The 57,671-nt window shown below is 55.3% G+C and carries 50 protein-coding genes and 1 tRNA gene (1 of these 51 cut by a window edge); 22 read left to right on the top strand and 29 right to left on the bottom strand.

Features of this window, described 5'->3' with window-relative positions:
- Positions 1-32: 32 nt before the first annotated feature.
- From EDC30_RS14905 to EDC30_RS14880, 6 genes are all read right to left on the bottom strand, one after another.
- Entirely contained in the window at positions 33-572 is a 540-nt protein-coding gene (locus tag EDC30_RS14905; RefSeq protein ID WP_132259642.1) for an MbcA/ParS/Xre antitoxin family protein, read from the bottom strand.
- 174 nt (positions 573-746) lie between these two features.
- The gene (locus EDC30_RS14900) at positions 747-1,655 is read right to left on the bottom strand and encodes an ADP-ribosylglycohydrolase family protein (protein ID WP_132259674.1); all 909 of its coding nucleotides are present in this window, start codon (positions 1,653-1,655) and stop codon (positions 747-749) included.
- Between the two features lie 10 nt (positions 1,656-1,665).
- Entirely contained in the window at positions 1,666-2,709 is a 1,044-nt protein-coding gene (locus EDC30_RS14895; protein ID WP_132259641.1) for a bifunctional nicotinamide-nucleotide adenylyltransferase/Nudix hydroxylase, read from the bottom strand.
- Between the two features lie 21 nt (positions 2,710-2,730).
- The gene (locus EDC30_RS14890) at positions 2,731-4,428 is read right to left on the bottom strand and encodes an NAD+ synthase (RefSeq protein WP_132259640.1); all 1,698 of its coding nucleotides are present in this window, start codon (positions 4,426-4,428) and stop codon (positions 2,731-2,733) included.
- Positions 4,429-4,443: 15 nt separating this feature from the next.
- Positions 4,444-5,634: a nicotinate phosphoribosyltransferase gene (gene pncB / locus EDC30_RS14885; RefSeq protein WP_132259639.1), complete on the bottom strand. Its 1,191-nt coding sequence runs from the start codon at positions 5,632-5,634 to the stop codon at positions 4,444-4,446.
- Between the two features lie 74 nt (positions 5,635-5,708).
- Positions 5,709-6,578, bottom strand: a complete 870-nt coding sequence (locus tag EDC30_RS14880; protein WP_132259638.1) for a cysteine hydrolase family protein — start codon at positions 6,576-6,578, stop codon at positions 5,709-5,711.
- A gap of 204 nt (positions 6,579-6,782) precedes the next feature.
- On the opposite strand from EDC30_RS14880, the gene EDC30_RS14875 reads away from it, so the two are divergent.
- The 11 genes from EDC30_RS14875 (at position 6,783) to EDC30_RS14825 (ending at position 19,519) form a co-directional block, all read left to right on the top strand.
- Complete coding sequence (locus tag EDC30_RS14875; protein ID WP_132259637.1) at positions 6,783-7,445, top strand: NUDIX hydrolase; 663 nt, start codon at positions 6,783-6,785, stop codon at positions 7,443-7,445.
- Between the two features lie 93 nt (positions 7,446-7,538).
- Complete coding sequence (locus EDC30_RS14870) at positions 7,539-9,119, top strand: AAA family ATPase (RefSeq protein ID WP_132259636.1); 1,581 nt, start codon at positions 7,539-7,541, stop codon at positions 9,117-9,119.
- A complete protein-coding gene (locus tag EDC30_RS14865; protein ID WP_132259635.1) occupies positions 9,119-10,123 on the top strand; it encodes a hypothetical protein in 1,005 nt (334 codons plus the stop codon). The genes EDC30_RS14870 and EDC30_RS14865 overlap by 1 nt, the downstream gene beginning before the upstream one ends.
- Entirely contained in the window at positions 10,120-11,931 is a 1,812-nt protein-coding gene (locus tag EDC30_RS14860; protein WP_132259634.1) for a vWA domain-containing protein, read from the top strand. The genes EDC30_RS14865 and EDC30_RS14860 overlap by 4 nt, the downstream gene beginning before the upstream one ends.
- The gene (locus tag EDC30_RS14855; RefSeq protein ID WP_132259633.1) at positions 11,928-12,896 is read left to right on the top strand and encodes a radical SAM protein; all 969 of its coding nucleotides are present in this window, start codon (positions 11,928-11,930) and stop codon (positions 12,894-12,896) included. The genes EDC30_RS14860 and EDC30_RS14855 overlap by 4 nt, the downstream gene beginning before the upstream one ends.
- 3 nt (positions 12,897-12,899) lie before the next feature.
- The gene (locus EDC30_RS14850) at positions 12,900-13,484 is read left to right on the top strand and encodes a hypothetical protein (protein WP_132259632.1); all 585 of its coding nucleotides are present in this window, start codon (positions 12,900-12,902) and stop codon (positions 13,482-13,484) included.
- Positions 13,469-14,833, top strand: a complete 1,365-nt coding sequence (locus tag EDC30_RS14845) for an AMP-binding protein (RefSeq protein ID WP_132259631.1) — start codon at positions 13,469-13,471, stop codon at positions 14,831-14,833. The genes EDC30_RS14850 and EDC30_RS14845 overlap by 16 nt, the downstream gene beginning before the upstream one ends.
- Positions 14,833-15,399: a nicotinamide riboside transporter PnuC gene (gene pnuC, locus EDC30_RS14840; protein WP_341539872.1), complete on the top strand. Its 567-nt coding sequence runs from the start codon at positions 14,833-14,835 to the stop codon at positions 15,397-15,399. The genes EDC30_RS14845 and pnuC overlap by 1 nt, the downstream gene beginning before the upstream one ends.
- The gene (locus EDC30_RS14835; RefSeq protein WP_243656804.1) at positions 15,354-16,496 is read left to right on the top strand and encodes an AAA family ATPase; all 1,143 of its coding nucleotides are present in this window, start codon (positions 15,354-15,356) and stop codon (positions 16,494-16,496) included. The genes pnuC and EDC30_RS14835 overlap by 46 nt, the downstream gene beginning before the upstream one ends.
- Positions 16,497-16,850: 354 nt before the next feature.
- Positions 16,851-17,573, top strand: a complete 723-nt coding sequence (locus EDC30_RS14830) for a hypothetical protein (protein ID WP_132259628.1) — start codon at positions 16,851-16,853, stop codon at positions 17,571-17,573.
- A 266-nt stretch (positions 17,574-17,839) separates the two neighbouring features.
- A complete protein-coding gene (locus tag EDC30_RS14825; protein WP_132259627.1) occupies positions 17,840-19,519 on the top strand; it encodes a DUF262 domain-containing protein in 1,680 nt (559 codons plus the stop codon).
- 89 nt (positions 19,520-19,608) lie between these two features.
- On the opposite strand, the gene EDC30_RS14820 is transcribed toward EDC30_RS14825, so the two are convergent.
- Complete coding sequence (locus EDC30_RS14820; RefSeq protein ID WP_132259626.1) at positions 19,609-20,775, bottom strand: hypothetical protein; 1,167 nt, start codon at positions 20,773-20,775, stop codon at positions 19,609-19,611.
- A 340-nt stretch (positions 20,776-21,115) separates the two neighbouring features.
- Here EDC30_RS14820 and EDC30_RS14815 point away from each other — a divergent pair, with 340 nt between their 5' ends.
- On the top strand, positions 21,116-22,699 hold the full coding sequence (locus EDC30_RS14815; protein WP_243656803.1) for a nuclease-related domain-containing DEAD/DEAH box helicase: 1,584 nt from the start codon (positions 21,116-21,118) through the stop codon (positions 22,697-22,699).
- Between the two features lie 292 nt (positions 22,700-22,991).
- Positions 22,992-23,699: an endonuclease III domain-containing protein gene (locus tag EDC30_RS14810; protein WP_132259624.1), complete on the top strand. Its 708-nt coding sequence runs from the start codon at positions 22,992-22,994 to the stop codon at positions 23,697-23,699.
- 62 nt (positions 23,700-23,761) lie between these two features.
- Here the strand turns inward: EDC30_RS14810 and EDC30_RS14805 are convergent, their stop codons facing one another.
- Entirely contained in the window at positions 23,762-25,441 is a 1,680-nt protein-coding gene (locus EDC30_RS14805) for a DNA cytosine methyltransferase (RefSeq protein WP_132259623.1), read from the bottom strand.
- 305 nt (positions 25,442-25,746) lie between these two features.
- Positions 25,747-26,682, bottom strand: a complete 936-nt coding sequence (locus EDC30_RS14800; RefSeq protein ID WP_132259622.1) for an HNH endonuclease — start codon at positions 26,680-26,682, stop codon at positions 25,747-25,749.
- Positions 26,683-30,080: 3,398 nt separating this feature from the next.
- On the opposite strand from EDC30_RS14800, the gene EDC30_RS14795 reads away from it, so the two are divergent.
- Genes EDC30_RS14795 through EDC30_RS14785 form a run of 3 tightly spaced genes read left to right on the top strand, consistent with a single transcriptional unit; the run spans position 30,081 to position 39,900 of the window.
- Entirely contained in the window at positions 30,081-32,747 is a 2,667-nt protein-coding gene (locus tag EDC30_RS14795) for a hypothetical protein (RefSeq protein ID WP_132259621.1), read from the top strand.
- Positions 32,744-38,716, top strand: coding sequence for a DEAD/DEAH box helicase (locus tag EDC30_RS14790; protein ID WP_132259620.1), 5,973 nt, complete (start codon positions 32,744-32,746; stop codon positions 38,714-38,716). The genes EDC30_RS14795 and EDC30_RS14790 overlap by 4 nt, the downstream gene beginning before the upstream one ends.
- Before the next feature lie 2 nt (positions 38,717-38,718).
- Positions 38,719-39,900, top strand: coding sequence for a PD-(D/E)XK nuclease family protein (locus EDC30_RS14785; RefSeq protein WP_132259619.1), 1,182 nt, complete (start codon positions 38,719-38,721; stop codon positions 39,898-39,900).
- Between the two features lie 95 nt (positions 39,901-39,995).
- On the opposite strand, the gene EDC30_RS14780 is transcribed toward EDC30_RS14785, so the two are convergent.
- From EDC30_RS14780 to EDC30_RS14770, 3 genes are read right to left on the bottom strand one after another with little or no spacing between them, the layout of a single operon-like run.
- The gene (locus EDC30_RS14780; RefSeq protein ID WP_165973835.1) at positions 39,996-40,862 is read right to left on the bottom strand and encodes a hypothetical protein; all 867 of its coding nucleotides are present in this window, start codon (positions 40,860-40,862) and stop codon (positions 39,996-39,998) included.
- A gap of 49 nt (positions 40,863-40,911) precedes the next feature.
- Positions 40,912-42,207, bottom strand: a complete 1,296-nt coding sequence (locus tag EDC30_RS14775) for an Arm DNA-binding domain-containing protein (RefSeq protein ID WP_132259617.1) — start codon at positions 42,205-42,207, stop codon at positions 40,912-40,914.
- A complete protein-coding gene (locus EDC30_RS14770; RefSeq protein WP_132259616.1) occupies positions 42,200-42,436 on the bottom strand; it encodes a hypothetical protein in 237 nt (78 codons plus the stop codon). The genes EDC30_RS14775 and EDC30_RS14770 overlap by 8 nt, the downstream gene beginning before the upstream one ends.
- A 153-nt stretch (positions 42,437-42,589) precedes the next feature.
- Here EDC30_RS14770 and EDC30_RS14765 point away from each other — a divergent pair, with 153 nt between their 5' ends.
- A complete protein-coding gene (locus tag EDC30_RS14765; RefSeq protein ID WP_132259615.1) occupies positions 42,590-42,826 on the top strand; it encodes a helix-turn-helix domain-containing protein in 237 nt (78 codons plus the stop codon).
- A 193-nt stretch (positions 42,827-43,019) separates the two neighbouring features.
- On the opposite strand, the gene EDC30_RS14760 is transcribed toward EDC30_RS14765, so the two are convergent.
- Positions 43,020-43,095: transfer RNA gene (locus EDC30_RS14760), tRNA-Arg, on the bottom strand.
- A 199-nt stretch (positions 43,096-43,294) separates the two neighbouring features.
- Between EDC30_RS14760 and EDC30_RS14755 the strand changes: the two genes are divergently transcribed.
- A complete protein-coding gene (locus EDC30_RS14755) occupies positions 43,295-44,191 on the top strand; it encodes a c-type cytochrome (RefSeq protein ID WP_132259614.1) in 897 nt (298 codons plus the stop codon).
- A 67-nt stretch (positions 44,192-44,258) separates the two neighbouring features.
- On the opposite strand, the gene EDC30_RS14750 is transcribed toward EDC30_RS14755, so the two are convergent.
- From EDC30_RS14750 to EDC30_RS14725, 6 genes are all read right to left on the bottom strand, one after another.
- Entirely contained in the window at positions 44,259-45,059 is an 801-nt protein-coding gene (locus tag EDC30_RS14750) for an OBAP family protein (protein WP_243656802.1), read from the bottom strand.
- Positions 45,060-45,229: 170 nt separating this feature from the next.
- A complete protein-coding gene (locus EDC30_RS14745) occupies positions 45,230-45,592 on the bottom strand; it encodes a hypothetical protein (protein WP_132259613.1) in 363 nt (120 codons plus the stop codon).
- A gap of 7 nt (positions 45,593-45,599) precedes the next feature.
- Positions 45,600-46,001 carry a phage holin family protein gene (locus tag EDC30_RS14740; protein WP_132259612.1) on the bottom strand — a complete coding sequence of 134 codons (402 nt, stop codon included), beginning with the start codon at positions 45,999-46,001 and terminating at the stop codon, positions 45,600-45,602.
- A 9-nt stretch (positions 46,002-46,010) separates the two neighbouring features.
- Positions 46,011-46,313 (bottom strand): ElaB/YgaM/YqjD family protein, encoded by a 303-nt coding sequence (locus tag EDC30_RS14735; RefSeq protein WP_132259611.1) that lies wholly within the window; start codon positions 46,311-46,313, stop codon positions 46,011-46,013.
- Between the two features lie 155 nt (positions 46,314-46,468).
- Positions 46,469-47,263: a YdcF family protein gene (locus tag EDC30_RS14730; protein ID WP_132259610.1), complete on the bottom strand. Its 795-nt coding sequence runs from the start codon at positions 47,261-47,263 to the stop codon at positions 46,469-46,471.
- A gap of 85 nt (positions 47,264-47,348) precedes the next feature.
- Positions 47,349-47,813, bottom strand: coding sequence for a hypothetical protein (locus EDC30_RS14725; protein WP_132259609.1), 465 nt, complete (start codon positions 47,811-47,813; stop codon positions 47,349-47,351).
- A 307-nt stretch (positions 47,814-48,120) separates the two neighbouring features.
- Here EDC30_RS14725 and EDC30_RS14720 point away from each other — a divergent pair, with 307 nt between their 5' ends.
- Positions 48,121-48,756: an SRPBCC family protein gene (locus tag EDC30_RS14720; protein WP_207907292.1), complete on the top strand. Its 636-nt coding sequence runs from the start codon at positions 48,121-48,123 to the stop codon at positions 48,754-48,756.
- On the opposite strand, the gene pip is transcribed toward EDC30_RS14720, so the two are convergent.
- Positions 48,731-49,699: a prolyl aminopeptidase gene (gene pip, locus EDC30_RS14715; protein ID WP_132259608.1), complete on the bottom strand. Its 969-nt coding sequence runs from the start codon at positions 49,697-49,699 to the stop codon at positions 48,731-48,733. The genes EDC30_RS14720 and pip overlap by 26 nt on opposite strands.
- A 112-nt stretch (positions 49,700-49,811) precedes the next feature.
- Between pip and EDC30_RS14710 the strand changes: the two genes are divergently transcribed.
- Complete coding sequence (locus tag EDC30_RS14710) at positions 49,812-50,060, top strand: hypothetical protein (RefSeq protein ID WP_132259607.1); 249 nt, start codon at positions 49,812-49,814, stop codon at positions 50,058-50,060.
- Positions 50,061-50,133: 73 nt separating this feature from the next.
- Here the strand turns inward: EDC30_RS14710 and EDC30_RS14705 are convergent, their stop codons facing one another.
- The 3 genes from EDC30_RS14705 to EDC30_RS14695 all read right to left on the bottom strand — a co-directional run bounded on the left by EDC30_RS14705 (position 50,134) and on the right by EDC30_RS14695 (position 52,094).
- Positions 50,134-50,931 (bottom strand): hypothetical protein, encoded by a 798-nt coding sequence (locus EDC30_RS14705; protein ID WP_132259606.1) that lies wholly within the window; start codon positions 50,929-50,931, stop codon positions 50,134-50,136.
- A 255-nt stretch (positions 50,932-51,186) separates the two neighbouring features.
- Positions 51,187-51,393: a SlyX family protein gene (locus EDC30_RS14700; protein WP_132259605.1), complete on the bottom strand. Its 207-nt coding sequence runs from the start codon at positions 51,391-51,393 to the stop codon at positions 51,187-51,189.
- A 77-nt stretch (positions 51,394-51,470) separates the two neighbouring features.
- Complete coding sequence (locus tag EDC30_RS14695; protein WP_132259604.1) at positions 51,471-52,094, bottom strand: GGDEF domain-containing protein; 624 nt, start codon at positions 52,092-52,094, stop codon at positions 51,471-51,473.
- 191 nt (positions 52,095-52,285) lie between these two features.
- On the opposite strand from EDC30_RS14695, the gene EDC30_RS14690 reads away from it, so the two are divergent.
- Positions 52,286-52,546 (top strand): hypothetical protein, encoded by a 261-nt coding sequence (locus EDC30_RS14690; RefSeq protein ID WP_132259603.1) that lies wholly within the window; start codon positions 52,286-52,288, stop codon positions 52,544-52,546.
- Positions 52,547-52,635: 89 nt separating this feature from the next.
- Here the strand turns inward: EDC30_RS14690 and EDC30_RS14685 are convergent, their stop codons facing one another.
- The gene (locus EDC30_RS14685) at positions 52,636-53,241 is read right to left on the bottom strand and encodes a DUF2059 domain-containing protein (protein WP_132259602.1); all 606 of its coding nucleotides are present in this window, start codon (positions 53,239-53,241) and stop codon (positions 52,636-52,638) included.
- A gap of 223 nt (positions 53,242-53,464) precedes the next feature.
- On the bottom strand, positions 53,465-54,175 hold the full coding sequence (locus EDC30_RS14680) for an alpha/beta fold hydrolase (RefSeq protein WP_132259601.1): 711 nt from the start codon (positions 54,173-54,175) through the stop codon (positions 53,465-53,467).
- A gap of 279 nt (positions 54,176-54,454) precedes the next feature.
- Here EDC30_RS14680 and EDC30_RS14675 point away from each other — a divergent pair, with 279 nt between their 5' ends.
- Entirely contained in the window at positions 54,455-55,552 is a 1,098-nt protein-coding gene (locus tag EDC30_RS14675) for a GGDEF domain-containing protein (RefSeq protein ID WP_132259600.1), read from the top strand.
- Position 55,553: 1 nt separating this feature from the next.
- On the opposite strand, the gene EDC30_RS14670 is transcribed toward EDC30_RS14675, so the two are convergent.
- The 4 genes from EDC30_RS14670 to EDC30_RS14655 form a co-directional block, all read right to left on the bottom strand.
- Positions 55,554-55,775 (bottom strand): DUF1289 domain-containing protein, encoded by a 222-nt coding sequence (locus tag EDC30_RS14670; RefSeq protein WP_341539873.1) that lies wholly within the window; start codon positions 55,773-55,775, stop codon positions 55,554-55,556.
- A gap of 1 nt (position 55,776) precedes the next feature.
- Complete coding sequence (locus tag EDC30_RS14665; RefSeq protein ID WP_132259598.1) at positions 55,777-56,202, bottom strand: hypothetical protein; 426 nt, start codon at positions 56,200-56,202, stop codon at positions 55,777-55,779.
- Positions 56,203-56,707: 505 nt separating this feature from the next.
- The gene (locus tag EDC30_RS14660) at positions 56,708-57,424 is read right to left on the bottom strand and encodes an ABC transporter ATP-binding protein (protein ID WP_132259597.1); all 717 of its coding nucleotides are present in this window, start codon (positions 57,422-57,424) and stop codon (positions 56,708-56,710) included.
- A 40-nt stretch (positions 57,425-57,464) separates the two neighbouring features.
- Positions 57,465-57,671, bottom strand: the end of a protein-coding gene (locus EDC30_RS14655) for an ABC transporter ATP-binding protein (protein ID WP_132259596.1). The gene runs 543 nt beyond the window's last position; the window shows 207 of its 750 coding nt (coding positions 544-750); the start codon falls outside the window, past its right edge; the stop codon is at positions 57,465-57,467.

The following is a 57,671-nucleotide window of genomic DNA, read 5'->3' as shown; positions in this document are numbered from 1 at the left end:
GGGCTCCAATTTCACTTGATAATTAATTTCAATCACTCGAATCGCTCGTCCAATAGTCGCTCTACGATTTCGCAACCTTTTTCCGTTTTAATTGCCTCAAGCGGAGTTTGTCCATTGAGAGCAATCTTCTCCATTTTTAGCCACTTGATTGCTGGCGCTTCACTGCGAAACAATTCTACTGCGCGACGTATCAGGATCTCAGCTCGGTGCTTATTTTCAAATGATTCAGGTTCCGACCTCTGCACATTGCCTCCCATTTGGCTAGAAGTCTTTATAGTTAATGCGTCATAGGGTTTCGTGCCAGGGCAGCGGTACGTTGCACAGCGCCAAAATGGTTCCTTTGTTTTTCTGTTTTGAGTGAGCTCCATGCGACATCCGCAAATCGTGCATTGAGGAGTTACCTCGCTTGCATAATCTCGCCTACGCAGTTCTTTTTCTGTAAATGCAATCAAGGAATTCGGAACGTCGTCATCGATGAACCATGCCCCGAGTTCGTTATCAAAATACGCGCCTTCACGCTCCGCAATCTTGCGCATAGCTTCCGGAAAACTTAACTTAAAGCGTTTTTTCATCCCGCCCCCTTTAATACAAAGTTAATTAGTCTCCAATTTTTGCGTGACACAAGGGATATTTCAATGGCGATAAACTGCGAATTCGGGTGCTTTACTCTATTGACAAATGGCCCGTTAGAAGCCTCAATAGTCACCGCTAGAATCGATGAATGTATATGCGCACTAGCATAATGATTATGACTTCGCCTTCGAAGCAAAGCGCTCGTACAAGCTGTCTGCCATGAGCTCGATATCGTCGCGCATCGCCAGCGTCGACAGCCAGCGGCTCGGGATAGCCTCGACGCCGTAATAAGCGCCGGCGATCTGACCTACAATCGCCCCCGTGGTATCCGCATCATCGCCGAGGTTGACCGCGCGCAGCACTGCTTCCTCAAGACTGTCGGTATGGTAGAAGCACCACAATGCTGCCTCCAGGGACTCCATGCAATAGCCTGATCCGCGGATCCTGTCTTCATCCTTACGCAGGAATTCACCTGACATTAACTGCCGCACGTTGGGCTCGGCCGGCACGAAATGCATGTTGTCTAGAAGCGCTTCTTTTGGCATGCCAGACAGCGCCCGGCTCAAGATTTCGCCAAACAGCTGGCAGCACTCCACTGCTTCGGCCGCGCCATGAGTCGTCCGGGAGCTGTCGGCAGCGAGGCCCAGTAGCATTGGCATGTCGCCATGCGCATGCAGGATGACAGGAGCCAGCCGCATCAGCGAGCCATTTCCAGCACTATGAGGATCTACCGCTCCACTGTAAGGATCGCGAGAAACCTCAAATTTGGCCAAGGCGCTGCGCACTGTCATGCCGATATCAAAACAGGATCCGGTCGAACTCAGATAGCCCCATTTCCACCAGTTCAGGTACCGGACCATCTGGTCAACAGGATCGAACCCACCCTTGGTCAGCAGGCTCTCAGCAAGACAGAGCGCCATCGACGTATCATCGGTCCATTGGCCTGGCCGCAGGCCGAATGGTCCGCCGCCCACCATGTCCGTCACCGGATTAAACGAACCGCGCGGACAAAATTCCACTGTCGTACCGACGGCATCACCACAGGCAAGCCCAAGCATTGCTCCCAAATACCGGTTACGCATTGAGGTCAAGTCAGTCCTCCTTCAGACGCAGAAAGTGGTTAAGGATGTGAAAATGATCTTCGAAGAACATATCTTCCATGGCGGCCAACTCGCCGATTGGTGTCCAGACTGCCTGGGCCGCGTCATCTGCCGCCTCAGTTTCCGGTAAGCGCTCCACGCGCAAGTCAAAGAAATGTGCGTGCGTGATAGTGCGGCCCCGCTGGCTGCGGTCGGGATGATCAAACACCTTGACGTCAATCAGTGCACCTTCGAGCATTGACGCCAGCACCCCAAGCCGCGTCTCCTCCGCCAATTCGCGCAAGGCTGAATGTAGTAAGCGCTCGCGCGGCTCGACGAACCCGCCGGGCAGAGCCCATAACCCTTTTCCCGGGAAGCCGCCTCGTTTCACCAATAGGACGTGACCGGCGGCCTTGACGACGGCATCTACTGTCGAAAAGATCGGCGCATAGGGCGCCGCACTCCACGCTGCCTTGTATTTCTCAATCTGCCGGTGCTCTTCCACCAAGCCGGCATAATGTGGCAGCAGCGTCCATGCCCGCCAATACTGCCGGACTGTCGCCGGCACCAGGCCCTCAATGACTTTCATTGAGACATCGATATCCTCTGCCTCGAACAGAATGCGCCGGATTGCCGTGGCATCGATATCCTCCTCCATCTCTGCGGCAATCAATTCCCATTGCGGAAAATGGTTCAGATAGTAGCTGGAGGCATCCTTGAAGTAGCCAATCAGCGCCACCCTCCCAGCGCCAGGTGCGGCTTCAGCAACTTTCTCGCGTACTGCGTTGGACCAGCGCGCATCTTCATAGTAATCGCGCAGGGCGACGAACGAAATACGCTCCCTCTCCTCGTCCGCCAGCGTCGTGCTGATCATTGCAGCCCGTTCCTGCCAAGTGAACGGATTCTTGGCGCTTCTAGCATGGAAGGAGGAGCCCAGCACCACCACGACTTTCGGTGCGGTGGCCAGTGCCCGGCGCAGCAGCGCGGCATGCCCGTTATGGAAGGGCTGGAAACGGCCGATCAGCACCGCCACGTCGGCATTTTGTCTAGTATGCATGCAGTCATCCCTTCCTAATAATCAGTACTTCGCGGCGATCGGCATTTGCCGGCCGCTGCCGAATGCGCGAGAGCGCACGCGCACGATAGGAGGCGCCTGCCGGCGCTTATACTCATTGCGCGCGACCATACCCAGTATCCGTTCTACCAACTGCTTGCCATCCCGAGTTGTCATTAAATTTTCAACGAACTGGCGGGCGGCAAATGCCTCGTAGTCGGGCAGGCGCGCGCCCTCGATATGCCATTTGAGGATTTCGTCGAGGACGTCATACGGCGGCAGGCTGTCCGTATCCTGCTGCCCTGGGGCCAGTTCCGCCGAGGGCGGCTTCGTCAACACAGCTTCCGGAATAATTTCCCGGCCAGCCTCTTCATTGATATGGCGGGACAAGGCAAATACCTCGGTCTTGTACAGATCGCCGAGCAAACCCAGGCCGCCATTGGTATCGCCGTACAACGTGCAGTAACCTACCGAGATCTCACTCTTGTTGCCGGTCGTAAGGAGCAATGCGCCAAAGGCATTCGAATATTCCATCAGGATCGTTCCCCGCACGCGGGCCTGCAGATTCTCGAGCGGCAAGCCCATGAGCGGCGCATCGAACGCCGTGGCAAAGCCTTGACTGTAGGTCTCGACCAGTTCGCGGATCGGATGGGTGTACAGCCGGATGCCCAGATTGTTGCAAAGGGCAACCGAGTCGGAGACCGATCCTTCGCTGGAATAAGCCGATGGCATCGTGATGGCGATGACATTGTCTGCCCCTAGCGCCTGCACCGCCAGGGCGAGTGTCAATGCGGAATCGATGCCGCCGGAAGACCCCACCACGACCTTGGCAAACCCGCAGCGGCGCGCATAGTCCTGCAAGCCGAGGACGATCTGGCGCCGGGTGAACTCGGGCACGGACAGACCGACTGGATCCGGCACCGGCAACGCGGCCCCATCGGTGGCAAGAAACCGCCCGCCCGCAAAGCCGATGACCTGGAAATCCTCGGTGAAGCGCTGCGCTTCGAACGCGATCCCCTGTTCCGGGCTGACGGCAAACGAGGCGCCATCGAACACCAGCTGATCCTGGCCACCGACCTGGTTGACATACAACAGCGGCAGCTTGTTGTTCATCGATGCCGCGCTGAACAAGGCATGGCGCTGCTTGCGCTTGCCGATGTCCGACGGACTGGCATTGATGCTGATGATGAGTTCGGGCCTGGCCTCCCGCAGCGCGGCGAAAGGATTGACACCGTAATCGCGACCCTCGTCGTTCCAGCCATCCTCGCAGATGATGAAGCCGACCTTTATACTAGCGATGTCGAGCATGCAGGCGCCCTCGGGCCCCGGCTCGAAATGGCGGCGTTCATCGAAGATGCCATAGGTCGGCAAGAGTTGCTTGTAATACTCGGCGATGATTTCGCCGTCGCGGATGGCCAGCAGGGCGTTGTACAGCGGCTTGCCAGGGCCGGCATTGCGGCGCACCGTACCGATGATGGCAACCAGTGCTGGCATGTCCCGGGAAGCGTGACGAATGTCTTCCACTGCAGCCTCCATCCTGGCCAGGAATGTCGTATCCTCGAGCAAGTCGCCCGGATAGTAGCCGCAGACCGACAGCTCGGAAAACACCACCACATCAGCGCCTTCTTGTGATGCGCGACGCATGTGGCGGATTGTTGTCTCGGTATTGCCGGCAAAGTCCCCGACCATATAGTTCAGCTGAGCAATGGCAAGTTTCAGCATGGTGTCCTCTTCCGGTTAACTGACCTGATGATTGAAGACCTGGCGCAGATAGGCCAGGAAGGTCTCGTCCTTGCATAAGGTTTTGCCCGACGCATCTGACAGCTTGGCCACTGGCTGGCCGTTACAGGACATGAGCTTCATCACGATGTTCAATGGCTTGATGCCGACGTCATTGCTCAGGTTGGTGCCGATGCCAAAGCCAACCATCGTGCGGTCGGCGAAATGCCGGTACAGCGAAAACGCGGTCGGCAAATCCAGGCCGTCGGAGAAAACCAGGCGCTTGGTGTGCGGATCCAGCCGCAGCTTGGCATAGTGGGCCAGCGCCTTCTCGCCCCACTCTACCGGGTTGCCCGAGTCGTGTCGCAAGCCATCGAACAGCTTGGCAAAGTACAGATCGAAATCAGCCAGGAACGCGTCCATGCCAACCACGTCGGTCAGGGCAATGCCCAGGTCGCCACGGTATTCCTGTACCCAGTCTTCCAGCGCTGCTTTCTGAAAGTCACGCAGCCGCACGCCGAACGACTGGAAGGATTGCAGGTACTCGTGGGCCATGGTCCCGATCGGGACCAGATTGTACTTTTTGGCGAGGTAGACGTTGGACGTGCCCTTGAAATACTCCGGCACCTCGCGCGCCAAGGTAGCGACCACTTCCTCCTGCCAAGCGCCGGAGAAGCGCCGCCGCACACCAAAGTCGGAAATTTCGAATGGGTGCCGCTTGGCCGGCTCCTTGCCAAAAGCGCGTAGCATGCTGATCTTGTCTGCCAGACGCTTGCGCCCTTCCGCCAACGCCGCTTCCTGGTCAAAGCGCCGGAAATACAACTCATTGACGATATACAGCACGAAAATCTCGAAGCCCATCACATGCACCTGCGGACCCGCCGCTTTGATCACCAAGGTTGGACCTTCCGTCGTGACCTGGATGAATCGGCGCTGGAAGCGGAATACCGACAGGAAGTCTGCGAAATCGCTCTTGATGAAGCGCAGGCTGCGCAGGTAGGCGATTTCGTCGTCCGTGAAGGACAGCGTGCAGAGCTGGTCCAGTTCGCGTTCGACATCAGCCTTCAGCTCTGCCAGCGGATAGGCCGGTTCATTGCGGCACACAAATGCGTACTCGGCCTGGGCCGCCGGGTGCTTGTGCAGCAGCGCCTGCCACATGGTGAATTTATAGAGGTCGGTTTCAAGAAGGCTTCGTACGATCGCGTTCATAGTCATTGGTCTTATGCGAAGGTTGATTCAATTCCGGCAGCCGTGCCGCCGGACAGTCTGGTTAAGTATGAAAATCAGCGGCCGGCATTGGCCAGCAGTTCCGGCAGCACGTCGGCAGCCCTGGCGATCTGTACGCCGCGCGCCGCCATGTCCTGCACGAAGCCCTGGTACTGGGCATCGAAGCCGGTAACCGCACTCATGCAGTCCGTCACCAGCACCAGCTTTGCCAGGTCTTGCTGGGCGAAATTGGCCACGATGTGTTCGGTGGTCGCCTTCACGCAGTGGCTACCCGCTTCGCCGGTAATGTAGATGCGGTCTGCCTTTGCCAGCAGGTCGATGAAGCCGCGGTTCAGCTGGGTGCTGTCATCCTCCTCGTCCGGCACCTCGGCCTGGATGGCGGAATAGTGCTCGGTCCAGGGGTTGGTGCCCTTGCTGACCTTGTTGACGATCCCCAGCGCGCTGTCTTCCCAGCGGTTATACGCCGCACGCACATCGGCATGGACATTGTGCCCCCAGGTGCCCATCTCGCAGTGCACCGGCCAGACCATCAGGGTGTAACGACCCGCTGCTTCGAGGGTATCCAGGTAGGCCAGCACGCGAGGCAGCGCGGCCGGATTGCGCGGCTGGTATTTCCCGGCCCGCACGTCAGCGGCAGTGATCTGCGTGAAAGGATTCACCGGCCGCTGCTGCCCATCCATCCAGAACGTCGGGTGTGCCACGTCGAGCCTGTGGTGAGAGTCCAGGGTCACGCTGATGCCGGCCAGCCCTGCGGCGCCACGGTTGATCAGGTCGGCCAAACGCAGCATGTCGGCATGGGCGCCGGCAACCGGAAGTGCCGGGGCGATGCGGTCGCCTGTCACCGGATCAACCGGCAGGTAGTTTTCCGGCAGATCACAGAAGTCGTTTTGCGGGTCGATCACGAGCAGGTGGAGGTTGCGTTTCATGGTTCATCCCTTTTTCTGATGTTGTGATGCCAGTATAGGTCACTTAGTTTACTGTTGCAACTAAGTATGCTATGATTTTTTCAACGCGTTGTTTTTATCTATGAAATAGCGTTACTGTAGCCAGGATTATTATTCTTTCTTTAGTAACGTTCTTAAACTAAGCGGCCTGCCAAGGAAGTTATGGCAGGCCGAACAGGAGCCAAGGTGGATCAAATCATTTGCACGGTGGACGTCGTCCTCCTCACTCTGAAGGAAGACCAGCTCATGGTGGCGCTCCTAAAACGCAACCGCGAACCGTATAAGAATGTGCTGGCGCTACCGGGCGGCTATATCCACGCCGAGGATATGGATGCCCGCGATGCGGCGCTGCGCGTTCTAAAAGATAAAACCGGCATTGACACCCCTTACCTGGAGCAGCTGGCCACCTTTTCCGGTCCGGCACGCGATCCGCGCGGCTGGTCTGTCTCCATTGCCTATTATGCATTGGTTTCCATTGATGTCATCGAAAAATCCGGACATCCCGATGTCGCGTTGAAAAGTGTCGACCAACCTTTAAATCTGCCATTTGATCACAAGACCATCGTCGATACTGCTGTCGCTCGACTGCGCAGCAAGAGCCAGTACTCGTCACTGCCCTGCTATCTGGCAGGTGAAAACTTCACCCTGCCGCAATTGCAGCGGGTATATGAAGTGTTGATGGGCGAGTCGCTTAACAAGGTTAGCTTTCGACGAAAGATGACTGAGATGGACATGCTGGAGCCGGTAGAGGGGGCGTTCACTTCCACCGGCGCCCATCGTCCAGCACAGCTTTATCAATTAAAGCCGGAATTCAGAAGGCAGCTGACCCTGCTGGAGAGGGGGCTATAGCAAATTTGTCACACGACATCCCATGAATGTTGAGCCCGTATCAGACCGTCGAGTACACTGCTTTTCACCAAGTTTCACTACCGGGACTTTGCAATGTCACCTTTCAATCTCTTCAATCGCATTTCACAGGCGCCTACCAACCCCAAGACTGCGCCAAAGCCCCGGCAGTTCGACGTAGCGGATCTTTATCAAGGCCCGATCCAGACAGGTACGGCAGGCGAGCAAACTGAACAGGCACTGGACGAAAAATTGCGCCAGGCGTATTTCTGGATCGTCAACAATGCCATTATCAGTCCGCACTACGATATTGAATACAACGATGGCCCGGCCCAGACCTTCACCGTCGGCGACAGCAAGCGCACGCTGACCTTGCCTTCCGCGCAAAGCTATTCGAGCTATATCCTCCTGCCCCTGCTGACCTTCGCCACACGCAAGAAATGCCTTTTTGTCGGCGGGCCCGGGCGGGGCAAGACGGCCAGCGCGATCCTGATGGGCGTGTTGTCCGGCGCATCGATTCGTGACGTCAAGCGATCGATGCAGCATGGTCATCCACAAATGACAATTGCCGATCTGCTCGGCAATCCGCTGCCGGCAGACCTGGTCAACGCCCAAAGCATGAATGAGATCCGCATTGCCTGGCGCTCCTGGCTGTCAATGCGGGTCAAGATCATTGACGAATACAACCGCATTCCCACCCGAACCCAAAGTGCCTTGTTGACCGTTATGGCCGACAACTATGCGGAAGTGCTCAACCATATTCATGAGTGTCCCGAATCGGCGTGGTACCTCACTGCCAACGATGATCAGGGTGGCGGCACTTACCAGGTGATCGAGGCCTTGCGCGACCGCATTGATGTCATCGTGCAGGCCCTGGCATTCAATCCTCGCTTCCTGAATGACCTGCTGGTGCGCATCGAGGAAAACCTGCGCCCGGAAGAGCTGGTGCCGCGGGAAATCATCTTCACTGAAAACGACGTCGACCGCATGGGCGAAGAAATTCGCCAGATAGAAATCCCGGAAGCAGTACGTCGCCGGCTCGAATTCTTCACCAGCCAGTTCGAGCTGTTCGAGACGGCAGGCGGACAGTTCGAATACATGACAAAGGACACGGCGCGTTTGTCGGGTGTCGACTGGGGGCTGGCAGTCGCTGCCGATAACGGGCGGGATAGGCTGAAGGACCTCGGGTGCCAGACCCGTAACGGCATCTCGGTACGTAATCTGATGACCTTGCTGGTCTATGCCAAGGCATTGGCCTATTTCCGCGGCATGCGCGCTGTCGACTTGGAAGATGTGCGCCAGGTCCTGCCTTTTGTCCTGCACGACAAGCTGCAACCCGATCTGGACGCTCCTTTCTTCAGTCTGCCGGAAAACGCGCCCTACCGCACGGACCGTCTGAGCTGGCTGCGCCGGCTGTTTGATCTCTCCAATGACGAATTCAACCGGCTCGATCTCGATCGCCATGACCCTATCGGTGCAATGGCAAAGGAATTTGCCGAAGGGCTCGATGGTGTCAGCGAACGGGAAACCCTCTCCCGTTTGTCGAAGATCGAGAAAATGGTGGCGGAATGTACTAAAGGGCGCAAGCTTTACGGTCACTTGTATGACGACTTGCTGAAGCTGAAATACCTGCACCAGCGTTACACCAACTACCTGGCCTGGTTGCGTTCCCAATAATGGCGATCTCCGAACCTTTCGCCAAAGTCCTGTCGGCTGGCCGTGCGCAATTCAACCAGCGCGTGACGGAAGCCCGTCGCCGCTATCCTGCGTTTGATACGGGGGCGTTCGCCGACTTCCTGCAGACGGGAATCGACAAGTTGGTGGTTGCTGTCGCCGATTTCGCTCCCGAGCGCGTTAGCACCACGGTGCTGGTCGCCTACGACATGGCATTGGAGCTGGTAGGCCAGGCTCTGGCCGGACCGAAGGCACGTAGTCCGCTGGTAAACCGCGTCTGGCAGGAGATACTCCCTGCTTACCCCCGCCTGGTGACAGCCCACCCCGTAGAAGTATTGGGCGCCATGAGTAATGCCGCAGTCAACATCGGCAAGGTGGGCAATGCACGACCCGATCAATGGATACGGGAGATGGGCGCACTGGCATCCCAGGTTGAATCGCTGCCGCAGCTTCAGGCACTGGGCCAGGTTCTGGCCTGGCGTTGCGGGGTTGCCCATTTCCGCCTTGGGGCAATCCAGGCGGCAGATCTGCTGCCGGAACAATTCGCGCTGGCAGCGCTTGGTAGCAGCGGTGGCGCATCGTGGTCAGACGTTAAGGATAAACTGCTTGCCGATCCATGGTGGACACCCGGACCGATCCAAGGGAGTGCCGTCCATCCCGGCATCGAAGTCGGCCGGTTTACCGGTTTTGGAGGCGAATTTGATGAGCCACCGGAAGTGCGGGCCTGTCCCGAGGGCTTCTTCGTCAAGAGTGCAGAGCGTTACAGCTTCCTGGTTGCCGATGCATTTGGCGCAGTGCTGCACGCAGCGTCGCGGGAGGAATTCGACCATGCAAAAGCCCACAGCTTTCCCAAGGCTGTGGTGCTGAGCAGAAATCGCCTCGTCGTCGGAAAAAGAGAAATCGATCTCGACCTGCCCGAAGGGCACATTTCAATTGCACATAACACGCATACGGTCGCTGTGACGTCACCCTTTACCCATGCAATCCGCCTGCTGCCCCTGCAATGACACGAGCCGATACCGTTTCCTCTGCTAACACGGCCTTGATCGACCGTTGGCGTGCGGCCTGGCCGCAGGCAATTGAAACCTGGAGCAAATACACGCGCTTGCGCGATGCCCGTTTATGCGAAAGCCGCCTGGAAGCAGCAAAGGAGGGATTGAGCGGCAGCTTTGCCATGATCCGGCTAGCAGACCAAAGCGTCGTTGTCGATCTGGAGACGGTGCGCACTCTTGGCCTAGCTGATTACGCAGTTGAAATTCTCGCGCATGAGATTGGTCATCATGTTTTAGCACCCGGCAGCGCGACAGATCAGTTCCGGTTACTGGCCCGCATTCGCCGCGCCTTGCCCACGCTCGAACAACATGCCCCGCTTGTCGCCAATCTGTATACCGATCTATTCATCAACGACCGCCTGCAACGGCAAGCTGACCTGCGCATGGCGGACATCTACCGCCTGCTAGCCAAGTCTGCGGCCGGGACAACAGCAACACGCCAGGCAGGGGTGTGGACGCTTTATCTGCGGATCTATGAAAATCTGTGGAAGCTGGATAAAGGCAGCCTCGGGAGCCAGGGCTGTGACGAGCGGCTTGACGCGGATGGATGGCTTGGCGCCCGTCTGATTCGCGTCTATGCCGGTGAATGGATGAACGGCGCGGGGAAATTTGCCAGCTTGCTGCTGCCCTATCTGGTCAACGACATTGAAGCCAGGGATGCCATGCAATACCTGCATGACACCAGGGATGCGGCCGACGGATGCAATCCGTATGGCGCACAGGAGATTGAGCAAGACGAGATCGACGGCGCGGTTCACCCGGTCCATGACCGGCGCATCTCGGGCCTGGATGAGCCAGAGACCGAACCGATTGGATCGCCGGCAGCGCCCTCGAAAGGGCAAATGCGGGAGCCATTCGAATATGGCGAAATCCTCAAGGCAGCCGGCATCAAGCTGTCTGATCACGAGATCGCGATGCGCTACTATCGGGAACGCGCCCTTCCGCATCTGGTGCCTTTTCCAACCAAGCTGCTGCCCGCGTCTCCGGAACCGCAGCTCGAAGGCCTGGAACCATGGGAGATCGGCGACCCGCTGGACGAAATCGATTGGCTCCAGACCGTCATGCAATGCCCGCGTCCAATCCCCGGCTTGACTACCGTCAGGCGGATGTATGGCCAGGAACCGGGCGTCATCGGGCACCATACACCGGTCGACCTGGACATGTACGTCGATAGCTCCGGTTCCATGCCCAATCCGCAAGTACAGACGTCTTACCTGGCCCTGGCCGGCGCCATCATTGCGCTGTCCGCCTTGCGTGCAGGCGCTACCGTGCAGGTAACGCTCTGGAGCGGCAAGAACCAATTCATACATACACCGGGCTTTGTTCGCGATGAGGACGAGATATTGCGGGTACTGACCGGCTTCTATGGAGGCGCCACCTGCTTCCCCATACACCGGATGCGCGACACCTTTCGGGAACCGAGAAAGCGGCCGACCCATATCCTGATGATTTCGGACGACGGCATTACCACGATGTTCGACAAGGATGAAAAAGGTGCCAGCGGCTGGGATATTTCAGCAGCAGCGCTGGCTGCTGGCGGTGCCGGCGGGACCATGGCGCTCAATCTCCCGGAGGACTGGGAGCACGGACAAGGCAACGGCTGGATGCAGCAAGCCTATGCTGACTTGAAACGCGCCAAACGCGAGCAAAATTGGGAAATCCATGCCGTCTCGAAGTTCGAAGCCCTGGTTGAATTCGCGCGGGCTTTCAGCCGCCGCCATTATGCAGGCCTCAGCACCCAGGCAAAAGGCGGGACGCTATGATTGTCGTATGGCGCATTACCGAGCGTTGCAACCTGGCTTGTGGATTCTGCGCATACGACAGGCGCTTGCCTTTTGCGCGTCGCGACGTCGCAGCAGACCAGGTGGAGCGCTTTGCGCCCATTCTGGCCGATTACCAGAAAACGTCCGGCGATAAGGTTTTGCTGAGCTGGATCGGCGGGGAACCCTTGCTGTGGAAGCCGTTTTTCGGCTTATCAAAGTGGCTCAACAACACGCTCGGTATCGCGGTGAGTACCACTACAAATGGCACGACCTTGCACCTGCAGCAAACGCGTGACGGCATTCTCGAACAGTTGACGGAATTGACCGTCAGCGTCGACGGCCTGGCCCCATTCCACGACGACGTGCGCAACTGGCAAGGGGGATGGGAGCGGTTGAGGGCGTCGATCATCGCGCTGGCCAGGCAACGTGATGCCACACAATCCAGGCTCAAGCTGCGCGCTAATGTCGTCCTGATGCATGACAATCTTGGCCAATTCGAAGCACTGTGCGATGAACTGGCCTCCTGGGGAATTGACGAGATCACCTTCAATCAGCTGGGAGGCCGCGACCGCCCGGAATTCTTTTCCGCACATCGGCTTACCAGAACCGATGCCGAAGCGTTGGGGCGCCTTGTACCGGCATTGCAAAAACGCCTTGTCTCTCGGGGCATCCGGCTATGTGCAAGCCCTTCCTATCTGGAGCGAATCGAGTCCAGCGCTGCAGATCGGCCGCTTCCCGTATCGGATTGCAGCCCCGGTCAACGCTTTTTGTTCATCGATGAGAAGGGTCTGCTCTCTCCCTGCAACTTCACGGCGGCGGAATTCGGCGTCCCGCTTCAGGAAATAAGAAATGTATCGGATTTGCTGGCACTCCCGCAGATATTCTCGTCGCGGCAGAAACATTGTCGCCCTGCAGTCTGCCAGGATTGTCCCTCAACCCAGGTGTTCGCCAAATTCGCGAGTTGAACCATGAACCAGATTGGCCCTGATCTTGAAGTGCTGACCCATCGTCTCGCGGAAACACCGCGGGAGTTTCTTGGCGAACCCCGCATCGGCTCCTCAGGGGCGATTCATGTCGCAGCGCTGATCAACGATGTGCTGAAGATGAACGGCACCAAGACATCTTATGCAGTGCTGGCACGCTTTCAGAGCCGCGATGCAAAAACCGACCGCAATCGCCTTGCATTAGCAATGATTGCGGCATGGCTTCTCGCCGACGACTGGTTCGTGAAGACCCGCATCGCACAAACTGAATTGCTTAAGGTGCTCGATGATGCCGTCGCAGAGTTGGCATCGGCAACACCCGCGCACCAGTTCGTCAACGATCCGGACCGTCGCGAGGAACTGGCCCGCGTGGCACTGGCAAGACTGGACTATCGGCCCGCGGGGGAAACGATTGCCCAGGCAACGGACCGCTTGTCCAGCATCAGCGGTACCGAGCGACGGCGCCTGCTCGAGGCTAGCCGTGCTGCCGAAGAGCGGGCGCGCTCTATTCGTGAAGCGCTGGCGAGAAAAGCCGCTGAAGAGTCCGCAGACAAATGGACGCGCGACTGATGAACATCGAGCCAACTGATGCGGACCGCTTCCCGACCTTGACTGACCATGGGCGGCGCATGCTCGAGTTCATGCGCGAGCATCCTGCGGCGCCGATCTACCGGAACCAGAGCGGTAACCGGTTGACGGCAACGGAAGTCGACGACATCCGCCAGTTTGAAAAAACGATTCGGCAAGCATCGGTGGGGTGGCCGCGCGACGGACTGCCCGCCTGGCTGCCAGAATTCATGGCACGAACTTTTCAAACAGTTCCACATTACCGCGGGCTAGGATCTCCTCCGGTAAATTTTATCGATCTGCCGACTGTCAGCCGTGCCGACTATGCAGGCGATATTGCCGCGTTTGTCCCGGATCATGTCGAATTGACCCGCATGATCAACTTCCGGACGACCGGCACCACCGGCCATCCGCTGCTGATCGCATCGCACCCCGCCGTAGCCGGGCGTTATCTGGCGTTTCACAAACGGGCGATGGACCGCTTCGGCATCGAGCTTACCCATGGTAGGGGCCAGGTCGGCGTGATGCTGCTCGGTTTCCAGCGCCGCTGTTTTACATATGTGTCGGTCACGCCGACAATGGATGAATCAGGCCTCGCCAAAATCAATCTGTATCCTGACGACTGGAAGCATCCGGATGATCGTGCCCGCTATCTCGACGCAATGGCACCGGAGGTCATCGCCGGCGACCCGATCTCCTTTGCCGAGCTACTTAAGTTGCCCATGACCCACCGGCCGCGCGTGATGATGTCGGTATCCATGACGCTGCTTCCGGCGCTCCGGGAGCAACTGGAAAGCCGTTTCGCTTGCCCAGTCCTGGATATCTATTCGCTGAACGAAGTCGGACCGGTCGGCGTATTCGATGCGCGCGCCGGCGGGCATGTGCTGTTACAACCGCATCTTTACGTCGAGATTCTGGACGAGCAAGACAAACCGGTGCCGCCAGGCGACCGGGGAGAGATCACGGTGACGGGGGGCTTCAACTTCTGTCTTCCGCTATTGCGTTACCGTACCGGCGACTTCGCATCCCTGTCGTTCGGGTCGGATGCGCCCGTGCTGGTAGGCTTGTCAGGAAGAAGCCCGGTGCGTTACCGCCTGCCTAATGGCAGTTGGATAAACAACATCGACGTCACGCATGCACTCCAGTCCCTGCCGATCCCCCATTTCAATTTTCACCAATACGGCAATGGTGAAGTCATGCTGCGCCTGAATGCCAGCGCGATGACCCTGGCGGACGAAGCACGCCGCGCCTTGCTTCCTCTTTTCGGCACTGCAGGCGTCCACGTCGGCGTGCTGCAATCGGAGGACAAGACCATTCAATACACCTCAGACCTACATGGAGCAATGGAATAATGAGCCCGCTCGAAATCGCCGCGAATGGCATGGCGACCATATCCATCCTGCTTGCCGGCCGAAACAGCGTGCATACCTGGTGGACAGGAATCACGGGTTGCTTTCTGTTTGCCGTGCTGTTCTTCCAGGCCTCGCTCTATGCGGATGTTGTGCTGCAAATTTTCTTTGTCGTGACAAGCGTCCTGGGATGGTGGCATTGGATGAAAGGCGCCCAGGGAAATGCGCTTCGCATCTCCCGTGCCGATTTCAAGAAGCTGGCCTGGACAATTCCTGTTGGATTGCTTGCCACAGCCGGCTACGGCGCACTATTGCACTTCTTTACCGATGCCTATGCGCCATTCGTCGATTCAGCGGTATTGGTATTCAGCGTGGTTGCCCAGCTCCTTTTGATGCAACGACGTCTTGAAACTTGGGCGTTCTGGCTAGTGGTCAATTCCATTGCGGTTCCGCTCTATGCAAGCCGCGAACTGTATCTGACTTCATTTCTTTACGCGAGCTACTGGATCAATGCCTTGGTCTCATGGCGCTGGTGGCAGCGATCGGTAGCAAACACTGCTTCTATCTGACAATGAATCAAGCAAAGCAATTTAAGCGAGGCCTTGTGGTCGGCAAATTCTGCCCGCTGCACAAGGGTCATGAGCTGCTCATCAACCGTGCGTTGCAGGCCTGTGAGCGGGTTACTGTCATCAGCTATACCAAGCCGGGGTTTGAACATTGTGGTCGGGCTGCACGTGAAACCTGGCTCAAGAGCCTGTTCCCAGGCATTGAGATGCTGGTCATCGACGATGAATCGTTGCGCAATACCTGTCAACAACGTGGGCTTCTATTTCAGGAAATTCCGGACAACGATGCGGGAGACGAGATCCATCGGCAGTTCGTCGGCTGGCTTTGTTGGGAAGTCCTGTCACACACGGTTGATGCGGTTTTCACGAGTGAAAACTATGGCGATGGCTTTGCCAAGACTTTGTCCCATTACTTTAGCGCCCGAACAGGTTCCTCAAATCAGGTAACCCATGTCTGTGTGGACAAGTCCCGCACCGCGATTCCAATCTCGGGCTCGGCGATTCGACAGAACCCGACTTATTATCGTGATTTCCTGTCCCCCATTGTCTATGCCAGCTTTATCAGGCGTGTATGCTTCCTTGGCGGTGAGTCCAGTGGCAAGACAACACTCGCAGCAGCAATGGCATCACGCTTTGCCACCAAGTGGGTCCCGGAATACGGCCGCGAGCTATGGCTGCAGAAACAGGGCAAGCTGGAGACGACGGACATGGTGTCGATTGCACGCGAACAGGTGGCGCGCGAGGTAGCGCAATCACAGCAAGCTACGCAGTGGCTCTTCTGTGATACCTCGCCGCTTACCACGCTGTTCTATAGTCTCGCGCTGTTTGGCAATGCCGATCAAGAGCTGCGAAAGCTGGCAAACCGGGAGTATGACCACGTTTTTCTCTGCGCCCCAGATTTCCCATTTGTTCAGGATGGGACCAGGCAGAACAGCGAGTTCAGGGAGCACCAACACGCATGGTATCTGGACGAACTACGAAAAAGAAGCATCCGGTTCGAGCTCATATCGGGTTCTTTTTCTGACCGAATAGAAGCGGCATCAAGACTTCTGCCCTCGCGGCAGGAGATGCAGGTGACATGCCATACCAGTGAAGATTAACGCTTTGGTATTTAATAGAGCGGTTACCGTCATGAAAGCTCTCCTGTGTATTCGCATCAAAGTAGCCGCGATCTTGAGCCGGCAATAATCGGCGACTTTACCGGTTCATTTTCGCCTAGCCAAATCATATATATAAACGACGGCTTCCAGCCTATTTCAAACTTTCACAAATAGCCGAAAAGCGCTTCGTGAATAGAATGATTGGCTCTGAAAACGTCAAAACTCTAATACAAGGCTAAGTGGTATTCAAGTAAAAATGCCTCCATCAAGTTTACCTTCGAATTAGCATTGATATACACCTTCTTATAATAGTGCTCTTAATAATGGTGCCCTATATTCTGTAACGAGAGAACAATGACTTTAGAATTTCTAACCCAAAGTCCCACCAATACTGAAACAAAACAAAAGCTCTCGACAATCGTGAAGCAAAAAACGGAGGGTAGGATTTTTCTTCTAACTGGCAATGTTTCAGCCCAACGGAACGATATAGCAGCAGATATGCTGCTGTCACTGATTGAATGGGCTGCCGAAAGTAAGAATCGCGAATTGGTGATATGGGTAGGGGTGTGGGTCGATTTCAATGCAGTGAATAGGGCTAGAGAAGAATATGTGAAGTCAAATCCAGGAAAATCGCCGGATTCTTTCAAGTATGATGAAAATGAATATTTGACTACTCACAAGGTCGCAGACGACCTAGCCAATCTCTATGTGCAGGCAGAACGGAAATACATGGATAGAAAACCGAGCCCGCCGGTTATTACACCAACCATTCAATTTTGGGGGGTAAAGAAATGGCATGCAAAGGCTCTCGGCCTAAGCGGCAAAGGAAAAGAGTTTAAAGATGCACAATGCGCCATTTTCGGAAGTACAAATTTTTCTGCGAACGCGCTCGGCGGAAAAAGTTTTGAGCTCGACCTGTACATGGACACAAAAACTGAGACTGGTGGCGCTTTGCTGGATGCATTCATCAGGAAGATTGTGCCATTACTCGATGAGGCCAAAACACATAATCTAGTCCCTGATTTCCAAAACATTGTTTTTCTAAAAATCGCAGAATGGCAGAAAAAGCGTTCGTGAACCTCGGAATGGTCCATGATACATACGCACTGCTTTTCGAATAAGTAAAGCGGTTCACAGACTTCGCAGCTTACTAGGCTATCGTTAAAGGAGTGGATACATGGCCAATAGTTATAGCTATATATTCGTGGTCATATCATTTCTTCACTAAAGATAGATGAGCGCTAAAATTGACCTATATCGCTAAATTCGGAAACCTCGATCTATGCATCCGAAGTAGTCATTAAATAATTCAAAAACATTGAATAACTATTAGAAAAAGAATCATGTCATACGCAGGCATTTCAGTTCGCGAAGCACTCGACAAGCTTAATGCTCCGAACAACGGGTGGTTTCTACCGCAGGTACAAAGGCAATATGTGTGGGGGGCTCGTCATGAGTCCGAGGACTATGTGTGCCTGTTGCTCGACTCACTCCTCAAGCGTTACCCTATTGGAGGGGTGGTGCTATGGGAAACTGATCAAAAGGTACCCTATCGCCGATTCGTTGGCGACTACGCACCCGGAAAATTTGCTTATCAAGTAGACGAAGGACTTTGGGGAGCTCCTAAAGCACTGGTGTACGATGGCCAACAGCGTCTGCAAACCCTGTACTCGGTATTGCGTCATCGTTTCAACGGCCGCGTACTTCACTATGACCTGTTGTTCGATTCCAATACCGCCGAATCGGATGAAACCGGATTCTTGTTTCGCGATGCAGACGCAGCGCCGGAAGCTCACTACTTGCGCATGACTGAACTAGCATGCATGCGATGCAATCCAGAAGAAAAGGTCAATCTTGAAGTACGTGCGCTCACGGCAGCGGGAGAAAGCAAGGAATTGAATTTGCGAGTTCGTCGGAACTTGAGCGCCTTGTGGGATATTTTTGTCGATACCAACATCAAGTCCATTGCTTACTTTTCAGTGAAAGCCGATACTCCTAAAGAAGTAAACGAGGTTTTCCGTCGCTTGAATACTGGCGGCGTGGCGCTTACTCAACTGGAGCTTGTTCTCGGAAAGATTAAGGCTGTCCAGTCGGATTACGAGGAAAAACTCTGGGCGCTTTCCAAAAAAATTGGCAATCAAAGTGGGGGTATCAAGTTTTCTTCTACTGCAATACTGCAGTTCTTCCATTTGCTAGTTAAGAACACGATTCGCATTGATGAAGGACGCTTGGAGAACTCTGACATTGAGGCCTTTCAGAATGTGCTTGAGAAAGACACTGAACCATTGGTCGAGGTGTTTTCTGGTTATTTGAAAGGGCTGTTGAATATTAATCATGCGTCTATCGTGCCGCGCTGGCTCGCGGTATTACCCATTGCAGCTTTTCTAATTCAGCGGAAGCGAAATTGCCATGAGTGGCGTATTCGCGCAATGAAAGCCTCTGAGTTGCAGCCGATCCATCAATACTTTTTGCTGTCGCAGTTCTGCGACTGGAATACTCAAACCATGGTCAATGCGTTTGCACGCGAGGCTATGGCAGAAGGCAAGGCAGGCAACGCATTCCCTCTAGAGCAGATACGTCAGATCGCTATCGAAAAAAACCGTACCGGCGAATTGCACGAATACCAGTTACTAAGCCAGCCCTGGCTTGCTACCAAGGTGCTGATGCCAAGCCGCAGTTATATTTTTCATGACAACAAACCTCAAGTAGACCATATTTTCCCTGTTAATCTCGAAGGTCAAGATGAAGCCTATCGGGAAGCAGTCGACGTATTGTGGAACTTCCAGCCCATGCCTGCCGAGGTCAATAACTACAAACGAGCGCGCCATCCTCGGGAGTTCTTTAGAAGTGCGGACGGCAACAAGTATTGGGCTTCCTACGACTTTGTTCCCAAACCTGACTCGCCCGTTTGGGATAGCCATCTGGCCTTTGTGAATGATCGAAAAGAGAATATGTTGAGCGCTTTACATGATCTATATGGACTAGTGCTTTCAGTCCCAGCGGTAGATAAAAAAACACTTTGACTGTCCAATTTTTGGTGCGTCATCGTAATGTAAGGCTTACGCTTGAGTTAAGCCTCGCCGCAAATCGGCATCGGGTTGCACGCGAATTGTTAGGCTTCGTCCCCTGTATCTGAAAATACGGATCCCAAGAATGATTCGAGTTCATCTCCATAAGGTATGTATGGATCTCTGGCCCCGGCAGGATTAAGGTTGATAACGCTAGAAAGCCATATTACCAAGTCGCGGAAAGCAAGTTCGACCTTTTCCCGTGTCGGGTTTGCATGGAGGCCAGCATTGAACAAGTCGATGAGTCGGTCTGCTTCTTTACCTAAGCGGTCGAGCATCGCTTGGTCAGGTGCACTGTTGGTACTTAAAGCTTGTTCTACGTATGCCCAAAGTCGGTTCTTATACTGGGGCTTTCCGACTTTGCGGCCTTTCCAATCCTTGTCCTGAGGGGGGAAGAGGGAGTCAGCCACCCTCTCAAGCAGGCGGCGGCCAGAGAGCGCCGCTTGGGCAAGGTCTTCTTCCGTCTCGGCTCGTTCCAGAGTGCGGGCAGCTGCAGCGAAGGCATCGAAAAGTTTTGGATGAAGCTCTTCCAAGCTATGCGCCAAATCTGATGCATAGTCGGCATCGAGACCGGGAAGTTTTGAGAAGTATGACTTAAATGACTCAACCCTTTTGAAGTGCTCAAGAGAGTCATAGTTGTCAAAAATTGTCCTTCGGGCTCCTTGATCTTCGTAGGAAACTTTGAATCCATGCTCCTCGAAACCTTCTTTGACAACAATGTCAGGATCTTCATTAATGCCCATATCGAAAAAAACAGCGCATTCGGTTCCGCGTAAGCGGTACGCTTCAATGAGCTTGTTCCTGAAGAATGCTAAATGAAGTGGTAGCGAAAAATCGACGTCCATGGCGCCTAGATATGAATCCTTGCCTCTCAGTTGATCATGCAGGCTCTGCGCAATTGATTCAGTAATGTTCTGGAATAACCAGCAATAGACCGTTGCTGTTGTAAAAGTTGCAGATAGCTCGTCTCGATTCAATCTATCAAATTTTATTGGCTGGTAAACAGCATTACATAACTTTTTTAGATACTCATATGTCGGCGTACGGCTCTGAGAAGCTGCTGAATACGTCAATATATCCCCAACAGATACGCGCATGCTGCGATTGGCGGCTTGAATAACGCCTGCGCCTAAAACCAAATTCATTACGGGAGGCCCGTAGTATCCACCCAGCGAGGGATCGTCAGAATTGAATAAAAATGCGACATTCATAAAAAGCTAAGCCTAACTTCCGTTTAAATAAAAATTTTATTACGAACTAAACGCCTATCGGTTTAACCTGATCGCCAACTCCCTAACAAACCACGTAACTTGTAGTACTGACTAGGGGCATTAGCCCAATATGAGAATCATAAACAATGTCTGGCTCATACGATGAGCCAGACATAATAATGCCTGTTTAGTAAATTAGAGGCGGACAATTGCATGGAATATACAATCGTTCCAGAATATTGAATCGAGTTACATAATTACTGGCATTCCCTCGGCACATAAAAACTAACAAAATATGGCGATTCTTTTCCCCAGCGAGCTACCCTCCGTCAGGCAAGATATGGGGCTCTACCGTGAATTAGAGGTAATCTCCCGGCTCCATGATTCCCTGCCCGATGGCTTTGAGGTTTTCCATAGTGTTCCAATTCACAGTCTACAGGGTGACAAGGACAGGTACGGGGAGCTTGATGCTGTGGTTCTTGGGCCGACGGGGAATATCCTGCTGATGGAAATTAAGGCTGGCGATGTCATTCTGCGCGAAGGCAGCATCTTTAAGTTGTACAGCACCAGAGAGCATGATGTAAGCCGGCAGTGCCGTGTCCAACTTGCTGCCATGTTGAACCGGCTTCAGGAAGCAAGCCTTGATGCATTCGTATCGAATTGCCTAGTCATTCCGGATTACCGATTAGGCGATGCTCACTTGGTATCGATACCGCGCGATCGGATCGTTGACGCGGAGCGCTATCCCCACTTAGGCACTATGGTGCGAGAGTTTCTTTCTGCAGGAAGAGGCTGTAGCGACATGCCAAGGCTACGGCAGTTTCTTCGCAACGAGTTTAAGGTAACTGCAGACATTGGTACGATGCGCGACCAGTTGGAGCGCACGGTCCGCCAACTTGCCGATGGCCTCGCTTCGTGGGTGCCAAGAATTTCGTCGCCGGCTGGAATTTATCGCATTCAGGCGACCGCGGGTTCGGGCAAAACCCAGCTTGCCTTGACCTTGATGGAATCGGCAATCGCTGACGGCAAAGTTCCTGCCTATATTTGTTTCAACCGTCCATTGGCGGATCACCTACGCAAGTTTGCGCCCGCTCGCGCGCATCTCGCCAATTTTCACGAGCTATGCGTCGAGCATTTTCGGAGGAAGCATGGAGAGCCAGACTTCTCCGATCCCACGGTCTTCGAAAAAGTATCGGAACAATATTTAACGGACAGTGAAAGCTTCTCGCCTCAATTCGATGTCCTTATTATCGATGAGGGCCAGGATTTTGAGCCAAGCTGGCTAGAAAGCCTAGTTACCCAGCTAAAGCCGGACGGCCAACTCTACTTGATGGAGGACGACGATCAGCGACTCTATGACCGTCCGGCTTTTGAATTGACGGATGCCATTAGTATCAACTGCCGGGACAATTTTCGTACACCACGAGCCATCTGCCAGATGATTAATGCCTTTGGTCTGGCCTCGTCATCGATTCAGAGCAAAAGCCCTTATCACGGCGCTTTGCCCAGCTTCCACGTCTTTACAACCGATGAAGAGCTGATTACCCAGACGGCAGATGCGGTTGAAGGGCTACTTAGGCAGGGCTTCGCACTTGACGATATCGTCGTATTGACTGGCCGTGGCCGCACAAAGTCTAGACTGCTATCCGCGGAATGGATCGGGAACTTTTCCACAAGACGGTTCACGGGAAAATACGATCGTAACGGCAATCCTGTCTGGACCACTGGTCAGTTATTAGTTGAATCCGTTTATCGCTATAAGGGCCAGAGCGCGCCCGCCGTTATCGTAAGCGAACTGGATTTCTCAGAGCTAACCCCGCTGGAACGCCGCAAGCTTTTTGTTGGCCTTACTCGTGCAATTATGGCCGTTGACGTGGTGCTTTCGCCGCAAACGGAACGATGCTTGGCGGCGCTAGTTCAGTGATAGCGCTATTGCTCCAGCTTCCATGAATAAATACAAATGGAACTGTGGACGAAGGGCCACTGAAAACAAGCAGGATTTAGTTCGATTTAATATCGAAAGCTCTATAACTTTATTCTATTTTCCGATTTCCATGCACTACTAACTCTCCAAAGGCAAAATGCCTAAGATCGCTAAAAAGCGAAGAAACAATGAGGCTAGGGAAACTGCGGAAAAGCATGCTGTCTAATTTCCGAATAGGTACAAGGTTTGAAGCATTGCAATTTCTTATGCTTGTGCGAAGGAATACAAGATTATGCGGAATAGTGAAAACGTACCCGTTTTCTATGCTGCTCCTAAAGATATAGACGTATCACGATTTCGAACTGGTTTAATGGCGTGGTTTTCTTTTAACCAGAGGAAGTTTTACTGGCGCACGGACGATGTGTCTAATTACATCAAGATTGTGTCCGAAGTTCTGCTTCAGCGTACTCAGGCGGGGGTGGTCTCAAGTTTTCTTCCCACATTTTTGGCAACCTTCCCTAGCTGGGATGCAATTGCCCAGAGCAACGAGGACGAGATCGGCGCCTTGCTCAAGCCCTTAGGCTTGTGGAGGAGGCGAGCCGTTTCCTTGCTAGCGCTCGCAAAGGAGATTTCTCACCGCGGAGGAGCATGGCCATTGACACGCGAGGAACTAGAATCGATCCCGGCAGTGGGCCAATATGTTGCTAGCGCCGTATTGCTCTTCGAGCACAAGGAAAGAGCCCCTCTTCTGGATGCGAGCATGGCACGGTTGCTACGGCGGTATTTCGCGATCACTCCGGAAAAAGCCGACATCCGCTATGACAGACCGTTGCATACAATTGCCCACGCAGTGCTGGGGACCGGCGACCCCATTTTACTTAACTGGGCGATGCTTGACTTTGCCGCTCTCCAATGCAGGACCAATGCAGGAGGCTGCGTTTCATGCGTTTTGAAAGCGGAATGTGAGCACTATGCACAATCACCGAACCCAGATTGCTAGCGAGCTCTTACTCGATAGTTAGGCTTAGGCACAACCTGATGCCAAGAGAGCGAAGTCCGCGCCTAAACCATTTCTTCTAGCTCGAGTCGGATGGCTGCGGATTCCTCTGTCTCTAATGTTCCTCCATGCAGGCCTAATAAATACCTCACTACCTGGCCAAGTGCATGCCCAAGCAAAGGGGGAACGGCATTACCTACCTGCGTATATTGGGGAACCTCGAACTTACGCTGGTCTCCGCCAGTTGTTGGCTTAGAGCGAAACGTAAAGTTATCCGGAAAAGACTGGATACGCGCCATCTCTCTTACAGTCAAGGTGCGTAAACTTGCTTCATCGTAGTGGCACGCGTCGTCCGGTATCGACAACGCGGTAGGCGCCGGTTGGTCTGCTCGAAGGGCCTTTTGGGAGTGTTTTCCAGTCTGGTGGTCAAGTAGGAACTCCACCAATTCATCTTTTTTCCAGAATTGGCGAAAAGGCTTACCCTCGCGAACGTAAAAGGCTTGCGGCTGCAACTCTTTCCATGCCCTTGCACTGAGTGTTTTCTCCCTCCGGTTCAACAACCTTAGGACTTCCAAGGACGTCTCGAGCGACACCTCGTTGAGTACTTGGTAAATGCGAAAGCGACGTTGGACCTCAAGCCCGTGAACACGATGAACATGGTTTTTCCTTGATCTCGTCTCCAGACAAGCTCCCAGTAGATCATTGATTTCCTTGACATACGATGATTTCGCAAGGCCCGGTCCTCGAAGGTCATCGATAGCATCCTTTACTGGGATCGGATTTTGATTTACGAGAGACTGGAGGAAAGTGCCATCAAAGATGCGTGGTTCTTTATCCGCATCGTGAACTTTCAGATCCTTCACCTCGACAGTCTTACCTGCTCTAACCTTGTTGAAAAAATCTTCGGACGACGCAAAAAGGTCCTGATTCGGATCAGTCAACCTTGCTTTGAGCACCCTGAAGACGTCCCTTCGGAAGGCTAGCATGATGAACCTGGGCCGATTTTGTGCGACTCCTGCGTACTTTGCGTTGACATGCAAGCACAAAGGCACGTAGCCACCATCATCTTCAACCATAGTCTTGCTCGTATCCTTTCGGATCTCGGCAAAAGCCTGTGCAACTTCGAACCATGCATAGACTCTTTTGCCGTCAACTTGGAACGGCCGCAAGATACCAGTCACGTTCTCGAGTAACGCTATTTTGGGCTGGACCAGCTCGACGAACTTGGCAAATTCCCAGGGCAAGACATTGCGCGAATTCGCATACTCTCGCATGCCGGTCATGCTAAAGCTCTGGCACGGAGGGCCACCTGACACAAGGTCGACATGCCCGTCTCCAAACCCCTGCTGCAATCGCTCGAGGGCCAGCTTGTTCGGTTCAGCCTTTAGCCACTTGTTCAGTTCGATAATGTTACCGACGACTAAAGATCCCTCCAGTCCCTCCCCATCACTCAGAAGGTCGCATTCGCCTTCACCCAGCGGGGGATATTGATGGGGGTTCTCACGCAGACGTGCGGCCAACTCCGTTAGCTTGTACCTACTACTAAGCCATTTTGTTTTTAGATGTTTTCCCGAAGAGCTCGGATTCTGCGCCATTGCACTAAGATCTTCCCCGGGAAAGAAATTGTATGCAAAGGTCTCGCTCGCCATCGGTGAGAGCTCATTAGCGAGTAAAAGCCTCGAATTGATGGACTTGAGTCCAAGGGATAAGCCTCCGCATCCGGCGAAAAGCTCGATGTGATTCATTGTTTCTCCAAGGGCCCGACCACCGCACTAGCAAATTTCAACTGGGCAAAATGGTACATTATTTGCTGCCCCTGCGCTTCATTTACCGCGAATTGTGGCGCAAAAAAACATACGCTACCCACTACGTCAATTCTTAAAAGCCGTGCCAGGAAAATCTAAGGCACCCAGTGCTAACTCTTTTGAATCCAACTGTTGCGGCCTTACCTCGTGGAGCCAAATGTAATAACTATTATTGTCGACCAAGCTACAGGCATAGTTTGGGTAAGCAAATTGACGCAGAAATCGCAACGTGTATCCCTCGTTACTCACACCGAGCTTGGCGCTGACAAGTCTCGCGCCAAGTCGTAATCATTGACTTGATTACTTGTTCCTCCCCGCGAAGAATCTGCCAATATCTTGCTCTCCGCCGCCCAAACTTTTTCTTCCAAAGTCTTGTTAAAGCTTGCTCGATCGAAGGAAAGATGCGCGCGGCGATGACAATTTGGGCAAATGGCAGCCACGTTGCCAGGCTTATCTGGCCCTGAGTCGGCAAGCCGATGGAGATGGTGCACTTCCAAGAAAGGTAAGCCAGCTTGGTCCTTAAAGGGCGCTGGTTCTCCGCAAGCCTCGCATATTCCATTCGCCCTCCGCAAGGCATAACGCCGGATCTCTCTGCTACGCCTCCAGAATTCCCTCGTACCGACAGACTTCTCAGGAAGCTCTTTGATATGCTTGTTAAGCATTTCGCGGAGAGAGTACAAATTCCCTTCCTCCTGCGTCTCATCGGCCCAGCTAAGGGTTGCTTGCTCAGTGTCGACTTGGACCAGCCTGAATCGGATTAGTCGGTCCCCTTTCCTTGGTCCCTCTATTGGTACAAAATGCTCATAGCCGGTCACGCAAAAACAGCCTTCGAACCGCATCAGTTTTCCATATCCGCCTTGCTGGGCGACTTCCTTGGCCGTTGGTTCGCGCGTAGTGAACAGAAGTATTACCAGATTCTCGCTAGCCAGTCGTGCATTGGCGGCATTCTTTAGCAGCTGATCACCTTGCTTACCCTGCCCAAAGTACCACCAGCTCCCGTCGGCCAACGCTTCGTCCTTGTATCCTGCCTGCTTGCCATGACGACCGCCAGAGGTACAAATCAAGTAACCGGGCTGAATATTCCCCCAAAGGACGCCAGACATCTGCTGCTTACTACCTAAGAACTCAAGCAGCTGCGGACGACGGTATTTTTCACCGATTACGAAGGGATGTAATAGCATTTTCAGGTCCTTGTGAGCACGGGCCGCCACTGGCTGGTGTGGCGTCCATGGTGTCCCAGCCCCAGCAACGGTCTATTTCAAAACAAAATACCTGAGAACCTCTAACAGGATAAGCGTCAGGTGATATTAAACCGCCGGCACAGACAGTAAATATGTAAAATGTGCTAAAAAGTATAATGAAAAGGTGATGTTTCGACTACAATCAAGACCTCCTTTTACTCGCCTAAGATTTCTACAATAACTATATTGCGAGTTAATGGACCGAGCTTGTTTGCAACAGGGGAGTGGATTCCATGCAGCCACGCTGCTATTTGAAGTATTCAAGTTTGAAGCGGGAGCGCCTTTTACACCCGTTTCCTAAGCAGGATAAAGCTGCGTCACCTGTCTTGCATAGCATTTTGTTGAGCAGCTATATACCTACCAGGTTATCGAATCAGGTTGGCTGACTGTGATGAATTGGCGTGCATGGTCGGCTAATGATTGGAATCAGGTACTTGTAAATGAAGTATTCTTGGATCTGGAGCGCATTAGCTCGCCCATTAGCCGTATAAACGCCTCGAACCGGCTCTTACAAAAATGCACCGGCGATGCCGAGTGCCGACCTGAAGAGGCCCGCCAAGCATTCATCTCGGCGCTCGGTAGGACGTCCGGGGAAATGAGAAAGCGATTCCGCTGGACGGGCGAGGTCAAGGCAGCGAGCGCGAAAGAGAAAATCCCCTCGGTCTTCGCCCCACTGTACCTTACGCTACTTGCTGCGAGTGCCGACGAAGCAACCTATGACGAGGGGAACTTCCGCCGGCGGTTTGCAGAGCTTGTTCAGCCACTTGACATCCCATACCTAGATTGCAATGATCTTCCGACATTGTGGGCCCATGTAAGGGACTGGAGTGTACAGCGACACCGGGGGAAAAAAGACTGCCGCGTGCTTCACCTCCCCGCCGTGCCAGATCACGAAAAGCTAATCGGATATTCTAAGCGACTCGCCTTCCCAACTTATAAGGACGAGATCACCCTATCTAGCGTGTTAGCCGACTTGGGTGTAGACGAGAACTCGGGGTTCGAAGTCGTCTCTCGCGCAGTTTACTCCCGATTCACCCGGTTCACCGCTGGATTTATCGAGGAGTTAGGGCAGTTCAGGGCACTCATTGCAAACGGGCGCACTTTGGAGGCATATCAAACTCCGTTCTGGGGAGCGGTGCGCGACATTACTTGGGACCGAAGAAGGCAAGAGGCCAGAGAAATTGGGCGCTTTACCTTGGACGCGGATTTTTCTGATCCCGTCCACGCGAGGCTTACCCTCCTTGTAGACGAGGCTGGACATAGGACGCTTTCTACCCGCTGTGAGCCTACTCCCTTCCCGGTACCCGGCAACTATCAATACCTGGTGCGGACATTGAATGGAAAACCGTGCACCCCGGCAGCGTTGCTTTCACTTGCGCAGGTAGTAGCGCGCTTAAAGCAGTTGAAGTTATGGAGGGACCTAGCTGCAGGATGCCTTTCCCTGTTCCCAGACGAACATGGAAACATGAGATCAGATTCTAGTTATAGCGACGATAGTGCCGCCTGCTTCATCGTCAATAGCGATCTCGCGCGCCTAATGCAGCGATGTGCTACTCATTATGGGCTAAAGCCCTCGCGTACAACCATCATGGGAACACCTGCAACGTGGGAGGTTTTCCTGTTCGAATCTATAAGTCGCGGTTCCTTGTTGGGACTGGTCCGCGATTTACCGGAACGAGTACAAGCGGGAATGGGCCTAGCTTGGCAGCCCCCGAGGCCAGCGTTGTCTGGAGGTGCTTGGTATGGGCAAGCACTGCTCCTTAATCCGGCTAGCAACCCAATCGTACGGATGCAGGGTGCGGAATCTGGGAAGTTTGAATTACTCGACTCTCAGGAAGACACGATCGCGCAGGGAAGGCTCGTTGAGCTAGATAATGGGGGATTCCAGATACCTGTATCAACGTTACCAACCTGTCCCACGGTTGCAAAGGTACGCTTTTCCCTGACTGCAAGTGAAAGCCTTGGCGATGCTGAGCTCGACGCACCGTTGGTCCAAACGGTACCATTTGTCCTGCCAACTAACTTACCAGAGCCTACTGCTTGGCTAGTTGATGGCCCGTCAGGCCGCCTATCGCCCTTTACGCCTGTCACGGGCAATCTTCAGTCCCTATCGCCCACCACGCCCCGCAAAGAGAAACCGGGGCGCTTTCATCCTCGATTCGTAACTATAAAGGAGCAGGACACGTGGGGCGAGTATGGAACTTCGGGCATCGATGACATCCCCCCGTTCTTGCATTGGCTATGCGAGACTTTGTCGCTGCGGTTCCAATCACGTGCGACGCTGCCCTTCAAAGACCTAAGGCTGCACGTGAGCGGGGCCGCGGCCGCGGCTGATTTACCCCATTGGCTGCCCACTCGACTCCTTCTGGCATCGTGCTGGCTTTCCACGGTCGCTAACCGTGCCTCTCCATATTCCGTGGTAACGCCTGCGCCCCGCACGATCGCCATTTTCCGCGAGGGTCCTCCGCTTGTGGCCCGCATTGTTGGCATGCTCGCGCAATCAGAGCGTGCAAAGTTGAGGTCCCTATTGCAGCCGGGTGAATCAGCATATCGACTTACATGTGGCGGTGACGAGCCTGGAGTCGGCGCAATTGAGCTCCGACTTAGCACTCCAAGTCGGCTCAAGCAAATTGCCTGCGGCCTTGGCCTAGAAGTCCTTACAAGAGACACTTTCGGTGCTCCCCTTGCGAATGGAGCGCCAGTCCTGCCCGCTGGTAATACAGTTTTGCCCAAGGCCTCAGTTTCGACGACAGCAGAAAAATGGGATGGCTGGGAGTGGAAAGAATACTCCCCTGTATCTGGGGCCGAATCCTTGGGCGCCCTAATCAGGACAAAGGGGTCGCAACGGTATACCCACTGGATCTCGACGGGAGGCAGCTGGTGGAAAACGGATAGCCCTGCATGGGCATGGTTATTCCGAGCCACCGCCTTGGGATTCGCGATAGGGGAAGTTGCATCCAATGGAGACTGCAAGCTCAGCGGTCAACTCCGAGGGGCACCACCTTCGTTTCTAAGATGGTGGATGCACTGGGGCGGAGGCTGTGTCTCGATAGACAACGATTGCTGCTTGGTCTTCGGTGGGGCACCTGGCATGAATATATGGAAGGAGCTTGGGCAATGGACGGATCTTACTGATAACACGACTACTCCCGGGTACGCTTGGGCAGCCCCGATGGATCGCAGACGCCTTGCCTTGCGGCTCCGGAGGATGCGCAACACCGCCAACCAGAAAGGTGAGTGATAAGGAATTAAAGAAGTAATCGCGGCGATGATGAACAGATTCCCGCGTTAATTTTAATTGGCCGGCTTAATCGGCCGCTTGATTTGAGCAAATGCGGATGAAGATCGATACTAATGAACTCCAAGACCGGCGCTATGTTATGTTTTTACTCGGCACGAAGGATGCCGAGATATCGCGCTGCCTAGAGCAATCGCGGAAGCAGCTCATCGTGGCGGGAGCAAAGGCTGATACCCTGCCAACAAAGCATGAGCAAAAGATTAAGTTCATCCTTCGGCTAAGGGATAAGGCACTCCAAGTTATCTGTAAATGGCTAGCGGAAAACGCTGATTTTAGCGGCCTACCGAGTGTCGAAGAGGTACTTTCCGAAGAAAACCACGATAAAGACAATACCTCCGAACCAAATGCTGAAGGAGAGGAGTTACATAAGTTTTGGCGTGCCATCCTCGCGGCCTACGTACGTACGCCGCGCTCAGCGGCCGTGGAGGAGTATCTAAAGACCAAAGTACCGACCGTTACAGCCGTTAATCCCGCAGAAACCGCGAAAGCGTCTCCCCCCGCCCCTTCCACAAGTGCGCAAGAAGAGCCACGCGCCACGGCGGCAACTGCAAGCTGCATTACCAGCAGCAAGGCTATTAGGCTATCGGCCACTGTCGTAGCAGATCCCGTAGAACTACCCGTCTTAGCCTATCGTAGCCACCACCTGCAATCAGGTCAATTCTTTATCGACATCGTAGGTCTCATCCAAGGCGATGACCTAATTGAATTAAGTGCTGAAGAAGGGACGCTCCTCTTCCCAGAGACAGGGGACGCAACCGCATTCCCGGGTACGGGCCCAACTTTCAACTCGTCATTTGACGGGCTATCCATTTGGCGGGTCAAGCACGGCAATCGGGAAAAAAAGACCCAATTTATCGTGGATACGTGGCTGGCGCACGTCTACGATGTGTTCAATGTGCCGCATCCTTCGACCGACCCGGACAAGGTCCGTGCGTGGATCCAGAAGCTCTATACCCCAGCTTCCAACATCTACCCCGTGTTCCACCTAACGGATGGGCTGCTCGTTAAGATCGCAAGTGATACCAGCGATCCTAGGCACGCCGATTTTGACTTGCCGCTACATGCATACCGTGCGATCCATGCCATTGAGTGGAAAGGCCGTACCATTATCATCAAGCCACTTCCAGCGCCGGATTTCAAGTATGACTGCGCTCCGCCGGGAACCCTTGTTAAGCGCTTATTTAAACAGAAGTCTGTTGTGGAAGGGCTCCCACAGATCACGAAAAACCAGCTGCAAGTACTAGCCGAGCTGGCCGAGCAAGAAGCCGACGGCAAGGGCATCCGACAATCGACAACACGCATCGCTTCCAAGCTCGAGGAGGTGTTCACATCTAGGGATGTCCTCGAGGAGGTGTTTCTCGAGATAATGGCCCTACCCACCGTGAAGAGCGAGATCAACGCAGCGAAGGCGCGCGCCCTCGAAGAGCATCGGAAAGAGCTGGCGATCGAGGAAAAGGCTGTTGATGCACTGCGAATAAAAAAGAAATCGCTCGAGGAGGAGATTGAGCGCCACAAGGCAGCCAATAAAAGGGAAGCGGCAGACATGGCCCGCGAAATTAAAAAAGCTTTTGAGCGTGCCAGCGAAGAGAGCTTCAAGACGCTCGCAAATGTCGCGCTACTCAAGCCGTTCTTACAGCCCCAGCAGATCGAAGCTTCAAACCGAAATGGCGAGACCTCTACCGCACCGTGCCCCCCTGTCGACCGAAACGCATCTGCAGGAAGCCAAGACATCAAAGCAACACCGAGGAACATCGAATGGAAGGGGGCTCCGCTTCTGGATGTTAAGGGCCTGAACCTCGCACTTGCAAAGCGCTGTATAGTCGAAGGCTTGAGCCAGTGCTTCATGAAAGCCATCGTCTCGGCTGCGGCTAGCCAAGGCGTGGTCGGACTTCTGGGCGCACAACAAAAGGTAGTGGCAAGATCCTTGGCTGCGCTCCTGTCCGGGGGTGTTACTTGCCGAGTCTCCATCACGGGGGACATGTTTGGCCCAGCAGACCTTCTCAATGCCCCGGCGATTGTAGCGACTGACTCGGTCACCGGCATGGCACTCGGGGAATTTCTCGGACTACAGCAAGCTGCCGGCAAGCCAAGCATTGTAATACTCGACGGTGCGAACCGAGCGCCGCCGGAATCCTATATCCCCGAACTCCTTGCTGCCACGCAGCCTTCACCGAGCAACGAAGCACTCGCATGGACCGACAGAAAGGGCAACGTCAAGCTTGTCCAGCTGCTTACCCCGGTGATTTTTCTACTCTGCTTTTCTTCGGGCCGCTCTACCTTCCCTCTCGTGCCGCCGCTTGCGTGGAATCTGCCAATATTTGACACGGACTCGAAATGGCATGACATGCTGGACCCAGAGGACGATGTCCCCGTTTCGGAATCGTTCATCGACCCAAGCCTGTGGTCTTCCATGGCTGGCAGGGACCAGCGCTTCAACCTGCAGCTACTCTCTAACCTCACGCCCGGCAGTCGCTCCGCTGCCATGCGGATGAAGTTTGCTGCCAGCAGGATCGACATGGACGAAGCGGATGCAGAGTTATTTTCACTAGCAGCATACGGGTATGGCAGATCTAAGGGCGCGGCTGTTGCTGAAGTTCTAAGCGTTACAAGCCGTCAAGTTACATCCCATATGCAAGAATATTTTCGCAGCGCCGATGAAGCTGCGCTAAGCACCATCTTTGACATACATGAAGGGGCAGCAGGGTGAACGATCCCGTTTCTACTTTTTACTCTATACGTGATTTCTACATTACGTACCTCGAGACGGCTTTCCGCATTGGGGACAAGTCGATTCAAGCAAAGCGGCGAGCCTTATTGGAACAAACAGGGACAATGTGCACCGAGCCGTTGCTCGAACCCCTTCCAAGTTATCTCACGCATGGGATACGGCTCGACGACTTGATGCAAGAAGACCATGGCAAAGAATGGCTGCCCGGCTTTAATGCAAATGAACGCGCTGCTTTCGTCTCATTAGGGCTTGCCGGACTTCTTCCCGCCGAGAAGGAAAATCCTGCTAGAGGCCGGTACGAGCTTTATCGCCATCAGCTTGCTATGCTGCGCAAGGGGATTACGGCAGGAACGCCGGGAATCGTCACTTCGGGGACGGGCTCGGGCAAGACGGAATCCTTTTTATTACCGATTTTCGCAGCACTGGCCAAGGAAGCCATATATTGGCCGCCGAGCCCCAAGCTAGCCACTTGGCAGCCTTGGTGGAAAGATGATAATGCGGCGCCCACCTTTAAGCGAGACGAGCCGCACGAGGCAGCAGGACGCCCAAAAGCAGTCCGTGCGCTTATCCTTTATCCCATGAATGCGCTGGTCGAGGACCAGATGGTACGCCTGCGGCGCGCGCTTGACTCTGATGCCGCACATGCGGCGATGGATGAGCACTTCAATGGAAACAGGATTTTCTTTGGCCGGTACACCGGGGCGACTAAAGTCACCGGTTGGCTCCAGCATCCTCGCATCCAGAACAAAGCTGAGCAAGCAAGGGCTGCAGAGCGAATCGAGGAGCTACGCACATACATGCGCACCCTTGAAGAGACGCATCAAGAAGCAGTCGGGCAATACCAAAGCGGCAAGTCCAGTGATGAGACACTCCCCTTCAACTTCTCGCATCCAAATGGCAACGAGATGGTTAGCCGCTGGGACATCCAACACCGACCTCCTGATATCCTCATTACCAATACTAGCATGCTCGCGACGATGTTAGTGCGCGAGATCGACGAGCCGATTTTTCAACAAACACGCCAGTGGCTGGAATCTGACCCCAACGCGTACTTTTACTTGGTACTGGACGAGCTACATCTGCAGCGAGGCTCAGCCGGTACCGAGGTCGCTTACCTTCTTCGCATGCTGCTCTCTGAGCTTGGGCTTATCTCCCCGCAGAACCGACATAAGCTTCGGATCTTGTGTTCGAGCGCGTCTTTGCCGGTCGACGGCGACGGCAGGGAACAGAGCCTTGATTACCTTTCGGGATTGTTTGGAACAGCGGGGCTAGGTCCCGGGGAGAGCCGTCAGAGCTGGGCAAACGCGATTGTCCAAGGGGCCTCGCCAGAACTGGCTATCGAGTGCTTTACTGGGGACATTGAAGCACTTTGCGAGGCCGTCAGAGACTCCAAGCAGGCATCACGCGCCGATTCCGCGGCCGGTCCAAGCGAAGCACATTGGGAGGCAATCGGCAGAGGGATCGGGGTGCAACGTAGCGGCGCTGCACTCGATGTTTATGCCGAGCAGATAGTGGCAAAGGCAGCGAGGCTACTACGGAGAGGATGCATCCCCGTTGGGGATGTGGCGCCTAGGGCAACATCGCTTCAAAATATTGCTGCAAACGTGTTTGGTGACGTTCCTAAAGGAAGAGAAGCAGTGGAGCTGCTCGTGTGGCTCCGGGCATGCTCGGATTACTGGAAAGATTGGTTCCATAAGGACTTTAGTAGCGATATCACGATTCCGCGGTTCAGGGTACACACGTTTTTGCGTGCCCTTGAGGGCTTATTTGTCGCACCCCAGCCAGCACCAATCGATCTTCCCCTAGCGCAGCGTACGGCACTCCTGTTTGGTGATTTATCGGTCGATTCGGGCGCCCGGTACGGGGCTTTGCCTGCCAGCGGGGGACGGCAAACGCGAAGGGTAGACCTCCTGTATTGCGAGTGTTGCGGAACCTTGTTCTTTGGAGGGAAGCGCACACCACCCTCGCCCCTTGTCAAGGAAGTCGAGCTCTTGCCCAACGATCCGGATACCGAATCCTTGCCCGAGCGTGCAAAGGTGCACTTGGTCGAACGACGTTCTGCCGTAGATTACGCGATTTTTATGCCGACGCTTAAGCGCTTCTGGCCACTGGGCCAAGAGGAGGTGGCAAGCGAGGAGGCACAAGGCAACTGGCAGCCCGCAGAATATGATCCGTACTCTGCCACAATTAGGGCAGGGGGCGTCAAGGAAGGTACAGAGCAAAGTATCCCTGGCTGGTATTACTACGTCGATAGCAATCCAAAAAATTTTAACGGCAGTGACAAGCACAAGCAGGCAGCTCCCACGGACTCTGGAAGCGCCCTGCCCTTCCAGTGCCCTGCCTGCAGTACATCATACCGTCGTAGGCGCGGCAAATCCTCGCCGATCCGTGGCTTTAGGGTCGGTTTTGCAAAAACCACCCAGCTGCTAGCAAGCGCATTAATGGCCGAGTTACAAAAGTCCAACCCGGAAGAGCGACTAGTGTCATTCTCTGATAGCAGGCAAGATGCTGCAAAGGCTGCGCTGGACCTCGAAGGTGGCCACCATGATGATGTTCGACGCGAGGCTGTCGTGCGAGCCTTGGCAAAGCTGGGGGAAGCGCTCAAGTCCGCCGGCAACGCGGAGCACCAGCTCAATGTATTGAAAGACAGGCAGCGAGCCCTCATACGTAAAGAGGAGCATACCGACGCGGAAATCAAGGAACTGTCGGAGTTACCCGCAATGATCAAGGCATTGCAAGGACAGCTCGAACTTCCTCCAGCTGACTGCATAGCGATCGCGAGCGCCTTGGAACCATTGAAACCCGTGCCGGGTGACGTGCTGCACCCCGTGTTGCAAGAACTCGTTTCTCGTGGCATCCATCCTATCGATCGCACCGGCGTCACGCCGATAGCGGTACCCGCCCCAGGGGATAGAGAGGTTGCGTTTGCCTGGCAACAGCTATTTGCGCGCTCCGGGGATGTCTGGGCGTGGGCCGGTCACCCTGTATATCCCGAGGAGGTCGCAGCCGCGTGCAACAAGATTGCCGACAAATTGCTCGAGCTGGTAGGCAGTACGCTCTTTAGTAAGACGTATTTTGCGATCGAGGAAACAGGCTGGGGATACCCCTGCCTACCCTTGAAAGGAGGGAGCGATAGGGAATCGAACGCTGTTTTCGACGGCATGATGCGCGTCCTCGCGGACGCCAACCGGGTCATTCCATCCAAGTATGACTACGAACATAGCCATTGGGATGCCCCCGAGGACATCCCGAAAACACACCGGTTACGTGCCTTCGCTAGGGAGCGCTGCCGAGCTTATGGCGGCAATGAAGCGTCGTTACTTGCCCAATTCCTAAGCAAGCTTAAAGAATCGGGCCATCTAGGCGGCATTATCTCGGTCTCCAAGCTTTGGTACAGATCCTTAGACACGGACGCCCCGTACTGGCGATGCGAAAACTGCGGTAGGGTGCATTTGCATCGGAGCGGGGGAATTTGCACGCGCTGCCACAAGACGCTTGGCGAGACGCCCGAGGGAACGGCATTGATGCTTAGGAATGATAACTTCCTTGGTAAGCGCATTGGCCAATCACCCCGCATTCGGCGGATGCGCTCCGAAGAACTGACAGGCATGACATCTAACCCGGCCGCACGCCTGAGACGGTTCAAGGGTGTCCTTATTCAGGATGACGATGACATCCTCCCGCCAGGTTTTTCTGAAATGCCTACGGACGAAGTGCTCGATCGGGCAGCACGCGTGGTCGATGTCCTGTCTGTCACCACGACGATGGAAGTTGGCGTAGACATCGGCGATTTAAGAGCCGTGTTCCAAGCCAATATGCCCCCCCAGCGTTTTAATTATCAGCAGCGGGTTGGCCGCGCAGGCCGTCGAGGCCAAGCCTACTCCGCCGTGCTGACCGTCTGCAGGAGCAAGAGCCACGACCTTCATTATTTCTGGCATCCGGAACAGATCACCGGTGATCCTCCCCCGCCGCCGTTTTTAACAACGAGCCTGAACCAAATTGCGCAACGCCTCGTCTTGAAACATTGGCTCGTCGTGTCATTTCGCTCAATGCGCCGCAAGTACAGCCCATGGCTCGGCGATGAGCTACGTACCTCGCCTGACAACCATGGCGAGTTCTTCCGCGTGAGTACACTTAAGCAACAGAAAGCTATCTGGCTTCCTATCATCAAGGAAGAGCTCGACGCGCACGTGGCAGAGCGGGACGCGTTCATCCAGCTGTGCCTGCAGGGAGACAAGACGAGGGCGCGCGAAATAGCGGGTGCTCTGTCGAGCGATAACGTAATGGACTACATCGAGGAAGCTCTTGATGACGAAGCCATGGAGGATCGCGGCCTAGCTGAAGTCTTGGCAGAGCACGGCAAGTTCCCAATGTACGGGATGCCCACGCGAACACGGTTGCTCTATACCCGGCCCGTCCAGTCGAGTTATGGGTTAACGTTTGCAGACATGGACCGCGATCTTGATGTTGCAATCCAAGAATTTGCGCCAGGGAAGGTGCTTGTCCACGACAAGCGGAAATACTTTACTGCTGGGTACGCTGGCGGCATGCTAAGACCTCTCCACGGGCGGCCCGGTCAGTTCGTTTCCAGGCCCAATGATATTGGGGAGGCACGCCGCTTTGCCGCTTGCCCTGTTTGCCTCGCGTGGACGAGCCTAAAGGGGAACGAGTCACCTACTGGGCAATGCAAGTCGTGTGGCGCAGAGATGTCTGGAAGTAGCATTTATGACACCTACGTCCCACGCGGCTTCATAACTTCGCTCGAGCCGCGCCACGCTGATGATCCTGCGGACGAATCGATGACCAAGGCTAGTCGCACGTCTACCGCAGAAGCTGAACAAATACCGACCCAGTATTGTGCTGCCACTAACCTCGCGCTAGGTGTCAGCCATCAGTCACAAGTATTCCGTTTGAATAAAGGGGAATACAAGGGCGGTGTATGGGGCGGATTCAAGGCGCGCGCCGGTAGCTTATACGCGCGGTATAGCACAGCGGGGATACAACGACGAGTGCAGGTACATGACGTGTGGATCGACGAGGACGCGCTCCAAGTAGACACAGGTTTAGCCCAAAGGTTTAGGACTGCGGCTCCACAGCGCGAGGGATTCTACCTTGCTTCCCCAAAAGTGACGGACTCTATCATCCTTGTCCCTCAGCAGTTGCCGCCCGGGTTACAAGTTATCCAAACAACTAGCAGCGGGGAGCAATCACTTACCAACCCATTTAGGGCAGGTGCCTTGTCGGCATGCTTCATGATCGTGAATTACGCCTCTCGAGAGTTGCTCGACGTCGATCCAGAGGAGTTCGAGATCCTCGATCCGCGCGTTGTGCGTGATCAGGACGGCATGTTTATGCCCGTCCTGCAGATCTCTGATGAATTGGTAAATGGCTCGGGTCTCTGCAGTAGGCTCGCCCAACAAATCAATGGAACGCCAATCGTTCTCAGCGTAATGCGCACGATCATGACAGAAAGGATGGCTTCACCCTTGGTAGATTTCCTGGCGGTGAATCACCGGTCTGAGTGCATCACCGGGTGCTACCGGTGCCTACACCGATATGGGAATCAACCCTACCATGGCTTACTTGACTGGCGGCTGGGGCTCGACGTAATCCAGATGCTGCTTGACCCCACATACGTAGCGGGGCTGGATGGGAATTTTACCGCGCCAGGGGTTCAAGACTGGCCGGACGTCGCTAGGCGCCTAGCCGAAGACGCCGCCAGCCTGCTCTCGACCGAAGTGCAGAGGCTTGGCAACATCCCGTTGATCGGGCTTGGAGACAACCGGTGGGCAGCCGTCGTACATCCTCTATGGGCACGCGATGAGATCTATTCCCGCCTCCCGAGCCTAGAAGACTTTGCCTCCGAAGTCGACAAGTTGGACGTTATCACAACGTTTGAATTGTCTCGGCAAATGGGACAAACGCTCTTGAACCTCAAGAAGGCCTAGAAATGTCGGCACCCCATCCTTGCGTGGTAACGCGACTAGCACGGAAGAAGCCGGTTTCGCCCTCGAAGCTTGCCGTGTTTTCCACGTGCCCGTTGCGTTATCTACTCGAGACGGAGCGGCCCGACGCCCTGTCGCTACCTGCGGGGCCTCATGCGCTGAGAGGTACGGCGGTCCACATGGTAATCGAAGAGTGTGGTGAACAAGCAGCTAACGGTCAAACCATCAAGGAGAAAATCTTCAACTTGGTCTCGGCGCTAGTTCAACAGCGCGGTGGGCTTGATCTAACCAAGCTCGTGTTTGATACCTACGGGATTGAAGGGCTTTTCACAAAAGAGCAAGTCATCAAGTCGGTCCAGTTTGTCAATCGGGTTGCCCGCATCCATGGCCAGTATCTTTCCCACCATTCGGCTCGCGGTACTGTATTAACGCAGAAGCAGGTTTATCCACAACTTGGTCCTGAAAAATGGTTCGAAGATCGAGTCCTCGATTTGGCAGGCAAGGTGGACTTAACCTACCTGACAAATGACGGCACGGTACGCGTAGTTGACTTCAAGACTGGCAGGGTACGCGATGACAGTCAAAAACCCATCGAGGGTTATGTTCTTCAACTAGCGGCATATGGCCTACTTTTGGAAAAAGCTTTCTGCGCGCCCGCCATCCACCTTGAGTTAATGGGCCCTGCAGATAGCTGGGATGCCCCTTTAGATGACCAACTACGTGCGATGGCGAAGAGCGTGCTTTGTCAGCTTAAGCGGCTACTTCCACTGAATCAGGAGGTACACACGGTGGAAATGGCGACGCCGGGCGCACACTGTCACTCGTGCTCGTACCGACCATCATGTCAAAAGTATAGCGGCAAGCTTTGGGCTGGCGGGAGAGAATGCGAAGTGGCCGCTCCTGTAGATATAGCCGGACGAGTGCTCGAAGTATTTAACTTTGGCGACGTGATGACACTGAGAGTAGAAACTTCCCGTGGCATCACTTGCTCCATCTCTGGAATTCCGCTTCGCCTTTACCAGAGCATTAACGTGGGCAGCAAAATCACGGCGTATTCTCTGGGAAGTTTTGAGGTGGCCGGTCGATCCAGCATTCCTGCAAATTTCTTCATGCTACGCCCAGACTCGCCTAGGTCTTCGGCGTTTAGCTCACTGTTAGTGCGCGAGTTAACTAACTCTATATCTTAATCAGACCTTATTCGCAGCCGTACCGGTCTTCGGTTTTGGTGCAATAAAGACGTGCATTGATGTAACGTTAGTGGCAATAATATCGCACAATGGAATTAATCTAATAACGCCACATTAATCTTCGCCAATGCTGTTTGCTGCTTCATTTTTCGGTGAAGACTTGGGTACTGGTCGCAATAGCCGGTCGCCAGTATTTCTTCCAGCGACGCATGTAGCCTATTCTTTGCTGGATTCAGCGCTAATCTAACTAAGTCTAGTGTCGCGGCATGCGGTACGATTCCAGTCGCTTTCCGTATAGTTTCTGCGGTTAAGTTCACATCTTGAATACGCCCGAGGTCGTAGAGGATGGCTGTAGTCAGCACCATATCTGCTTCCTCCTGACTCTCAAAGCCCATGCCGATAGCTACTTTTGCGGCTGCGACCGTCTTGGCTAGCAGTCCGCTGGGATACGTATAACTTTCGCGACCGCCGAAACAAGTTAGGAAAGGCAAAACGATTTTCGCGTCTGAAAAGGCGGTTTCAAGCACCTGCCTCAGCTCCTTTGCCTGGATATATTGAATCAGCTCGCGAAGCTCGTCCAATTTTCTTGGTAAGGCGCATACTGCACGAGGCATTAAATCTAAATAAGAGCCTGGTTTTCCCCCTTCCGTACGTAAGCGCATCACTTCAGCCGTCAATTTTCCGTTTAAGGAAACAGTGACAAGGTCGACGAGCATAACCTGCCAATTTTTGAATGACTCCAGTTTGACGTCCGGTCGAGAGATCCTAGCGCACATTGCTCCCTCAGCGTTATTCAGTGTGCACAGAATCGCGCCGCTTGCGTTGCGACGAAAATCAGTACCGCGACACCAAACCTGTTCGCGATATCCCTTCGGGTATAGCTGGGTCATCGGGAAACTCAGAACATTGTCAGCAGCCTGACTCGCATATTCAATGAAGTGTTTTAGTTCCGTCGCCATCATTTATCCTTAGTTAAATTGTTTTTTACAGCTGGCTTGAAGGGTTCGCCGATTACCTTTGACTACGCTTTTGGATTGCAGCTTTTTTCTTAGGTGGTGTTGTCGTATCCGGTGTCCCGACTGCAGCGATGGATTGAATGGAGCTAGCCAACAAGCGCTCGAATGCACTGCCGTCCTGCCGAGTTAAATTGGGCACAAACCTCGAATACACTCGGAACAACATTTCCGTCGTGGTATGCCCCAGTTGGCGGGCGATCCACTCGGGGTTCTCGCCGGCTCCCAGCCATAACGTGGCGGCGGTATGACGGGTTTGGTATGGCCGACGCTTGGCTAAGCCAAGATGCCGCAGCAATGGGTACCAGACGCGGTTGGTGACATTCTTGTTATCGAGCGGCTGCCCTTCCCGGTTACAAAACACATGGACGGAACGTTTAGCCGTTTTTGCGGATTGTCGCTGCATCGCCTGAAAAACTGGCTCCGACATGACAATGTCGCGCCGGGAGCCGTCTGTCTTGGTTTGGTCGTCTTCGCCCATGACGATGGTTTCTCGAACCATGATGATGCGGCGGTCGAAATCAACGTATTTCCATTTCAGGCCATCGATTTCGCCAGTGCGCATACCGGTGAAGAATCGGACGATGTAATAGTCAGTGAAGTCCGAACGGACCGCTGCCAAGATGCGGTTCACCTCATCTAACGTAAAGGGAGCGATTTCAGTACGCGCTACCTTCAGGCTTTTAATATTGTGATACGGCGTGCTAAAGTTAAAACGGTCGGCCGCTTCATTCATAATCATCCGCAAGGGCGTCAGAATATGATTGATCCTGGTGGTGGAAAGTCCCTCCTTATTTTTACGTCCCGGAACTTTGGCGAGTGAGGAGCGTAGCTTAAGGATGTCTGCTTTGGTGATTTGGTCGACCGTCTTTTCTCCTAATGCGGGGATCAAGTGTCGGTCCAATGTTCCGCGTACCGTCTTGCGCTGGCTGCGACGCCAACGGACTTCGTTTTCCCCATACCATTCGTTGGCAAAGTCCTTGAATGATGGTCGAGCAGGACTAACTCGCTGCTCAGTTCCACCACCATAAAGATTTTCTGGACTTTTGCTTCCAATACCGACTGGAATAGGCTGAGCGTCAAACTTCAACGCATTTCTGCTTTCCGGAAAGTACGTCCGATAATCAAAGGTTCCTAGCGTTATCTCGGCTTCGATTTTTTTCAGAAGCACGCCTAGGCGCTTACGGTTTTCTGGAGTGTCGTCTAACGCGGTCTGCTCGCGACATCTAACGTTTTTATATCGGAAGTCGATAAAGAGCTTTCCGCTTTCCTTCCGCGCTCTGATACTAGACATAGAGCACCCCGCCGTTTGCCATCGGAATTGGTGCTTCGATACCGAGGGAGACCTTAGCCATGTCTCGCTCTATCGCTTCCCAAACATAGAGAATTTTGCGACCGCCGAACGGCCGCATGTAATGCACTCCTTCGATCAGAACACTGTCTTTTAGCCGTTCTCGGATTGTTCGAGCATCGTATTTGATCCGTTGAGATAGCTCGTCGGTTGTGAGATAAGTATTTGCCATTCGCTTTCCTTTCTTATTTATGCAAGAATGCTTTAAGTTGAATGACATAACGCCGCCCTAAACATCAATTTGTCATCCTGAATGACATTCTAGAATGCAAAATGGCGTCCGTCAAGGCTTTTTGTCATTCAGGATGACAAAAAGGCGCTTTAAATGGTTAAATGCAACCTATCTCGTCTAATGGGCGAAAGGAAATTAAAGATTGTGGATGTGGCGCGGGCGACTGGCTTGCACCGCAATATGATTACGCTTCTCTACAATGAGACGGCATCCCGAGTGGATTTAGATGCAGTAGACAAGCTCTGTGCATATTTCGGAGTTTCTGTTGGTGAGCTGTTCGAATATGTTCCGGTTACGTCTGAGCAAGTGGTACAAAGCAATCAACAGTAACTTTCGCAATATCTAATCAGCCTTAACGTAGGCAAAGAAAGTGCACCGATATCAATCTTGCGCCCTAAATTCGACCGAGGGTCGAAAACTGCGGCTCAAAGAAATTAACTCAAGATGAGCGGGCACATTCTAGGCACAACATGGGCACAAACTAAATCAGTCAGTGCTCGCTATCAAGAAAATACCGGAAATATGGCGCGGCTGGCGGGGATCGAACCCACGACCCTTGGCTTCGGAGGCCAATACTCTATCCACTGAGCTACAGCCGCGTTGGAGGAATGCTGAAGAGTCCCGAAGGATACCTTTTTTCTGCTGTGCCGTCCATGCAAACCACAGGCAAATCGTTCCAAAAGGATAGTAATACGTCTATAATCAAAAGTTTGGCGACCTATTGCGCATTGGAATCCTGGCCCGCTTTCGGACCTGGGCGCACCGGCCTACCGGTTTAAAAATTGTCTAGAGGGAATGATGAGCGACGCACATAAAGAACATGAAACCCTGATTAAAACTCCGAAGCAATTGATCGCCGTAATAGCTGCGGCCTTTATCGTGCCGATTCTGGTCATCGTGCTGCTGACGAAATTCGTGACTGCCGATAAGGGTGGCACGAGTGGTTTGAGTCAGGAACAGCTCTCCGAAGCGACGGCTGAACGCATCCGCCCGGTGGGGGATGAGGGCTTTACCCTGAAAGTGGCCGGCGGCCCGGTCCAGCTGCAGGCTGGCGACGCCGTCTACAAGGCTGTCTGCGCAACCTGTCATGAAGCCGGTTTGGCTGGTGCGCCGAAGGTAGGCGACAACGCCGGCTGGTCGGCTCGCATCGCGCAAGGCTATGACACGCTGGTTTCGCATGCCATCAAGGGTATCCGCGGCATGCCGGCCAAAGGCGGCAACCCGGACCTGGACGATGTCGAAGTCGCGCGTGCCGTGGTGTTCATGGCGAACAAGTCGGGCGCCAAGTTCAAGGAACCGGAAGTGAAAGCTGCCGCCAGCGCGGCCGCTGCGCCGGCTTCGGAAACCAAGACCGACCCGGGTTCCGCACCTGCCGGTGCAGCGGCTGGCGCCGCTCCAGCCGCTACGGCTCCGGCAGCCGCTGCTCCTGCTGCCGCCGCGCCGGCCACCGTATCGGCCGATGCCGGCAAGAAGGTTTATGAATCCGCATGCGTGGCTTGCCATGGCGCGGGTGTAGCAGGCGCACCGAAGTTCGGCGACAAAACCGCCTGGGCACCGCGCCTGAAGAAAGGCATGGATGCACTCCACGCCAGCGCGCTCAAAGGCTTGAATGCCATGCCGCCTAAAGGTGGTTCGTCGGCTTCCGACGCCGAAGTCATGGCAGCTGTCGATTACATGGCTGCCGCTGCCAAGTAATCACAACGCATGCAAAAAGGCCGACCTGCGGGTCGGCTTTTTTATTGCCCGGTCGCGGTGCCCGGTTTCATGGCCGGGCAGCAGCCGCAGCCTTCTTGTCGACCACGCCCGGAATATCCTGGGTCTGGCGGCCGAATTTCCCCTTGAGTTCATCAACGCCGGATTGCGGCTTGGCCAATGCCTTCAGGTCCGCGCGGTCCTTGCGCTTTTGCGCGGTATTGAGCTCCATTTTCTTGTCGCGCCGTTCGACCAGTCCTGGATTGGCTTCGTTGTCTCGGTTGAACGACCATGCCAGCATGGGTTTGCCCATGGGGAGCTTGTCGGCGAGCTGCCCCTCTTGCCCGGTATTCCAGAAATGCCAGGTCTTGCCGTAGCTATTCATCTTTGTCTTCATGAGCGACTTTTCCGCCACCTCGGGAATGCCGGGCGCCATCAATTGGCCGCTCAGGATCTCGGCATTATGCGGATGCCAATATTGCTTTTCATCCGCGGGCAAGGTCTCGAACAGCTTTTCCGAAATGATGTATTCGACGCCATGCATGTTGGCGCCCTTGGTATTGCCGTCAAAGAGCACGCACTGCGCCAAGTCTTCATTGACTTGATGGCAGTAATGGTGCGCTTCCATCTGTTGTTCCGGATGGTCCTTGATCGGGTGAAAGCCGACGAGATAGATATCGAAGCCCTCGATCGGCGCATTGCTTTGCAAGACCTTGGCACCCGCCTCCAGCGTCCTCGTCTTGGCGGACTTGCCGGCTCCGGGCGGTTCTGTCTTCGGCTTTGCCGATTCCTGCGCCATGACGCCGCTTCCTATGCCGGCAGTGCCGGCCAGACATAACATGGCGAAAAAGAAGTTACAGGACTTCCGCATATCGCTCCTCCCGGCAATTTCGAATGAAGCATCCCTTCCTATCGACGGCCAACGCCAAGGGAAGTTCTAAAATTGCAACAGGTATAGAGGAGTTGCCGGAAAGCCCGGCCGGCCAGACGAAGAAATTGTCCACGGCAAGCCTGCCGCAGACGGAATCAAGCTTATCGGGCTTACTTGGCGCGACGCCGCGCCACCGCCTTTTTCACGGCAAACGCCGTCACCGCGCCGAGCGCACCAACCAATAACAATTGCCGCATCGTCGGTTTGGGCGACTTCGCCTTTTTTCCGACCAGGGAAATGCCTTTCAGCGCCAGCGGCGCCAGCACCGGCAACAGTGACGTCAGGCCTGCCGGGCTCGGCTCTTCCTTGCGGCTGCGCAGCAGGGCCAAGCCCGTCAGTGCCAGCCCGCCGACGCCTTTCATCAGCGTCGCCGGACGTATGCCGGCCACCAGCGTCTCACGGGCTTGTTCCACGCGCTGGCGATGGATCGCGGCTTGCGCCACCAGCTCCTGTTTGCGGTCAATTGGTTTCATGATGATTTCACTGCAGGGCGTCGCGGTCGTTGCGCAATTCCGCCATGGTCAGCGGCAGCGATAGCCGGTCATCGCGCAGCAGCGTGCGCGCATACATCCCGACTCCCAGGCAAACGAGCGTGTAGAAGACGGCGACGATGGCAAGAATCTTCCAGCCCAGGCTATCCCATGCCAGCATCACCACCAGCCCGGTCCAGCAAGCCAGCGCAAAAAAAGCCGTCAGTATGCCGATGGCAAAGACGACCGCCAGCTTCAGCAAGGCGGCGCGCACATCGGCCAGTTCAAGGGCTGCCAGTTCGATCCGGCACAGCAGCAATCCAAGGAGATTGCGCCCCATTCCCGCCAAGCCGGCCAAAAAACCGGGGCGCAGCGGCTCGTCTTCGGCCGCCTGAGTCGAGTTGAATTGCATGCGACCGGCTTACTTACGGCCGATCAGCATGCCGACCACGAGGCCGACGCCAGCGGAAATGGCCACGGCCTTCCACGGGTTGTCCTTGACATAGCTGTCGGTATGGCTGGCGAATTCCTTGCCGGTTTCCATGGCGGCGGTTTGCAATTCCTGCGCGCGTTGGGCAGCGCTGTCGAGCAATTCCTGTCCTTTGGCACGCAATTCATCGGCACGCTCACCGGTGGCTACGCTGGCTTCGCGGAACAATTGCTGGGCATCGCGCACCAGGCTTTTCATATCGTTGCGCACAGTTTTGTAGCTGGAAGCAGTCATGCTGATCTCCGTATAGAAATGAAGTTGTCGGTCTCATCATACTCAGCACAGCTATTGCCGGCAAGCCGGGCAGCGCCATTTCCCGCATTTACCTTCATCAAGCGCAAAGCAAAATGCCGGCTGAATTTATCTGGACCACGTCTGGCAGTAAGTAGTTACTTAGCCGAAAACCTGAATGTGGGAGGACTTTGGCGATGCAACCGGTACCAGAGCAAGCCCAGCCACTCATGCATGGCATAGTAACTGACTTGCATGCCGGTAGCGCCCGGCAACCAAGCCTTGAGCGAGGTATGTTCGGTGGTCGCAAAGGCCGTGGGAGCCGGCACGACGGTCAGACCGGATTCCTCGAAGGCGCGTCGCGCGCGCGGCATGTGCAAGGCATCGGTGACCAGCGCGATCTTCTGGATGCCCGCCTCCTGCAGGATCTTGGCGGAATACTGCGCATTTTGCGCCGTATTGTCGGAGGCATTTTCGATCCATTTGACCGGCACATGCATTTCATCTTGCAGCACGCGGGCCATCATCTCCGCTTCGCTGCCGGTTCGGCCATCCGGCGCGCCGCCTGTAACCAGGACGGGCAAGCCGGTGGCGCGCTGCAGATAGGCGCCGTAACGCAGACGACCTAGCGTGGTCATCTTGGGGATATCCTGGCCGCCATACTCGGGCGAATCCCAGATGCGTCCGCCGCCCAGCACGACGATCGCTTGCGCATCGAGGTTTGCCGTGGAGGTCAGCGCCGGATTTTGATTTTCCAGCGGGCGGGCGAGCAGGCGCGCGCCGACGCCCGTGCTAAACACGGTCAAGATGGCCAGGGTGCATGCGCTCAGGGAAAGGCCAAGCCGCGGGCGCTTGCGCGCCAGCCAGAGTCCCAATGCGGTAAGGAGAACCAGATTCAGCGGCGGCAGCAAGATCGTGCCGACCAGGGTATTGAACATCCAGCTTAAGCTCATGAAGACTTTCTTGCCGATTCGAAAGCGGCATCCTGCAGAAAGTCACCGTGATCGTCAAGCCGCGCTGACACCATGTTTGACTAATTTATTCATCGATCTGACGTTGCGCCGTGCTGCGAAGCTGGAAGCGGCCATCGTTATTGAATAGCCAGGTTTCGGCCAGTTCCAGGCGGCCATGCCGCATCAGGTGCGCATCCGGGCGCGGGAAAGGCGCGCTGTTGCGCAGCGTCGCCAGCGCGGTGGCTTCGGTGCTGCGGTCACGGTTGGAGCGCATGATTTCCGAACGCAAGAGCCGGCCATCGCCATCCACCACATACTTCACCACCACGACCGAACGCAGCAGCGCTTGCGGCCGGCCCGTGTACATCTTGTCGCTATTGACGGCGGCGATACGGTTTGCCAACGCGATCTTGTACGCTTGCAGACTGGCGGAAACGGAGCCGCCCGGTGGGCCACCCTGGTAGGCAGGCGTACCGGCAAGCGGCAGACTGTCACTGGCGCAGCCGGCCAGGATCGCGGCGATACAAAGCAGGCTCAATCTGGTTTTCATATGTGACCTTGTTCTTGGCGGCTGCTGGATGAACCGGCCGCGGCAGTTCGTAAACATGCATGCTGAAATGTGCGTCCCTGTGGCCGCCTTGTTAAGATCAGGATAACCCAAAATAGTTCCCATAGGAAATATTGGCGAATTGCCAATCAGGTGTCGCGAGGATGCATTGTAGAGACAAGCCGGTGCGCATCGCAAGGCATCCGAAACATGGCCTCAACAAGCGGCATGTAGCTTGCGTCCCTCGCAAAAGACTTGAGTGCAACTTGCGGTAATGATAACTTTCGGCATCCCATCGATTGAGTCGCCCATGCCTACCTACATTGTCGGTTTACCCGCTTTCCGGTTTATCCGGCTCCTGCGCCTCGCCTGTTTATTGCTGCTTTGCTGTGCGCTTCCTGCGGCGCTGGGTTCGGAAGCGGAGCCCGAACGTGATGTCACGGTATCGGTGCACAAGAATGGCGACATGATCGTGGTGGATGTGAGCTTCAGCGTCGCCGCCACACAGCAGGACGCCTGGAATGTCTTGACGGACTTCGATCATATGAGCGAATTCATCTCCAACCTGCAGTCGAGCAAAGTGATCAGCCGCAGCGGCAACAAGCTGCAGGTGGCGCAAATCGGCAAGGCGGCGCGCGGCATGTTCAGCTTCGCCTTTGAATCGGTGCGCGAAGTCGAGCTGATGCCGCATTCGACGATTCGCTCGCGCCTGTTGTCCGGCAATATGCAGAAAATGGATGGCGCCACGCAACTGAGTTCGGAAAGCAGCGGCACGCGCGTGGAATTTCACGGCGAATCGATCCCATCGGTGTGGGTCCCGCCCGTGGTGGGCACCAAGTTCATCGGCAACGAGGTACAGGAACAGTTTCGCGAAATGCGTGCGGAAATCCTAAAGCGCAAGCATGGCGATGCGCGGCCGTCTAATAAAAACGGCCCTGCAGCTTGAATTGTTCCGTCGCCGTGACCAGAGCCCGCGCAATGCCCGGCTCCAGGCCGGCATGGCCGGCATCGGGAATCATGTGGAATGCCGCTTCCGGCCATGCCTGGTGCAGGCGGTAAGCCGATAAGGGCGGGCACACCATGTCGTAGCGCCCCTGCACAATCACCGCCGGCAGGTGGCGGATGCGCCCGACATTGCGGATGAGCTGGTCCTCGCTGAAAAATCCGGCATTCAGAAAATAATGCGCTTCCAGGCGGCCCACGCCGATGCTGGTGGTTTCTGTGGCAAAGTCATCCACCAGGTCCGGCTGTGGCAGCAGGTACAGGCAGCTTCCCTCGTACCGGCCCCAGGCGCGCGCGGCGCGCAGGCATGCCGCTTCATCGTCGCCGAACAATCGTCGCGCAAAGGCTTGCAGCAAGTCGCCCCGCTCTTGCGGCGGGATCTGGCGCACGAATTCCTCATGCACTTCAGGGAAAAACCAGCGCATGCCATTCATGAACCAGTCGATTTCTTCCGGCGTGCACAAAAAGATCCCGCGCAGCACGAAGCCGCTACAGGCTTCTGGATGCGCCTGGCCATAAGCCAGCGCCAGCGTCGAACCCCACGAGCCGCCGAATACCAGCCAGCGCTCGATATTCAGCATGGTACGCAAGCGCTCGATATCGGCAATCAGCAAGGGCGTGGTGTTGTCGCGGTATTCGCCCAATGGTGTCGAGCGGCCGGCGCCGCGCTGGTCGAACAGCACGATGCGGTAATGCGCCGGATCGAAATAGCGGCGGTGCTTGGGCGACAACCCCGCGCCCGGCCCGCCATGCAGAAACAAGACCGGCTGCCCCTGCGGATTGCCGCACTCTTCCCAGTAAATCGTATGGCGATCGTCGACAGCCAGCGTGCCGCTGCGGTACGGTTCAATGGGTGGAAACAGCGGCAGGGTCGCATTTGTGGACATACTCGTGACAGCGGGAGCGAAAGTCAAAATGGCATGATACGCCGATCATGTCCGCGGCGTCAGCCATGAACTCGGCGCAGTGGCGGCAGTCTCAGGGACGGAGGGCGCGACCATGACGAAAATCTCCAGACCCAAAGCCGACTACCTGAAGGCCCGCACCGGCATCGCTGCAGGCAGCCGCAATGGCAAGGCCGATGAATATGAAGAAGAGTACGACGAGATCGAGTCATTCCCCTTCGATGCCGAGCACGACGAAGACGACCGCGATCCGGAGCCGGAACGGCGGCCTTACTCGGAACATGCGCAAGAGCGGCGTCGCGCAAACCGGGCATCCAGGCGTGACGACAAGAGCCGGGTATAAGGAATGGCGTGAAAGCGCAATGGATACTTGCCGTGCTGCGTCTATCTACGGTTGCGCCGCGAATTAGTGCTTACTAACATCCGGTGCTGCCGGATCCCTTCCCAGTACCGCTAGACCCCTTTCCTGCACGACTTGAGCCCTGCCCAGTACCACTGGATTCCTGGCCATGCCCCTTGGCGCTACGGGTGCGTTCGCCATGGCGGGACTTGGATGCATGCGGCGCGACCCGTGATGATTTTTGCGGGCGCTGCAAGGTCACTTGCGCCGGAATACGCTTGGCGCCTTGCGGCACGACTACCACTGCCGCGCCACTGCCACCGCCTGGCATGCCCAGCGACTGCGGCTGGATGGCCGGTGGCGGTGGCGCCGGCGCTGCCGAAGCCGGTGTGGCCGGCGGTTGTCCGCCTTGCGGTGCTGCCGCTGCCGCTCCCGCGCCTGCCTGCCCGGGCCCGGTCGGCACGCCGCTGGCCTGGGTGCCGCCCTGATCGCCGCTGGATTGATTGCCCCGGGATTGGTTCGAGCCGCCTTGCATGGTCCGTCCCTGAGCTGGCACATGCTGGTTAGTCGATGCAGTCGGGTTGGGAGCACGTGGATTGATGCCCGTCTGGTTCGGCGCCCCCTGATTGCCGGCGCCATTACTGCCACTGCTTTGGCTGCCAACCCCGCCGGGCGTCGCAGTCACGGCAGGGCGTCCCTGCTGCACCGGGGTGCCGGTCCCCGTCCCGGAGCCGGCTTGCGGCGAATTCACCATGCCACCGGCACCCGGCAATGGGCGCTGCGTCGTGGTGGGAAAAACCTGGGCATGGGCTGCACAGATAGTCAAAGGAAACAGCAGCAGCATGCCGCTCAGGGATTTCGATAAGTGACTCATAGCACTCCCTATATCGCAGCTCTTACTATTTGCCAGTCTGCAAGATTGCCTATAACAGGCGCGCAATCCAGGAAAAGCTGCACACAGAACGCGCGCATCCGGCTCATCCGGTGCGCAGCAAGTGTTCAATCGACAAGGGAATACGACGGGAGTTCACCGCTGAAAGGCAACGATACTGCCTTACAACAAGTTTACGCTGCTTGTTTCGGCTGGCGAGAAGGACACCATGCCGCCAGAGGTGAAGGGAATTTGAAGTCAGTAATGCGGCGGAATTTCATGCGCCGGGCCACGCTCGCTGGCGGTTTGCTGTAATTCCTGCAGGCGGCGCGCGAGCGCAGTGCAGAGGGCTTCGAGTTCGTCGATTTTCTTTTGCTGGCGGTAAATGGTCTGATTCAATGTATCGACCAGGTCTTCCTGACGCGCCAGCTTGATCTCGATGTCGACCAGGCGGTTTTCTATCATTGGCTGCAAAGCTCCTAAAGGCATGCCGCAAACCGGCATGAGCGCCAAGTATACAGCCTCAGGAACGAATGCCGCCTTCAGGCAGCCGGTATCCCAGGCGGCAGCGCCTCTTCCAACTGGATGGTGCGCCCGCCGCCTTCTCCCTGTGCCTGGCGCATGGCTTGTTCCGCACGCTTGATCATGGATTCGGCCGTGTCGCCAAAGGCGTTGGTCGTAATGCCGGCTGAAAAAGTCAGCATCAGGCTAGGCGCAGTATCGCCCCAGTCGCATTCGGCCACTGCCTTGCTCAAGCGGCCCATGGCAATCACGCCCTGGTCCAGCCATGTCGCCGGCAGCACGATGCCGAACGATTCGCCGCCCAGGCGGCCGAAGCGGTCAACCGTGCGCAGCAGCTTCACGGCGGTAGCCGCGGTTTTCTTCAAGACCGCGTCGCCCGCCACATGGCCATATTGGCCGCTGACTTCCTTGAAGCGGTCCAGCTCCAGCACCGCGAAACAAAACGGATGGCCGGTGCGCTGTGCGCGCTGCAGTTCGGCCACGAGGCTTTCCAGCAAGCTGCGGCGGTTCAGGGCGCCGGTCATGGAATCGTGACGGCCAAGCTCTTCCAGGCGGGCACGCAATTCCGCCAGTTCCGCATCTTTTTCGACCAACTGCGCGCGCAACTGTTCGCAATTGCCGCAAGAGTGGTTTGCATCTGTCATGACATACTCCCGGATGCTTCGTTAAGAAGAAACGGCGACGAGGTCTCATCATTATTGGCCGCCAGCTGAATAACGATAGCACACTTGCATTGCATAGAGGAAATATTGAGCTCGTCGCGCAACTTGGCGGGCATTCGCACGGACTAAAAATGTGGTATTTCTTTGTCACCCCTTTATTTGCCTGACCACCCATGCGCTCGACCAAAGCCAGTGCCGCCGTGACGCGGCTCAATACCCGGGATACCGACTACCGCTATTCGATGGGAATGACGGCAAGCGGGTTTTTCTATCTGCTGCGCGCCAAGCCGGGAGCGGCGCCAGAAAAAATCAGCGACGAGCTGACGCAGGAAGAATTCATTGCGCTGGTCAACCGGACCGGCCCGCAAAAGAAAGTGAGAGTCAGCCGGCTGGATGCCGCTTTCGAACAGCAGCTCAAGCGCGGCAAGGAATGAATGCAAGCACGGCCTGTGCACCGAAAGGTGGACAGGCCGTGAGGACCGGCAGGCACTTGGCGCGCTTGCCTATTTTGGTACTGAGCTAGTTAAGTGGAAGGCTTTTTCTCTTCTTCCTGGCGCAGCTTTTTATCCAGTTCGATCATGAATTGCTCGCGCATGCGCATCTGCGTATCTTTCATGTATTCCGCAAACGTCTCTTCGATTTGAGGCATCGCCACCAGAAAGGCTTTGCCAGCCTTGGTGCCATCGAAACGCTTCATCAATGCCTTTTCCTTTTGCGTGAATACCAGTTCCGGCGCTTCACCAGTCGTCAGCATCTGCACCTGCGTGCGCACCAGCTTCTTGCCCACCGGCCCTTCCCAGAAAGCGGCGATCTGCTTGCACGTCTCCTGGTCGAACTGGTTGGCAAACCAGATTTTCAACTGCTGCGCGGTATATTGCTTTTCCAGGTAAGGATTCATGGTCGCCGACATCAGCGGCGCATTGTCCGGATCCTTGTCCAGGCTGTTCTGCAACAGCTGTTTGGTCGGAATGATGAAGCGTTCCGGCAGCGCCATGGCGTAAATCACGCGCTCGGCGGCAGCCAGGTGCGCCGTCGAGAAATTACGCTCGGCGCTCGCCTCTTCGGCGTGGACGCTGCTCAGGCAGGCAGCCAGGAATAAAAATAGGGAAAACAGTTTGGTCAATTTCATGAGTATCCGCGTTGCAATCGAAGAGGTGAACTTTATCGCGAATGCGAAGCATAGCGCAAAGCAGCGCACCTTAACCGCATAGTGAAAATAAATCACCGCCGGTTTGCGGCGTCGCAAAGCAAAAAAAGACCCCAAGCATCCAGAGGATGACTTGGGGATAAACGGGAAGTACTGCAGGAGAACCAGTCAGACCCGCTGCGGCATGCAGCGGGTCTTTCCGGAATTATTTCATCAGCAATTCAGCTTGCTTGCTGGTGGTGTAGGTTTGCAGGCCGAGATGGCCCAATGCATAGTCATAGGTGGCATTCTGCAAGTCGACATTGCTGGTATGCGATCCCCAGACATAGCAGCTGCCGATACAGACCAGCTCATCCATCCAGCTCTTGATGGAGTACATTTTGGCACCATAGCGCTTGCCCTTGACCGACTTGATCAGCGGGCTGTCGATCGACAGGCCGGCCGAACCGCAAGTCGACGATATGACATTGAACGGATACACGCCGCAGGAATTGAGGCCATGCTGTGCACCCGCCACACCGACGAAGGTATTGACCTTGCCGGAGTAACCCAGCTCGTTGATGGCTTTCATCGCCAGGGTCACGCCCATGGAGTGGCCGATGACGTCGATCTTGCCGGTGCAGGACGCCGCCAGCGCCGATTGCAGCGAGGATTTGACGACATTGGTATTGGTCGTGTCGTGTGAATTACAAGCTGCGCAAGTCTTGGAACCCCAGTTCGGACGGTACAGCTGGCTATCGGTATAGCCGCGTGACTTGAGTTCGGAAACGGTGCTGTTCCAGCTCGATGGCGACGCCATATTGCCATGCACCAGCACGACATTGTCCAGGCACGCAGCCTGGGCGGAAAAGGCGCTGACTGCCATGGCGGCGGTGGCCAGCAGACGGGAAAGGGAAAGCGTGAAGCCTGTCTTCATGGTGTCTCCTCAGATTGCTTGTTATTTTCAATATGGGTGGGTGCCGTATTGTTTTTACCGCTTGATGAGCGGTTATGTCGGCGTGCGTGCAATGTAACGGCTAGCCACCCGGGTTGCTACTCCCCATTCGGAGAGGCAAGCTTTAAAGCGATCCTCGGAGTGAGTTATTGCACTACAGCAATTCTGTAAATATTGCTAGCAAGTGGCACAAAACCATGGTCTTTTTGCTAAAGACAATAGCGACTTTGATAAAATGCGAGCACTGACAGCCGAGGCAATATGCCAGAACAGCAGACCATCATCCCTAAGGATAAAGACCCTACGCTTCGCCAGCGTTATGAGTCGATCGAGGTCCAGCGACGGACTTTACTTCTCTACCTTGGCAATGGCTTGTCCAGTGTCTTCCTGCTGGCTTTCGGCATCGCCGACCTGGTGCAAGGCAAAGACCTGCTGGCGTATTTTTTGTTGGTCCATTGCGGCATCACCATTACCAATATCCTGATATTTCGGTTTACCGGCAACCACGACTGGGCCGGCTATGGATTTGCCTATGGTTTGCTGGCCCTGTTTGCCTTCCTGGTCGGGACAGGCGCGGTTCAAAATACGGGGGCGCTCTGGGGCTACCCGATGGCCGCTTCCGCTGTTACCGTGCTGCGGGCGCGCCTGGGATTGATCGTCATTGCCGCCATGAGCGGCATTGCGCTGACCGTGTTTCTCATCCCACCTTCCTGGCTCGGCACCCAGCCCTATTCGCTCGAATTCAAGATCCGCTATACGGCAACCTACTTTGCCCTGATGCTGTTTATCGCGCTGCATGAGTATGCGCGCAGCCGCAGCCAGAACGAACTCTTGCGATTGAGCGCGCAACTGGATCACCTGTCGCAGACCGATGTCCTGACCGGCTTGCCCAACCGGCGCTTCATGCTGGACAGGCTGGAAGAAGAAAACAGCCGCAACCTGCGGCATCAACGCCCCTATGCCATCCTGTACGGCGATGTCGATGACTTCAAACTCATTAACGATACTTACGGTCATCAGGCAGGCGATGAGGCATTGCATCTCATCGGGCAAACGCTGCGCAACAACCTGCGCCAGCATGATCTGGTGTGCCGCTGGGGCGGGGAGGAATTTTTGGTGCTACTGCCGGAAGCGACCCCCGAACTGGCCAAGGAAGTGGCGGACAAGCTGTGCAAGTCCATCACCGCCATCGAGTTTCGTCCGGCCGGTATCATGCATCGGCTGACCATGAGTTTCGGTCTGCACCACGTTGCCGGGCACGGCAATATCAACAGCTTCATCCAGCAAGCCGATCAAAAGCTTTATCGCGCCAAGCAATCCGGCAAGAACCGCGCAGTGGCAGAACTGACGCCGGCCTGAGTCAGATTTTCCGCCGTGGGTAACCTTCGCGGATGATCCTGTCCCAGACGGCATCCTTCTCGGCCTGGGACATCGATACCCAATGCGAGACTTCCGTCGCGGTACGCCCGCAGCCACGACAGATATCGTCGAAGAGAGTGGAGCACACCGCCACGCAGGGTGTGTCCGGGCGATTGTTGACCGGTTGCGTCATTGTTTCAGATTCTCGTGCTGCAAATAGCATGTCAGTGCTTGTGCTTGCCATGCCCGTGGCCCTTGCCGTGACCATGGTGATCGTCATGCCTGTCATAGTGGTGATCGTGATGATGATCGCCGCGGTGGCCGCCACCAGGACCGCCATATTCGGCAGTCCTCACGAAATATACCGGCTGATTACAAGCATGATAGCGATGGCAATGCTTGCCCCAGTTTTTAGCATGGCCTGGCGGCACATTCATGTAAATCGGCTGCAGCGGGCGCGGCGGCGGCACGATGACCACCGGTTGCGCATAGACCACGGCAGGACGGGTATTACCGATATTGACGCGGCCATACACGCCGGGCGCCATTTCGCCGCCGACGCTGACGCCAAAATTGACATCCGATGCCTGCGCTGCAGCCGCGCTGGCAAGCGCCAGCAACAGCAGCGCGGGTTTGATTATTTTATGCATGGTTCCTCACCTGTATCCTGAAAATTCTTTATGGCCATTTAATCGGCGAAAATTGCCGTATCATCAACGATGGCATCCCTTGAAGCACTTTCATGAGCGCAACATAGCCTCTCCGACAAATTTCCCGCAGTAAAGTTTCAATCTGCCTAAGTGTTTATGGGCATTTATGCCAAGCCATACGAATATACCAAACTCCATCTTCCCCGCCATCTTTTCGCTCTTGATAAACTCCAACTTTTGGGAAAGACTAACTATTCGTTGTGAGCACGCACTATTGATGAAATGTAGACCTGGTTTGCAATTCTGCAATACAGGCAGCAATAGCGAATTCAAATGGTCAGCTATTGGCTAGGTATGGCCCTGCATTCTCTATGCTAGGTGCGCGAAGCGATCTGCACGCGCCTGGCCTTCCTTGGCAAGTTCGACGTGCTGGTGATGGAAGCCGACGAGGAGCGCATGATGGCCCGCCGCCGCCTCGGGTTCCTGTGCTTCCTTCCGCCGGAATTCAGACGCCAAGGTAGCGCGTCCACAGCGCACGGTCCGCGTCCAGCTCGGCGGAGGTGCCGTGCCAGGCGACGCGGCCGCGCTCGAGGATGAAGTGCCGGTCGGCCAGCCGCACCAGCTTTTCGACATACTTGTCGACCACCAGGGTGGTCTGACCTTCGGCCTTGAGGCGCTCCAGGCACTGCCAGATCTCGGCGCGGATCACCGGCGCCAGGCCCTCGGTGGCTTCATCGAGGATCAGCAGGCGCGGATTGGTGGAAAGCGCGCGGCCGATGGCGAGCATCTGCTGCTCGCCGCCGGAAAGCTGGTTGCCGAGATGGTTGGCACGTTCCTTCAGGCGCGGGAACAAGCCGTAGATGCGCTCAAGCGTCCACGGATCGCGACGACCGTTGCGGTTATCGGCAAAGGCCACCAGGTGCTCGCGCACGGTCAGGTTGGGAAAGCATTGCCGCCCTTCCGGCACGATCGCCATACCCAGGCGCGCAATCGCATCGGCCGGCAAACCGTGAATATCCTTGCCGCCGAAGCGCACCGTGCCGCTGCGCGGGCGCAAGCCGCCGATCAGGCTCTTGATGGTGGTGCTCTTGCCCATGCCATTACGGCCGAGCAGGCCCACCACCTCGCCGGCAGCGATGTCGAAATCCAGTCCGAACAATACCTGGCTGGCGCCGTAACCGGCTTCCAGGCCGCGGCAGCTCAGCAAAACTTCCCGCGTCATGGCCGGCCTCCCTGCGAGATGATGATGGATGAATGCATGCTCATGCATGTTCCTCCGTGCCCAGATACACCGACTGCACTTCCGGATGCGCCTTGACATGGGCGGCGTCGCCCGAGGTCAGCACGCGGCCGGCAACCAGCACCGAGATGCGGTCGGCCAGCTGGAACACCGCATCCATGTCATGCTCGATCAGCAGGATGGCCGTGCGCTCACGCAGGCGGTTAATCAGCGCCACCATCTGCAGCGA

This window comes from Paucimonas lemoignei, assembly GCF_004342585.1.
GTDB classification, from domain to species: domain Bacteria; phylum Pseudomonadota; class Gammaproteobacteria; order Burkholderiales; family Burkholderiaceae_D; genus Paucimonas; species Paucimonas lemoignei.
This window is presented reverse-complemented; position numbering and strand designations above follow the sequence as displayed.

Bases quoted from the DNA above. Each gene is read 5' to 3' on its own strand.
- EDC30_RS14905 (WP_132259642.1), bottom strand. From the start codon at position 572: ATGAAAAAACGCTTTAAGTTAAGTTTTCCGGAAGCTATGCGCAAGATT.
- EDC30_RS14900 (WP_132259674.1), bottom strand. From the start codon at position 1,655: ATGCGTAACCGGTATTTGGGAGCAATGCTTGGGCTTGCCTGTGGTGAT.
- EDC30_RS14895 (WP_132259641.1), bottom strand. From the start codon at position 2,709: ATGCATACTAGACAAAATGCCGACGTGGCGGTGCTGATCGGCCGTTTC.
- EDC30_RS14890 (WP_132259640.1), bottom strand. From the start codon at position 4,428: ATGCTGAAACTTGCCATTGCTCAGCTGAACTATATGGTCGGGGACTTT.
- pncB (WP_132259639.1), bottom strand. From the start codon at position 5,634: ATGAACGCGATCGTACGAAGCCTTCTTGAAACCGACCTCTATAAATTC.
- EDC30_RS14880 (WP_132259638.1), bottom strand. From the start codon at position 6,578: ATGAAACGCAACCTCCACCTGCTCGTGATCGACCCGCAAAACGACTTC.
- EDC30_RS14870 (WP_132259636.1), top strand. From the start codon at position 7,539: ATGTCACCTTTCAATCTCTTCAATCGCATTTCACAGGCGCCTACCAAC.
- EDC30_RS14865 (WP_132259635.1), top strand. From the start codon at position 9,119: ATGGCGATCTCCGAACCTTTCGCCAAAGTCCTGTCGGCTGGCCGTGCG.
- EDC30_RS14860 (WP_132259634.1), top strand. From the start codon at position 10,120: ATGACACGAGCCGATACCGTTTCCTCTGCTAACACGGCCTTGATCGAC.
- EDC30_RS14855 (WP_132259633.1), top strand. From the start codon at position 11,928: ATGATTGTCGTATGGCGCATTACCGAGCGTTGCAACCTGGCTTGTGGA.
- EDC30_RS14850 (WP_132259632.1), top strand. From the start codon at position 12,900: ATGAACCAGATTGGCCCTGATCTTGAAGTGCTGACCCATCGTCTCGCG.
- EDC30_RS14845 (WP_132259631.1), top strand. From the start codon at position 13,469: ATGGACGCGCGACTGATGAACATCGAGCCAACTGATGCGGACCGCTTC.
- pnuC (WP_341539872.1), top strand. From the start codon at position 14,833: ATGAGCCCGCTCGAAATCGCCGCGAATGGCATGGCGACCATATCCATC.
- EDC30_RS14835 (WP_243656804.1), top strand. From the start codon at position 15,354: ATGGCGCTGGTGGCAGCGATCGGTAGCAAACACTGCTTCTATCTGACA.
- EDC30_RS14830 (WP_132259628.1), top strand. From the start codon at position 16,851: ATGACTTTAGAATTTCTAACCCAAAGTCCCACCAATACTGAAACAAAA.
- EDC30_RS14825 (WP_132259627.1), top strand. From the start codon at position 17,840: ATGTCATACGCAGGCATTTCAGTTCGCGAAGCACTCGACAAGCTTAAT.
- EDC30_RS14820 (WP_132259626.1), bottom strand. From the start codon at position 20,775: ATGAATGTCGCATTTTTATTCAATTCTGACGATCCCTCGCTGGGTGGA.
- EDC30_RS14815 (WP_243656803.1), top strand. From the start codon at position 21,116: ATGGGGCTCTACCGTGAATTAGAGGTAATCTCCCGGCTCCATGATTCC.
- EDC30_RS14810 (WP_132259624.1), top strand. From the start codon at position 22,992: ATGCGGAATAGTGAAAACGTACCCGTTTTCTATGCTGCTCCTAAAGAT.
- EDC30_RS14805 (WP_132259623.1), bottom strand. From the start codon at position 25,441: ATGAATCACATCGAGCTTTTCGCCGGATGCGGAGGCTTATCCCTTGGA.
- EDC30_RS14800 (WP_132259622.1), bottom strand. From the start codon at position 26,682: ATGCTATTACATCCCTTCGTAATCGGTGAAAAATACCGTCGTCCGCAG.
- EDC30_RS14795 (WP_132259621.1), top strand. From the start codon at position 30,081: ATGAAGATCGATACTAATGAACTCCAAGACCGGCGCTATGTTATGTTT.
- EDC30_RS14785 (WP_132259619.1), top strand. From the start codon at position 38,719: ATGTCGGCACCCCATCCTTGCGTGGTAACGCGACTAGCACGGAAGAAG.
- EDC30_RS14780 (WP_165973835.1), bottom strand. From the start codon at position 40,862: ATGATGGCGACGGAACTAAAACACTTCATTGAATATGCGAGTCAGGCT.
- EDC30_RS14775 (WP_132259617.1), bottom strand. From the start codon at position 42,207: ATGTCTAGTATCAGAGCGCGGAAGGAAAGCGGAAAGCTCTTTATCGAC.
- EDC30_RS14770 (WP_132259616.1), bottom strand. From the start codon at position 42,436: ATGGCAAATACTTATCTCACAACCGACGAGCTATCTCAACGGATCAAA.
- EDC30_RS14765 (WP_132259615.1), top strand. From the start codon at position 42,590: ATGGTTAAATGCAACCTATCTCGTCTAATGGGCGAAAGGAAATTAAAG.
- EDC30_RS14755 (WP_132259614.1), top strand. From the start codon at position 43,295: ATGAGCGACGCACATAAAGAACATGAAACCCTGATTAAAACTCCGAAG.
- EDC30_RS14750 (WP_243656802.1), bottom strand. From the start codon at position 45,059: ATGCGGAAGTCCTGTAACTTCTTTTTCGCCATGTTATGTCTGGCCGGC.
- EDC30_RS14745 (WP_132259613.1), bottom strand. From the start codon at position 45,592: ATGAAACCAATTGACCGCAAACAGGAGCTGGTGGCGCAAGCCGCGATC.
- EDC30_RS14740 (WP_132259612.1), bottom strand. From the start codon at position 46,001: ATGCAATTCAACTCGACTCAGGCGGCCGAAGACGAGCCGCTGCGCCCC.
- EDC30_RS14735 (WP_132259611.1), bottom strand. From the start codon at position 46,313: ATGACTGCTTCCAGCTACAAAACTGTGCGCAACGATATGAAAAGCCTG.
- EDC30_RS14730 (WP_132259610.1), bottom strand. From the start codon at position 47,263: ATGAGCTTAAGCTGGATGTTCAATACCCTGGTCGGCACGATCTTGCTG.
- EDC30_RS14725 (WP_132259609.1), bottom strand. From the start codon at position 47,813: ATGAAAACCAGATTGAGCCTGCTTTGTATCGCCGCGATCCTGGCCGGC.
- EDC30_RS14720 (WP_207907292.1), top strand. From the start codon at position 48,121: ATGCCTACCTACATTGTCGGTTTACCCGCTTTCCGGTTTATCCGGCTC.
- pip (WP_132259608.1), bottom strand. From the start codon at position 49,699: ATGTCCACAAATGCGACCCTGCCGCTGTTTCCACCCATTGAACCGTAC.
- EDC30_RS14710 (WP_132259607.1), top strand. From the start codon at position 49,812: ATGACGAAAATCTCCAGACCCAAAGCCGACTACCTGAAGGCCCGCACC.
- EDC30_RS14705 (WP_132259606.1), bottom strand. From the start codon at position 50,931: ATGAGTCACTTATCGAAATCCCTGAGCGGCATGCTGCTGCTGTTTCCT.
- EDC30_RS14700 (WP_132259605.1), bottom strand. From the start codon at position 51,393: ATGATAGAAAACCGCCTGGTCGACATCGAGATCAAGCTGGCGCGTCAG.
- EDC30_RS14695 (WP_132259604.1), bottom strand. From the start codon at position 52,094: ATGACAGATGCAAACCACTCTTGCGGCAATTGCGAACAGTTGCGCGCG.
- EDC30_RS14690 (WP_132259603.1), top strand. From the start codon at position 52,286: ATGCGCTCGACCAAAGCCAGTGCCGCCGTGACGCGGCTCAATACCCGG.
- EDC30_RS14685 (WP_132259602.1), bottom strand. From the start codon at position 53,241: ATGAAATTGACCAAACTGTTTTCCCTATTTTTATTCCTGGCTGCCTGC.
- EDC30_RS14680 (WP_132259601.1), bottom strand. From the start codon at position 54,175: ATGAAGACAGGCTTCACGCTTTCCCTTTCCCGTCTGCTGGCCACCGCC.
- EDC30_RS14675 (WP_132259600.1), top strand. From the start codon at position 54,455: ATGCCAGAACAGCAGACCATCATCCCTAAGGATAAAGACCCTACGCTT.
- EDC30_RS14670 (WP_341539873.1), bottom strand. From the start codon at position 55,775: ATGCTATTTGCAGCACGAGAATCTGAAACAATGACGCAACCGGTCAAC.
- EDC30_RS14665 (WP_132259598.1), bottom strand. From the start codon at position 56,202: ATGCATAAAATAATCAAACCCGCGCTGCTGTTGCTGGCGCTTGCCAGC.
- EDC30_RS14660 (WP_132259597.1), bottom strand. From the start codon at position 57,424: ATGACGCGGGAAGTTTTGCTGAGCTGCCGCGGCCTGGAAGCCGGTTAC.